Here is a 56,709-nt window from a genome sequence, read left to right on the forward strand (position 1 = left end):
AGAGGTGTTTGGCATGGCCGCGGCGCGCCTGCGCGCGCGGGGGCCGGAATGGGAAGCACAGGCCGCGGTGCTGGCCAGTGCCTCGGCCCATTGGCTGCGCCACACCGCTGGCTCGCATATGACCGACCAGCAGGTCGACCTGCGCTTTGTGCGGGACAACTTCGGGCACAGCTCGCTGTCGACGACGAGCGGCTACCTGCACAGCGAGGAGGATGCGCGGCATGAGGCCACGCAGGAGCGGCATCGGATTGGTTGGGGAAGCAAGAAATAGCAACCGGGCGCCGTATCATCACCATCGTGAAATTTCGGCGCCATCCCATTGATGCAAGCTTCCCGTTCAAGTCTTCGGGCGCATCAAGGTGATTAATTGCATTTTATAAGAGCCGCTTACGGGACATGAGGAGGCGGGTCGAACGCGCGCATTGGCGGCGGCGTCTCGTCGAAGCGCTCTACTTCTGTTGAGGATCGCCATTCGTGCGAGCCACGCTCAACATTCATGCGAACGTAGCAATTTTTCGCTCAGCATTCGTGCGACTGTATCTTTCCCATGCGAAACAAGGTCCCGGTGGCGTGAAGTGTAGTAATCGCGCTCCCTGTGCGAAGTAATGTTGATTCGCGCGCTTAATCACGCAGAACGTATCATCTTTACTTCCGCAGTTCGGAGAAATCGTGTCCCCTGCGCGACTACTCTCACTCTGCGGCAAGGCCACCTCACATTCGGAGTTCTCGGCTGCGATTGCAGCCTTATTTTGGAATGTTTCGCGCGAACGCTCCTTTTAATCACCCCGAGCGAATCCGCGTAGTCAGAGCGAAAAGTAGTAAAGATGACACGAGGTGACGGACCCGCGATCGTTTCAGAATTACTTCGCGCCTCACGAAAGTGCCAGGATTACTACTCGAAAAATCGTAGCAATGTTGATACGGACGCCCACACAAGAAACGCTAACTTATTGATTTAATTGGCCTTGTGCTCAGCCACTGACGAACTACTTTTATTACACTTCACGCCCGGTAACGTCGCCACACCGGAGTGTTACCGGGTAACGATCATGAGGAGTGCAGATGGCGCAGACGACAGCACAGCGGCAGGCCGCCTATCGGGCAAGGCGCGCGACGGCGGGCAAGGACGGCAACGGAGAGCGGCGGCTGGATATGTGGGTCAGTACGGAAGCCGACCTTGCTCTCGCCCGGCTGGCGCACCGTTACACGGTAACAAAGCGTCAGATGCTGGAGCGGCTGATCGCACGAGCGGACGACGCGATCGTGCGCAGGCTCAATCCGGATTCGGAGCAGTGGGATCTCTATTTCAACGTCCCCCGCTAGCGCCTCGCTGTTACCGGGTAACGAGGGGCTTCTCTCCGTGTGATGGAGTCCCCGACTTGGGGGCAACTGCGTATTCCGGTGAACGTGACCGCCGATTCCGGATGAACGTGACCGATTTTCCCGGCTGTCCGGAATGGCCGATCACGATGCCGGAATGGCCGGTCACGATACCGGAATCGGCGGTCACGTTGAACCGGAATACCCAGGCAACTATCGACCCGCCGCTCAGGCAGGGTGCGGCGGCGCGGTTTGCCGCCGGGGGAAGTTGAACGGCAACAGGTCGCTGATGTCAGCCTCCAGCGCGCGCTGTGGCAGCTCTGTGAGCACGTGGAGCAGATAAGCATACGGCTCGACCTCACAGGCGCGGCACGTAAGCATCAGGCTGTAGATCATGGCGCTCGCCTTCGCCCCCGCGACAGTGTCTGCAAAGAGCCATGCCTTTCGCCCTGTGCAGAATGGGCGGATGTCACGTTCGACCGGATTGTTATCGATGGGCGCACGCCCATCGATAACATATCGGCTCAGGTATTCCCACTGGTTGCGCGCGTAGGCGATGGCCTTGCCCAGCAGGCTTTCCGGCAGTACCTGCGGCGCCTGCTGGTCCAGCCATGCCTTGAGGGCTTCCAGCAGCGGCACGCTGTGCTGTTGACGCAGCCGGTACGTGTAGTTGACGCGCGTTTCGCCTTCGGGCAGGTCTGCCTTGGCGAGCGTCTCGACCTGATACAGGGCCTGGAAGTACTCGAGCGCCTTTAGTACTCGAGCGCTGGGCTTTTTCTGCCCCTTTTGCGCATCAACGAACATTCTCCTCGCGTGCGCAACACAGCCAAAGTGGGTAACGCCTTCGAGCGTGCGCCAGGCGCTGTAGCCATCGGTCATTAGCATGCCCTCGTAGCCGGCGAGAAACGCCTGCGGATACTCCTGTCCGCGCCCCGGCTGGTAGTCGAACAGCACCACCGGATGCTCGCAGTCCTCCGCGCTGCGATACACCCACATGTACGATTTGCTCTGCGCGGCCTTGCCTTCCTCCTTGAGCACCTGCACCGTCGTCTCGTCGCCATGGATCAGTGGCTGCGACAGCAGCGTGCGGCGCAGCGCCTCGTACAGCCGGCTGTAGTGCAGTTGCGCAGGCCGGATGATCCAGTTGGCCAGTGTGCCGCGGCCAACTTCGATGCCGGCGCGACCCAGCGCGTCTTCCATCCGATAGAGCGGCGTGCCATCAACGTACTTGCCGGTGGTCACCGTTGCCAGCATCGCTGGGCTGGCGTTGCTGCCCGGCAGTGGTTGCGCCGGCATCGGCGCAGTCAACACCGGCGTGCGTTCGGCATTGCGCTCGCAGTGCCGACACGCGTATTTGAAGCGGACGTGCTGCAGAACGGAGACCTTTGCTTCGATGTGCAACTGCTCGCTGACTTCCTCGCCCATGCGGTGCATCGAACCCTGGCAACATGGGCAGATCTTCTGGTCCTCGGTCAGGTCGTACTCGATTCGCTGGCGCGGCATGTCCGCCGGCAGCGGCTTGCGGCCACGTTTGCGGCCTGCGGGCTTATCAGGCTCTGGCAGCCCCGTGTCTGGCGGCGCGAGCGCGTCATCCTCATCGTCGTCGGCCGGCTCCGCAGTGGCCATTTGTTCGGCTTCGTCGAACACTCGGTCCTTGAGCTTCTCGCTGCTTGGTGCGAAGCGTTTGGACTGTGCGAGGCGGAACTGTTCCTCAAGGAGCTTGATGCGCTCGTTCAGCTCGGCGATGTGCTGGGCGTTGGTGGCAGCCTTCGCTTCGAGCTCGCGGATATAGGCCTGGGCGGCCGGCGGCAATTGGGAGAGGTCGTGTTCGTTCATGCTGAACACGATAGTGCAGCCATGGCGCAATCGGGTATACGTCACCCCGAACGACCATCAAGCCGTGTGCTGATATTTGCGTGACGGGTGGCGCTTCACCGCGTCCACGTCGATGCCGTCCAGCAGCCAGTGCAACTGCTCGGTTGTCAGCTCGATCACCGCCTGCTGGCGCCGTGGCCACACGAAGCGGTCTTCCTCCAGGCGCTTGAGCAGCAACCAGAAGCCGTTGCGGTCCCACAGCAACAGCTTGATGCGGTTGCGCCGACGGTTATGAAAGGCATAGACGGCGCGGGCAAACGGATCAAGCTGCATCGACTGTTCGACCAGGGCAACCAACCCGTTGATCCCGAGGCGGAAATCCACCGCATTGCGGTGCAGGTAGACCTGTACGTTAGCGTCGAATCGGAACATCAACGCGCTCCCAGCGCTTCGATCATCGCCTTCACCAGCGCAACGTCCTGTCCGCCGCATTCAAGTTCGACCGTCACGCCGTTGGGCAGCCGCGCCGTCAGTAGTGCAGGTTTCAGCGACGGTCGTACCGATGGTTGGGTGGAAGCAGGCGCCTGGGCTGGCAGGCATTCCCGCGCCAGCGGCGACTCCGGAACTCGCTTTACCCCGCTAATCTCGATGACCGGTACGAACGCTGGCACTGCAAGCTCCGCGCTGTCGGCCGCCGCGGCTTCCGTTGCCGCTTGGTGCAGCCGAATCCACTTGCGCAACTGGTTCGTATTGATGCCGACCTTGAGCGCCATCCCAGCTACCGATACCCCTGGCCGCAGACACGCCTCGACCAGTTGGCGCTTATCCCTGGGGTCAAAGTCTCGCTTCCCGTTGGAGCGAACACGGGTCACTCTCAGCGGCGGAACTTCACATTCGTTGTCCATCATGCTTGCGTCCGCAAATGGTGGTTGCGGACGCAAGCCTGCCCACTCTCAGCCACAAAAGCTAGGTGCGCTTAATTTCGCGCTTACGGTGGTTATGCCCACGCGGGCTTGCATGGCCTGTGTACCGCGGTGCTGCTCGCCGGCTTCGGTATGGCCTACTGGCTCTGGCTAGGGATCACCGACGCTGTCGTTCACTACATGATCGATCGCTGGAAGGTGCGTCTCGGCCGACGCGCCAAATTGACACCGAATCTGCCGCAGTTCTGGTGGGCATTTGGCCTGGACCAGTACGCGCACGTGCTGACCTATCTTGCCATCGTCTGGCTGGTTGGGAGGCTGGACTGAAAGCGCTGAGACCCCCTGCCAGCGACGCGCAGGGGGGACCAGGGCTGGTAGCTGGAAATCGTCGGTCGCAGGCGACAAGCCAAGACCCCGGTGCCTGTGACCGACTCGGTGATTGCCGAGCTCGCCCGCGACTGACGCGCGCATAAGGTGGCGCCGACGACCGGCCAGCGAAGTGACCACGCGGCTCACTGTCGACGAGCACGCCGATCACCAACACGATTATGTCGCGAACAGATAGGGCGCGGCGGAGAGAGCGTTCTTGAAAATCAAGGGTCCCGAGCGCGTCGTGCCAGGGACCGCGTACTTCCATTTTCCGCTTACGCCTTGGCGTAGGTGCCGGCGGACATGACCTCAACGGCAACGAAGGGCTGGACGCGTGCTGGCCTGTAGACGCTGCGAGCGTGTCGAGGTAGATAAGGCCGTCGGAACCGACCTCCAGGTACGTCACCTCGAAACCCCGCCGCTCCAGTTCTCGGCGAGTGTCAAGCACGGCCGTGTGCTCGGGGCGAACGGTCACTAGATGCCGCCGCTCGATCGAACTGCGCAGCGCCCTTGATCGCCAAGTTATTCCCCCCGGTCGCGCCCGAGGTCCAGATGATCTCGCGCGGGTCGGCGCCAAGCAACTGCACCAAGTAGCGGCGTCTGGCACGTCGGAAGGCAGTTGTGCCAGACGACTTGTTACTATCGTCCGGCAAGCCAGACTGTATGCCCGCTAGAGGCCGCCCCCGTAGGCGAGAGAAGCCCATGTGTGCCCTGGACGCAAGGCCCCTCTAGCCAGTAGCCAACCCGGCAACCGCCCGATTGAACGCGCCTGGGTTGGCAATATTCATGCCGTGAGATGCTCCGGCAATTGTCTGACGCTCAGCGCGCCCGATCCATTCTTGAAGCTTCTCGACCGTGCTACGGAACATGCGCGGACTCTTTTGCCCGTCGATCAGCAACGTTCGACACTGGATTTCACGGGCGGCTTCACGTGTGTAGGCGGGCAACGGGTCAAGCAGCTGCTTCGGCAGTGTGGGCGCATTATCGAGCGCCATCCTGCGGAAGCTCTGGGAACTCTTGCTCCAAAAGCCAGGCATGGTTACCGAGTCTACAAACAGATTCAGACCGGCATCGAATTCGCCCTGCTCAATCAGTTCTGCGGCCTTCGCTCTCAACGCGTGGGTGGCCGGCGGCAATTTTCCGGCCTCTGCTTGCGGCGTTGCCTGCACTGGGCCGCCCGGATCAGCGAGGGTGAGCGTCTTCACCAAGTGAGGGTATTCGCGCGCCAGGTGAAACGCGATGCAACCGCCGCGCGAGTGCCCGACCAGATGGACCGGCTCCAGACCCAGCGCCGCGATGAACTCCGCAATTTCAGCGACGTGCGCCTCCCAACTGAAGGCGCCGCGTCCGAATGCACCGGTTTCCGGCCAATAGTGGCCCAAGCTCGGAGCGAAGCAGTGGAAGTTCTTCGATAACGAAGCGAGCTGCGGGTCCCAATAGCGGAAATCGCACAGCGACCCGTGCACGAATACCATTGGCTCGCCGCTTCCAGCTTCCACGTATGGAACGGCGATGCCAGAGGCGGTGGAAACAAAAGAGGGTTGTGGCCAGGCACCGGCAAGAGCCAGCGTAGTAAGGGGCGCTCGGGCATTCATGTCTAACTCCTTTTCGCAGACTTTGCTGCACCGCACCCAAAAAGAAAATCGCATAATATTGATGGAATCTTTCAGATTTTCTGATACCTGTACAAGAGAAAGCGCATGAGCACTGAGCGGAAAGCCCTCGACGTCGACGTTCTCACCATGATCATCGCCGTCGCAGATACGGGCACGATCAGCCGAGCGGGCGACCTCGTGCATCGCTCGCAATCGGCGGTGAGCATGCAGATCAAAACGCTGGAATCGGCCCTCGGCAAGGCGCTCTTCGTGCGCAAGCCGCGCAGCGTGATTCCGACGCAGGACGGAGAGGTCCTTCTGACGTATGCGCGCCGGATCATTGCACTACGCGATGAGGCATGGGCAGCGGTCGTGCGACCGGACGTCACTGGCCGCGTGGTGATCGGCGTACCTGACGATTACGCGACCTCACTGTTTCCGCCGATTCTCAAGAAGTTCTCGGCCAGCTATCCCAAGGTCGAAATCCAGGTGATCGGGCTACCCAGCGTCGCGCTAGCCCCGATGCTGCGAGACGGCACGGTAGATCTCGTCTGCGCGACACGTGTCAAAGGGCTGACCGGTGAGTTCTTGCGGCATGAGCCCATGGTGTGGGCAGCCGCCCCAGGCTCCACTGATATCTGGCGAGAGCGGCCGCTACCCATTGCCGTGTTTCTGCCTGGAAGCGTCGCACGCGAGAAGGCGATTCGAAGCCTTGAGCGCGTAAAGATTGCGTATCGAACCTCATATGAGAGTCCGAGTCTGCTGGGCCTGCTAACGATGGCCCGAGCCGGCCTCGCCATTACCCCACTGGCACGGTGTGCGGTGCCGCCTGACTTTACGTTGCTCGGGTCTGCGCAGGGACTGCCTGAGATTGGCACGCTCGAGATCATACTTGCGCGGAGTGTCAAGTCGAACCGGCCCCCCTGCGATTTTCTCGCGGAACGTATTGTCGCTGAGCTACACGCATAAACGCGCTGCGATGGCGTTCGCCCCAGATATACGAGTGCGTGGGAAAGTTGGGGAGAACGATGTCGAAAGAGGGCCGTGCTGCAACTGGATAAGCCACTCTCGTCACTGACTCATGAGGACATGCTCGCCTACGAGCGCTTCTTGGCCGACCCGCAACCGGCGGCATGCTGGGTGCTGGCCGGTACTAGGAAGAACGCTCGCGGGTGGTCACCCTAATCGGCGCCCGTTTGCCGGGCCGTTGACCGCCAAGGCGCGTCAGTATGGCTTTGATGAAGCTCAAGAATCGCAGGACATGTTCCTGCGGCAGTTCGACAAACTACGCGCGAATCGGATCATTCCATAGTCGCCGGCTCAATTGCGGTTCCCTATGCGCGCAACTGAGCGCAGGACGTCAGCTTCCGCCGGCAAAAACTATCGTTCCTCACCAAGCCCCCTTCGCCTTCTTCCCACGCGTTTCCGAGATTCTGGGCTGCACGCGGGTTTCCCTTCCGGCATCGCCTCACCCGTCAATGCGGGGGCACACGGACTCTTGCTCATACATCGATCTGAAGTGACTGGCTAACGGTCAAGTCTTGCAGCCAACTTGTAGCGAGCCTGGAGCAGGCAATCGAACGCGCGGTGTAAGACTGCCCGGTGTGGCCGGTGACCGAGGCATGGATGGCCTTGCAGGATGTCAGCCTGATTGCTCCAGTAACCGTAGTCGCCGAGCTTGGCGATTAGCGACGCTTCTCCGATGCGCCGCAACGGATGGCGTATTCGGGCCTGGTGCCAAGCGAGCATTCCAGCGGCAAACGAGACCGACGAGGCGGCATAACCAAGGCCGGCAATAGCCACGTGCGGCGGGTGTTCGTCGAGGCCGCCTGGACGTCATCCGGCGCGCAAGACGGCCGTTCTCCAACGGCGCGCAGACCAGTAGATTGCATAGTGCATGCCTCAGTGGCCGCTTTGTCTCGTTTCCATCACATACATAGTTTTCAGGTTGCGGCACACGCAACGCAATCTTGCGCAGCGGGCCAATTCTCTCTGACAGCATTGGCGCCTAACCTTTAAGACATCACCGTGATTTGAGCGCGACCCGAACCCGAGCTGGCGCACGCTGATCGGTTCGAGGCACGGCATGGACGCCAAGCAAGGACCAAGTCACGACAGCCTGAACCCGCAACGGTCGGCTGCTAGTCCTTGCATTGATCGCTGTGCTGTGCAAACTCACGTTTTTTAGGGAAACTACGATGGCAAAGTTGGTGGTGCTATACAAGAAGCCTGCAGACACGGCGGCGTTCGATTCATATTACTTCTCGACCCATGTTCCAATCGCCAAGAAAATCCCCGGCCTGCGACGCTACGAGGTCAGCAGCGGCCCAGTTTCAAGCCCTGCCGGCGATTCGCCGTTTCACCTGATTGCAGTGCTGAGCTTCGATTCGCTGGCTGCGCTCCAGCAGGCGATGGCTTCCCGTGAGGGCGCCGCCGCGGCAGCTGACGTCGGCAACTTTGCCCCGTCCGGCGTTGACATGCTCATATTCGACACCAAGGAAGTTTAGCCTGGGTTTTACGGCCCACTTTCTTTGAGAGGAGGTGGGTTGTACCCGCTATCAAGATAAACATCGCGATGCAGGAGGTCCCGGGGGCAAGCCGCATGTCAAATGGCACCACAGCTGGCGCGGGACCCGTCATTCGCGCCACATGGAGCGTGACCTACAGACTGGTTGTTTGCCGCGCGCTCAGGGCTCCATACAGTGGGCACATGGCTCCTCGTCAGCATCCGCAGCGTCTTCGAAGGTATGCTGATTCTGCAGCTAGCTGTGCATCACCTCGCATCGGATCAACATCGTTGCCGCCGGCTCCTCGTCACCGCCGGCATGGCCGGCTTTGGCTGACACATCGCAGATATACTTGCCGGGAGACAAGGCATCCGCATTCATCTTCAGACGTTCAGTACCTCGTTATACGGATAGAAAAGAACCGCTGGCATCGAAGCTCAGTGTTGGCTCAGTCCTCGCCTGGAGCACATCCCTGGAAACGCCCGGGGCCATCTCTCGGACGATGAGGCCGGCGCCAGTCACATCGATGACCGCCAGGTCGGTGATGATGCGGTTGACCACTCCCGCTCCGGTGAGCGGCAATGAACAGCGCTCCAGGATCTTCATCTCGCCATCGCGCGTGTTGTGTTCCATAACCACCACGACGCGGCGCACTCCACCGACGAGGTCCATCGCGCCACCCATGCCCTTGACCATCTTTCCCGGAATCATCCAGTTTGCCAGGTCCCCAGCCGCGCTGACCTGCATGCCTCCCAGGATCGTAAGATCCATATGACCGCCGCGGATCATCGCGAAAGACATCGATGAGGAACAGATGGATGCGCCTGGCGCCATCGTGATGGTTTGCTTGGCGGCATCGATCAGGTCAGGATCGATCTCGTCTTCATACGGAGGTGGTCCAATGCCGATCAAGCCATTCTCTGATTGAAGCCATACCTGCATGCCGTCCGGCACGTGCTGAACTATCTTCGTTGGCAACCCAATGCCCAGATTGACATAGTCCCCGTCGCGAAGTTCGGCGGCCGCCTTCGCGGCCATCTGGTCATGCGTCCACGCCATGTCTTGCCTCCTTGTTGTCGCGCGAGCGGAAGCTCTTGCGTTCGATACGTTTCTCCGGATTAGGAACAACAACCAGACGGTCGACAAAGATGCCGGGCAGATGGATCTCGTCGGGATCGAGCTGACCGACTTCCACAAGCTCTTCCACTTCCACCACCGTGATGCGCCCGGCCATCGCAACTTCCGGATTGAAGTTGCGGGCGGTACGGCCGAACATGAGATTGCCGGCACGGTCGGCGACTCGCGCCTTCACCAGCGCAATATCGGCCTTGAGGCCGCGCTCCATGACGTAGCGCTCGCCATCGAACTCGCGTACTTCCTTGTTGTCGGCCACGACGGTACCAACGCCCGTCCGTGTGTAGAACGCCGGAATGCCAGCGCCGCCAGCGCGCAGCCTCTCCGCCAATGTGCCCTGAGGATTGAATTCGAGCGCCAGTTCGCCGCTGAGGTACTGGCGCGCGAACTCCTTGTTCTCGCCTACATAGGACGCGATCATTTTGCTGATCTGACGAGTCTGGAGCAGCAGGCCCAGTCCAAAATCGTCAACGCCGGCGTTATTGCTGATACAGGTGAGACCGGTCACGCCGGTATCGCGCAATGCGCAGATCAGGGCCGCCGGAATGCCACAAAGCCCGAATCCTCCGACTGCTATGGTCTGTCTGTCCTCGACAATGCCATCGAGCGCGTCCATGGCGCTTCTGAATAGTTTGTTCATCTCCGTCACCATCCACTTCTGACAAGGGGTTCTGACAGATCAGTCGAGGAAGTCCGCCGACGTCGCTGTCGTGCTGCCCATTATTGTTCGTGCTTTTTTCAACAACAACGGCAACGAACGCAAGGTCGTTGTGCGCAGATGCACAAAGGATGACGGGAGGGTTGGGCGAAAGCGGTGTTGCGGCTAACTATCGCCGAAACTCGTCCGGGTGACGGGAAACGACTTCGCGAATGAAGTCCCACACACAGCGGATACGCCTGATCCGGAACAGGTCTTCGGGCGCGGCGATCCACAAAGTGCGCGTAATCAGCGGCTGGTCAGGGAAGATGCTGACGAGATCTGAGCCGGTGCCAGCGACATAAGGCGTCAGCAGGACCAGGCCCATCCCCGCTGCGGCGGCGGCCCGCTGGGCCAGGACGCTCGTCGTGGTGAAGTGCCGTCTGGGACTCGGCGTCAGCTCTTCGAGGATGCGATACCGCTCGCTGACCGAGCCGTCGTGGACGTAGTCCACGAACGCGTGCTCGGCAACATCGGCAAGCGCCCCGATCGCAGGGCGGGCCTTCAGATACGCCGGCGAGCCATAGAGGAAGTAGTCCACTTCAGCCAGGCGCGCCGTCGTATAGCGGCCGACCTGCGGCGGCTCCAGCGTCACCAGGATCTCGACCTCGCGCGTCACGAGGCTGGGAAACTGGGGCTGCGCCATCAACTCGACATGCAGATCGGGATGCCGGGCATGGAGATCCACCAGGCTGGGCGCCAGCACGTTGATGCCAAACGCCTCTGGCGTGCCAACCCGAACCGTGCCGACGACGTCGCCCGACTGGCCCTCGCTCTCTTCGATGGCGCCGAGCAACGCATTCTCCATCCGCTCCGCATGCGGAACCAGCGCCTTGCCGGCGTCGGTGAGGGAATAGCCATTGCGACGCCGGTCGAACAGCACCGTGCCCAGGCTTTCTTCCAGACGGTCAATCCGACGTGACACGGTCGAGTGCTCAACACCGAGCTTTTCCCCGGTCAGGGAAATCTTCCCGTTCCGCGCAAGTTCGAGAAAGAACCTGAAGTCGTTCCATTCCGGATGTTTCCGCATGGCATTTCCATATGTGCATGGACGCACAGTAATCTTGCATATTTGCCGTTGTCGTGCAAAAAAGCAATACACATAATCTCCAACACCTCGAGCCGACCCCGCCGGAACCAGACAGGGCGCGCCAGCGTAGCGACCGCCGCACTCGTTGCTCGAGGATCCCAAAATAAGTGTTGGAGACACCCATGTCCGTCGTTGTCGCGCTCGCCGCCCTGGCGTGCCTGATGGTGGCCGCCTATCGCGGCTACAGCGTCATCCTGTTCGCCCCGCTGGCCGCGCTGGGCGCTGTGCTGCTGACCGATCCGTCAGCGATCGCGCCGGTCTTCTCCGGCGTCTTCATGGAGAAGATGGTCGGCTTTGTGAAGTTGTACTTTCCCGTGTTCATGCTCGGCGCCGTGTTCGGCAAGGTGATCGAACTGGCAGGCTTTTCCGAATCGATCGTCGCCACCGCGATCCGGTATATCGGCTCTGCGCGCGCCAACCTGGTCATTGTGGCCGTCTGCGCACTGCTGACCTACGGTGGCGTGTCGGTGTTCGTGGTGGTGTTCGCGGTCTATCCGTTTGCCGCCGAGCTCTACCGTCAGGGCAATATCCCGAAGCGATTGATGCCGGGCGCCATCGCGCTGGGCGCATTCTCGTTCACGATGGATTCGCTGCCGGGCACGCCGCAGATCCAGAACATTATCCCGACCACCTTCTTCAAGACCACTTCGTGGGCCGCGCCGATGCTCGGCATTCTGGGGTCCCTGTTCCTTGTCCTGGTCGGCCTGTTCTATCTGGAATCCCGCCGGCGCGCCGCAGCCAAGCGCGGCGAGGGCTACGGCACTAACCTCCTCAATGAGCCGCAACGAGTGGAAAGAAGCAAGCTGCCTTCGCCGCTGCTGGCCATCCTGCCGCTGATTGTGGTCGGCGTGTCGAACTTCTGGCTCACGCGCCTGATTCCGCTCTGGTACGGCCACGCCCACAGCGTGTCGTTGCCGGGCTTGTCGAAGCCGGTCGAAACCAAGGTCGCAAGCGTGACCGCGATCTGGGCCGTGGAAGGTGCGCTGGTCCTGGGCATCGTCGTGGTGCTCGTGACGGCCTTCGGCGCGGTGCGCCGGCACTTTGCGGAAGGCACCAGGGCAGCCGTCTCGGGCGCGCTATTGGCGTCGATGAATACCGCGTCAGAGTACGGATTCGGTGGCGTGATTGCCGCGCTGCCAGGCTTCCTCGTGGTCAGCGACGCGCTGCGCGGCATTCCGGACCCGCTTGTGAACGCGGCCATTTCCGTCAGCACGCTGGCCGGCATCACCGGCTCGGCATCGGGCGGCATGAGCATCGCGCTGGCCGCAATGTCCGAAGCGTTCATTCAGGGTGCGCACGCCGCGCAGATTCCGCTGGAGGTACTGCATCGCGTGGTCTCGATGGCCAGCGGTGGCATGGACACGCTGCCCCACAACGGCGCGGTCATCACGCTGCTGGCCGTCACCGGCCTCACGCACCGCGAATCGTATCGCGACATCTTCGCCATTACCTTGATCAAGACGCTTGCCGTGTTCTTCGTGATCGGGGTGTTCTACACAACCGGACTGCTCTGACGCGCCGGGCCCGCTTCCGGCTTCTCGCTGTTTATTCAAAGGATGAAAGCTGCCATGAATCATCGCACCTTGTATCAGGACTACCAGAACATTGCATTCGACCGTCCCGCCACGGGCGTACTTCGCCTGACCCTCAACAAGCCCGAGCGCATGAATGCACTGGATTCGCGTGGACATGCCGAGCTGGCCGAAGTCTGGAAGGGGATCGACAGCGACCCGGAGGTCAGCGCGGTCGTCCTGTGCGGCGCAGGCCGGGCCTTCTCCGCCGGTGGCGACTTCGAGATGATTCGCGAGATGACGGAGGACTTCGACGTCCGGACCCGTGTCTGGCGTGAAGCCCGGGACCTGGTCTACAACATCATCAACTGCTCGAAGCCGATCGTCTCGGCCATTCACGGTCCTGCGGTCGGCGCGGGACTGGTGGCCGCCCTGCTCGCGGACATCTCGATCGCGGCCAGATCCGCACGCATCGTCGACGGCCATACCCGGCTGGGTGTCGCGGCGGGAGACCACGCAGCCATCGTGTGGCCCCTGCTCTGCGGCATGGCAAAAGCGAAATACCACCTGTTGCTCTGCGAGCCGCTCAATGGCGAAGAGGCGGAATCGATCGGGCTGGTTTCGCTGTGCGTCGACGAGGCCGCGCTTCAGGACAAGGCGGTGGAAGTGGCCACACGGCTCGCATCGGGGGCTCCGTCGGCGATTCGCTGGAGCAAGTATGCGTTGAACAACTGGCTGCGTCAGGCCGGCCCGATTTTCGACACCTCGCTGGCACTGGAATTTATCGGCTTTGGCGGTCCCGAGGCACGCGAAGGGCTGGCCTCCCTGCAGGAAAAGCGCGCGCCGGCATTCTCGCAGCGCTCTTCGGTCTGAAGGAGATGAAATGATGGAAATGAAGAGGGTGGCCTTTGTCGGCGCTGGAAGCATGGGCGCGCCCATGGCTCGCTGTGCGCGGCGCGCAGGATTCGATCTCATCGTCTGCGATCGGAATCAGGCCGTGCTCGACGCCTTTTCGGGCGAGGGAGCGCGCGTGACAACCTCGGTGGCGGAATGTGCCTCTGCAGATGCGATCATCGTCCTGCTAGCCAACGACGCTCAGATCCTGGAAGCGATGCTCGGGCCGGGCGGACTTGCAGACGCCTTTCCGGCGGGACACCAGCCAGTCGTTTGCATGATGAGCACGACCTTGCCCGATACGCTCCAGACCATCAGCGCCGGCTTGCGTGCTTCCGGGGCACGCCTCATCGATGCGCCCGTCAGCGGTGGGATCGTGGGCGCAGAACAAGCCACGCTCACGGTCATGATGGGGGGCGATCCAGAAGATGTGGCTGCTGTGATGCCGTTGATGAGATCGATGGGAAAAAACATCTTCCACTGCGGGGCCCTTGGCTCTGGCGAGGTTGTGAAAATCATCAACAACATGCTTTGTATCGCAAACATGTTCCTGACGGCTGAAGCCATCGACCTGGCGGAACGCTATGGCGTCAGCTTTGAGAGCCTCGCCCCCATTCTGAATGTCAGTACCGGACGCAATTTTCTTACCGAAGATGCCGGGATTGGCCGAAGCCAGTACGCCGCATGGGCCCGATCCGAAGCCGCATTCACTTCACTTCACAATGTCGTCAGCAAGGACCTGCACCTGGCAAAGAAGCTGGCGGATACGACCGGTATCGATTTGCGGTTACTGGATCGGGTCTCCCAGTATCTCGACAGCACCGATAGCCAGGCAATGCAACGATGGATGCGCCATGGTCACGTAGTTGCTTGAACCACGCTCATCTGAGGTGATGAAGACGCGGCTTGCGCCGTTCGAGGCATTGCCACTTCGCGGATTCGATCACGCGCTTTGCGCGTGGTCTAGGGTTGGCGCGCAGCGCCGACCGGAGCAGCGCAGAGCAGGAGATCGACGCAATGAACGGTCTGCACCAGCAACTTGAGACAGCAAATGAGCCGTACTGGCCCGCCATGTATTTTCATGATCGTGAAACTATGTCAGTTTGGGTGATGGTCACCTAAGGCAGGAGGGCCGTACCGACTGGCACGCACCTCTGCTAGCCGCATACAGGATGTAGGCTTGTACCGGGCGACATGGAGCGTTAGGTCTTCCGGCTGAACAGGCCAAGAATGAAATCGCGCGCATGAACGATGCGTGGATTGCGCATCGAGGCCTTGTTCCATACCAGATAGAGGTTGTTGGTCGGCGCGTCCTTGGCTCGGGTGACGGAAACCAGTCGTCCCGACGCCAGCGCCTCGGTGCACTGATAGTCGGGCAACACGCTCCACCCCTGTCCCTTGACGACCAGGTCCTGGATGATGCGCAAATCGGGGATGGTCAGCGCGGCCTGCAATGTCGGCGCAAATTGGAACATGGCCGCCCAGATCGGCCGGATCAATGGCAAATCCTCGTCATAGGCAATGAGCGGGAGCGCCGGAACGTCCGAAGATGGTCGAGGTGGCTCATGGCGTCGACTTATCGCCGCTGGCAACACGCTCGCGACGAAGATCAGGTAGTGTGACCGCGGCCTGTATGAAGCAGCGTCCACTTGCCTACCGTCGCACGCCAGCCGGGCTCCCGACAGTATCTCACCCATAAGAATATTTATCCAAGTCCTTAAAATTGATTCCTCCGTACTCGGAGCAGAGGTCAAGAAACGCTGCTCGGATGACAGCATCAGCTCGCCCAGCAGCAATAAGAATAATTATCCATAGACAAAAAAATAATAATTTTATCTATTTATGCAAGCGCTCTACGATTCGTATCAGTTGCGGCGTCAAGCCGCCCTCAAGGACAGTCGAGAGAGATCCATGCCATTTGTTGTTTACATCTTCACGCTCAGTGCGTTTGCACTGGGCCTCGCGGAGTTCGTTCCCATCGGCCTGACCGACGTCATGGCACACAGCCTGAACGTCGATATTGAGCAAGCCGGAAGCGCTGTGACGACGTACGCGCTGGGCGCGACCTTTGCCGCGCCAGTCCTGACGGCTTTGACGGCCGGATGGACGCGCAAGTGCACCATGCTGATGACCGTCTTAGTCTTCACCGTCGGCAGCCTGGCCGCGGCCGTCGCTACCAATCTGTCCACCTTGCTGATCGCGCGTTTCGTCGCTGGAATGGGGCACGGCCTGTTCCTAGCGGTTGCCTCCAGCACGGCAGCTCGTCTTGTGGGAGCGAAGAAGGCCAGCAGCGCTGTGGCCGTCGTATTCGGTGGCTTCACGATCGCCATGGCAATCGGCGTCCCGGTCAGCACTTACCTGGGCGGCACGATCTCCTGGCGCCCGGTGCTCGGCGCGATCGGGGCATTCGGTGCATTGGGCTTCCTGGGCTTACTGCTGGGCATGAAGGAGCCTCCGCAAACGCAGGGGCATGAAGGTTCGGACTCCGTCGGCCAGGCGTTGAAGGCGATCGTCGACCCCGTTCTGCTCTTCGCCGCCCTCGTGACGGTCCTGGGCTATGCCGGCTCGTTTACCGCCTACACCTACATCGCACCGCTGCTTACGAAGGTCACGCACGTCAGCAGCCAAACGGTCGGCATCTTTATGCTGGTCTATGGCGTGCTTGCCGCGATTGGCAACGTGATCGGGGGCAAGCTTACCGACCGACTCGGGGTAAACCGGGCAAGCGTAGCCTTGATCGCCGGCATTACCACCATCGCACTGGGCATGTGGGCGCTTGCCTCGTCATCCCCCGCAATGGGCATTCTTGTCGCGCTGCTGGGCATGTTCACCTTCGCTGCAGTGCCGGCCCTGCAAGCCCGTCTGGTCGGCGTCGCCGAGCAGCATGCTCCCCACGCCCATGGCGTGGCCGCCGGCCTGAACATCGCCGGCTTCAACTCTGGTATCGCGCTCGGTTCCCTGGTCGGCGGCATGACCCTCGGCACCCTGGGCGTTTCCTACACCGGCATCGCGGGCGCCGTGATCTCCACCCTCGGTTTGATGGTACTGCTTGTGCAACTGGCTCGCAGCGGGGGCGTTGACTACCGCGCGGTGGCCGGGACGGGTCACTAAGGCGCCGACACCAATCGAGCAGCATGGATGCTCAATAACGGCTATGACTTAGCCCTGGCCGAACAGGCCATCGCAGGCGGCAAGGCCGACCTGGACGCCTTCGGCCGGTCCGTATCAACAACCCCGATCTTGTCGAACGCCTGCACCATGGAACGCTGCTGGCCCGGGTGAACACCGACTGGTTGGATGGCGGCGCACAGGGCTACACTGACTACCCGACGCTGGAGAATCAAAGCTCCTGAGTACGGCTACCGAGTCGAGCTTAGGAGACTGGTCTGTCGTGCGAGGGTTTAAGGTGCGCCGGGCCAGGAACTCTACGCCGTCGATGTGCTCGGCCAGGCTCGCGCAGTCGCGGAAGGCCTGGTGCATCTGCGCGCCCCAAGCGCCGTGGTGGCAAGATCCTCATTGAGGCCGAGCTGAATCACCACGTCGTGGGCGGCGAGCTGCTTGGACGCCTTCCAGAGCTCCTGGTCGTATGCACCTAATGGGACCCGCGATAACCGGACACCAGCCAGGCGGTACAGAGGCCACGCACACTGTCGAGCTCACGCTGTATTATCGGCAGGCGAACCAGTGCCTGAATGCCTGTCAGGAATGTTCGCTGCTCGGCTGCTGCCAAACCCCATGCACCAGTAGCCTCGCTTGAGTAACCACGCGGGCCGCCGTGGTGGTGCCCGATATGGGCGCGTACCAGCACTTCCTGAGCAGGACACTGACCCGCATCCGGGGCGTTGAGCACATACGGTCCAGCTTTGCACTCAAGACCGTGCAGAACCGTACGTCCCCGATACTCTAGCGCGGGCCGGCGGCCAGCGGATGCTGGCACATCGCGGATCAGCCGAAGCCGCCCTATGGACACTACGGCTATTTTCAGCAGCGCCGCGCATCAGACTCTGCGCAATCTGCTCTACCACGGGCTGTCTCTGCGAACGACACACTGTAGTTTCTGCCGACACATGTGTCTTTCAGACGATTACCGGCTCTTCCTTCATCCGTAGCGGAACGCAAGCGTTGGTATCTGGCATGACGCTTGCTCAAGTAGCTCGCGCGGCCAAACTGGCTGACCCCATCTGACCTTTCAAAACCCGAACTTTTTCAAACCCACCTCTACGATGAAACCTCGCTTGATTCGAGGTCATATCTTGGTGTGGGCGTGTCTATCCTGAATGGAGAATCCTCCTTTGTCACCAGCCCTTTTCACCCCCCTTCGCGTGCGGAATCTTGATCTCCCGAATCGCATCGTCATTTCCCCGATGTGCCAGTACTCGGCTACCGATGGTTGCATGAGTGACTGGCACCTGATCCATCTCGGACAGCTATCCCTCTCCGGGGCCGCGCTCTTGACAATCGAAGCAACTGCTGTGGTGCCGGAGGGCCGCATTAGTTACGGCGACGTCGGTCTCTACAATGACGCAACAGAATCCTCCATGGCCAGGACCCTCGAAGGCGTGCGACGCTGGTCAGATATGCCCATTGCCATCCAACTGGCCCACGCTGGCCGCAAGGCTTCGACAGACATCCCGTGGCTTGGACGCAGTCAGATTCAGCCGGATCATGAAAACGGCTGGCAAACTGAGGCCCCATCTGCCATTCCGTTGGATTCCTCCTATCTGCCACCAACCGCTCTCGACAAGGACGGCCTAAAGCGGGTGCGAGATGCATTCGCCGCCGCGGCCAGACGCGCCGCCCGGCTCGGCATCGATGCCGTCCAGATTCACGCTGCGCATGGCTATCTCCTACACACGTTCCTGTCGCCACTTTCGAATCAGCGCACAGACGAATATGGGGGATCTCTGGAGAACCGCGCCCGCTTTCCGCTGGAAGTCCTCGACGCGGTTCGGGATGCCTTTCCTTCCGACCGCGCCGTTTCGGTCCGCATCTCGGCGACCGACTGGGTTGAAGGGGGCTTCACGCTCGATGAGGCTGTCGCCTTTTCGCAGATGCTCGAAGCCCGCGGGGCGGATGCCATTAACGTGTCGACTGGCGGCCTGCATCCCGCTCAGAAAATTGTGCTCGCGCCGGGCTACCAGGTGCCGCATGCACGCGCCGTCAAGGCCGCGGTGAAGATTCCGGTGGTCGCCGTCGGCCTAATCTCCGAACCCACCCATGCAGATGCGATTGTCGCCGCCGGCGACGCCGACCTGATCGGCCTGGCCCGGACGGTGATCTACGATCCGCGATGGCCGTGGCATGCCGCCGCCGCGCTTGGTGGAACGGCTACCGCTGTCCCCCAGTATCTGCGCTGTGTCCCGCAACTGCATCGCAACGCATTTCGGGCGCAGCACCAACATTCCTTTCTGAATGAGCAGGTGAGCTGAGGCATCGCAACCGGCGGAGCATCCTGTCCGTTCGGGATGCCCCGCCGGCCGCTCCTCAAGATCAGCAGGAACATCAGCAACCCCGCCAGCAGGAGCGACGAGTGACCACAGTACTTCTCACACGCTTCCTGGCATGAACCCGGACGATCTCAGCGCACCGCCCCCAGCTTGTCCTGTGTTCGGGTCTCAAAATCGCTGGCGTCATGGCGCTCATGCAACTGGCCGGCAGCCTCTCCGCTCAAGCGGTTGACCATGCGGCCCCGCTTTACCGCCGGCCGTTCCAGAATGGAATCAGCCCAGCGCCGCACGTGCCGGTAGTCTTGCACCGACAAGAACTCGGCGCCGTCGTAGAGCCAGCCATTCACCAGTCCCCCATACCACGGAAATGTCGCGATGTCGGCAATCGTGTATTGGCCGCCTGCCAGGTATTCGGTTTGCGCCAGCCGCTGGTCGAGCACATCGAGCAAGCGCTTGGCCTCCATGGCAAAGCGGTCGATTGCATACTCGATCTTGGTCGGGGCATAGGCATAGAAGTGTCCGAATCCGCCACCGACATAAGGGGCGCTTCCCATTTGCCAAAACAGCCACGACAGACATTCGGCGCGCGCGGCGGCGTCGGTCGGGAGGAACTCGCCGAACTTTTCGGCCAGATAAAGCAGGATTGCCCCGGACTCAAAGATTCGCAAGGGCTCAGCGCCGGAACGATCGACCAGTGCCGGGATCTTCGAGTTTGGATTGACCGCGACAAAACCGGTGCCGAACTGCTCGCCCTGGCCGATCCGGATCGGCCAGGCATCATACTCCGCGGCGGCGTGACCCAGCACCAGCAACTCCTCCAGCAGGATCGTTACCTTCTGGCCGTTCGGGGTAGCAAGCGAGTACAACTGCAGCGGATGACGGCCGACCGGCAACGCCTGTTCGCGGGTAGCGCCGGCAATCGGCCGATTCAAACTGACACCGCTCCTGTTCCAGGTCCAGACTTTGGGCGGCATGTAATCGGGAGGATTGTTCATTTCGTCACTCCGGGTGGCAACGGGTCTGTCGATGTCACACCGGCAGATTCACTCATGCCTGTACACAGGCAGCGGGTCGGGAGCCGGCCGTTTCAAATTGATCCAGCGTTGCACGGACGGTCGTTGCCACTGGTGCCCAGCGTAGTCGACCAGTCGTTGCGGAACAGGATCGCCACTCAGGATCAGGCGATTGAGCATGATGGCCAGCTCCAGGTCGGCCACACTCCATTCACCGAACAGTTGTGGCGCGCCGGCAGGGACCAGCCTGTCAGCGATGGCGAACAGCTTGTTCGCAGCCTCTTCTGCTTCGCTATCCAAGGGCTCTGCCCAAGTCTTGCAGAAGAGCCTGTCCGACGTACGGGCACGCCTGAGCGGCATCAGGTCCGTACGCAGCCACGACTGGACCTGCCGCGCCCGCGCCCGCTGCTGCGGATCTCGGGGATATAGCGCTGTCCCCGCGAACACCTCGTCGATGTACTCCGTAATGGCGGAAGACTCGGACAACGCGAATTCACCATGGACCAGAGTAGGCACCTTGCTTGTCAGTGACGCGGCTGCATAGGCGGGCGTATGCTGCGCTTTCCTGCCGAGGTCGATGGTGCATAGGTCAAATGGCAACCCCTTCTCGTGCAGGGCAACAAACACCGGCATTGCAAATGGGCTGACGAAGTTAGCATCTACGTAGAGCTGCAATCTGGCAGACATATGCAGATCCCTCCTCTCGGCTTGGCGAGCTTGGCTGAATTCAGGACAGCATGATGGAGACGCCGCCAGCGTTGGCGGATTCCAGCAGCGCATCCAGGACGCGCTGCGTTTTCTGCGCCACCTCTGGCCAGAACGGATCGCGTTTACCCGACAGGACGAGTTCGGCGAACGTCCGGTACAGGTTCGACTCCTGCGCGGTCGTGTGGTTGTTGCTGTACTCCGGCAGCGAGATCGTACGCTCGTGTTTCTCCAGGTTGAAGAAGCATCCGTTCCCGCCGAAGCTGTCGTTGCCTACCGTAAACGAGATCTCATTTCCGTAGTGCGGCAATACAAAGTCCTTCAGGTGCAAGTAGCCATTCAATCCGCTGATGTAGGCCCACTGCTGGCGGCTGGTGTTGAAAGCGTTGTAGAGCGTCGCCGAAACCCCATTGCCAAAGAACAGTTCACCCGAGAATTCGACAGGCGTCACACCTGAGCCGTCGGGTCGTTGCACGCCTTGCAGGATGCGGCCACGCACTTCAACAGGCAGGTCGTAGTTCAGGGCGAAGAGGATAAGCCGAATGTTGTACCAACCCACATCACCAAGGCAGCCGGCTGGTTCCGTCAGGCAGTTGCGCTGAATCCATCCGTCATCTCCAATGAAGCTGAAATGCGTGGCAATACGGCGAATCTCGCCAACACTGATGCCGTCATCAAGCACTGAGCGCATCGCCTGCAAGCGCGTCGAGTGCTGGAACATGACGCCGTCCATTACCTGCACGCCGGAGGCGTTGGCCGCATCGATGATCCGCTGCAGGTCGGCCGCCGTGATACCGCAAGGCTTCTCGATCACGATATGCTTGCCTGCCTGCGCCGCTTTGACCGCCCATTCGGTCCGGACGGCGGTCGGAAGCGGAATATAGAGGGCGTCGATGTCCTGACGCGCGATCAGCGCCTCGTACCCTTCGACTGCTTCCACGGCGTAAGGCGTGGGCACCGACGCCTGACATTCATCGATGAACCGTTGTGCGCTCTCAGCCGAGCGGCTACCGACCGCGACAATACGGCTGTTACCGGCATTAATGATTGCATGCCAGTTCTTCTTTGCGATGCTCGCAGAGCCTAGGATGCCCCAGTGGCAAGTTCCTTCAGCGGTGGTCATTACCCGCGTTCTCCTGATGACTAGGGATGTACAGATGATAGCCATGCCGTCTGCGCCGGCAAAATGAACTTTCTTTGTCGTCTTGTGAGTAAAACTTGACCATCGATGATTGCGTGGAAGACTGGGCCATGTGCGTTCGGTACAATGGAAACGCGTACTGCCTGACAGGCCTGCACGAACGATAATGCTCGCGAAGTCGTCAAACTGCGCGAGCGTGGGCAATCAGTGAGTTCGTCGTTCTAGCGGCTGTGACACTGAACATTGGAAACCAGACGCTGCGCGGCGAAAGTGAGCGTACCAGCGATGGCAGCCATGAGGATCGATAGTCCAATCAGAGACGCGTCAAGCCCCAGCCGGTCTGCTGCAACCCCAAGACCAAGCACGGGAACAATGCCGCCGAGATAGGCAATAGTGAAGAAGGATGAAATCATTCCTGCCCGGCGCACAGACGTCGTCATGGCATTGACGACCAGCAGAGCGGACATGAAGGTAAGGCCCTGACCGAATCCACCGAGTACATCGCTTGCGATGAACAACAACCCGGAGGAAAACTTCACTGATGCTGCCAGCATCGCCAGGGCGGCGGTCACGAGAAGGGAACCCACCACAAGCCCTCTTTTAGGATCGATCCCAGTGAACGTAACTTGAGCAGCCGCTGATGCCGCAAAGAGCATGGCGACCCCAATGCCGCCAACGGCCGGCCCGTCCCATGGAAGAAAGGTATCAAAGAATGAAGGCGCCAGTGATGCAAAGAGACTGAAAAGGGTGTAGCCAATAAACGCGATGACCGCCACCGTGGCAAATTGCTTGACCTGATGCATGTCGGGCAAATGAAAGCGTAGACGCGGAAAGAAGCCGGCGATTGTTGAAGGTTGCCCGTGTCTCTGGCTGCCCAATGCCACAAGAGCCAGCAACAGCGCACCGCCCAGCACGCCGTAAGGCAGGTGCAGCGGGAATGGCAAGTCTTGCGCGATAAAACCACCAACCAGTGGTCCTAGGCCTAGGCCGACAATGGTCATCAATGACCCGATCGATGAAGCTTGCCTCAGTCGGTTTGGCGGCGAAGCCGCTACCAGTCCGGCCGTCGCTGACGTGGAAGCAATGCCTGCGGCGACTCCGATTGTGAAACGCCCGATCGAAAGAATCAGAAGATCCGGAGCGACTCCGGAAAGGACGAGTCCGGCAAGTGCGAGTGTCGCTGCCACCCGCAACGTCCGGATATGGCCAAGATGGTCGCTGAGATGACCGAGAAACAGCAATGCCAACAGCGTGCCGACCATGTAAGCGGTATAGGCAATCGTCACGCCGCCCGGCCCGATATGAAACACTTCTTCATATATGGGATATAACGGGCTGGCGACGGTTGCACCGGCCATGATGGCGCTCAGCGTGTAGGCCATGACAAGGAACTGCGTGTTGGCCCAGCGACCGCTGGTTCCTGAGTGTGTTTGCGTGTCCATTCCGAATTTCCCTGGTATCTGATCTGGTGACCAAGGATAGTCCGGCGACTCTGCGCGGTGAATGACGGTGGCGTGCAACGCTGCGTTGCATCAAAGGCAAGGCGTGATGCTCTGGCCGCCCGGCGCCGCGTAGTGCTTTGGCAGCATTCGGGACCAGCTCCGGCCCCTGGCGTCGGCCTGCGCTCCAGTAATGCTGCCAGTTTGCGCAATGCCTGCGATAACTGTGCGCGGTCCTGGGCGCCGCCCAGCGAAATGCGGATTGCATTCGGCGGATTGGAGCCTTCCCAGAATCCATCGGAAGGCGTTACCCTCAGGTCCTCCGCCAGCGCCGCCTGTGTCAGCTGATGCGTTGATCAGTATCCTGGCTCGGGGCTTCGCGGCTATGCTCCTTCTTTGCTTGTCGCATCACCTCACCGGCTTTCCCCGCTTTCCCCACAGCGTGCGGGCTTCGCGCGTACATCGCCTGAAATTGCCGAGTTTCCTCATGTAGCCACTTACGCAGCGCCTGGACCCTGAATGTCTCCAGCAAGGGTTGGGGGCAGATGAACCAATAGGCCCACGGGCTAGCCGCATCGATGTCGAACAAGCGGACGAGGCGTCCATTGACGACGTCCTGCATGGCCAACGAGCGCCGCACCAGCGCAACGCCCTGACCATCCATCGACGCCTGTATCAGGTGCGACGCATCCTGATACAGCACGCCGCGTCGCGGTTCTGTCCATCCTTCCAGGCCCGCGGCCAGGAACCAGGCCCTCCACATCTCGTAGTCGTGGCGTAGTAAGGTCACGCCAGCCAGGTCTTCAGGCGTCTTTGGCAAGTTCCCGCCATTGAACGTTGGGGCACAGGCCGGGAAAAAGACCTCGTCGAGCAGCGGCTCGACGAATAGCTCCGGATAATTGCCGTCCCCGAAACGCAGCACGACATCGACGTCATCACGGTTGAAATCGGTGAGCGTATGCGTGGACTGCAGTTCGACGTCGAGTTCGGGGTACTGCTCGATGAAGCGTCCAATGCGGGGCGTCAACCAGCGCGCGGCAAACGATGGGAGCAAGCTGATCACAAGACGCTTTTCGCGATCACCCGAGCGCATCGACTCGGTTGCCGACGCGATATCGAACAGAGAAGACCGGATTTGTTCCGCATAGCGCCGCCCGCGATCGGTCAACGTTATTCGCCTGCCATCCCGCTTGAACAGCGCGATGCCAAGGTCGGCTTCCAGTGAACGGATCTGATGACTGACGGCACTGTGGGTGACGAACAGTTCTTCCGCAGCCCGCGAGAAGCTCTCCAGGCGGGCTGCGGCCTCGAATACCTTCAGAGAGCTCAGATTTGGTAGTTGTCGCAAGTCCATGACGGGTCCTGGATGCACATGGTCAGTCTGCACGCCCAACATCAATGATCAGATTCTACCCAGCATCTACGGCCACACATTGGTGATCGATCGATTACATATGGTCAGAATGCGGAGTGAGGCTCCCATCGCAGGGTAGTAATTACCCTAACACTCTGGCACCGATGTTAATTTTCGCACGATAATTAATAGGCCGCACCGCTCAAAGCAGCGGGCGGCCGGCAACGCCCGGCAATGGCAATTGACGCAGTGGAGTCCATGACGGCGACTCGTGACCATGGTGAGAGACAATGAAGCGTGAAGCAGAAGGCATCCTCGTTCTCGATGCGGACGGGACCATGAAGTTCGCCAGCGGACTCGGGCACGACGCCTTGATCGCGGGTCACCTCGTCCGCCTTTGGCAGGACCGCATGCGGACTCCTCTCAAGCGCGTGTCTGCCATGACCGATTTGGAACACCCCATGACAATCGCCGCCATTCCATCACGGGACGCGGTGTGCTTCCTGATCTTTGCCTTACAGGAAGCCAACGAGCTGAGCGAATTCCTGGCGACTGTCGACTCGGCGGAAGACATTCTTCGCCACTTCATCACCGATCCCTACAAGGCCATGGTGGTGGTGGACACCGCGGGCAAGATCACGTACATGAGCCCGGTCCATGAACGGTTCTTTGGCCTCAAGCGCGGCGAGGCTCTGGGTCGGCATGTCACCACCGTGATCGAGAATACGAAGCTGCAAGAGGTCGCGGTGACTGGCAAAGGTCAGGTTGGCCAGCTACAGGAAATGAACGGCATCAAGCGCGTGGTGTCGCGCCTGCCGGTCCTGGATCGCAATCAGCGTGTCGTTGCCGCGATAGGACAGGTGATGTTCAAAGGGCCGGAAGCGATGCAGGCAGTGACGACCGAGTTGGCGCAAGTTCGTCAGGAACTGGATTTCTACCGCCGAGAGCTTTCCGGCATCGGAAATCGTACCTACGGGCTGGATCAGATTGTCGGGAGCAGCGACGCGGTGCGCCGGCTCAAGGAAGACATTCTGCGCGTGGCACCGCTGGACGTACCCGTCCTGCTAGCGGGGGAAAGTGGCTCGGGCAAGGAGTTGGTTGCCCATGCCATCCATATGCTGAGCCCGCGCAGCGACAAGCCACTGGTGCTAGTAAACTCCGCGGCGATGCCGCCGAACCTGGTGGAAAGTGAGCTGTTCGGGTACGAGCCCGGCGCCTTTACGGGCGCAGATCGCAAAGGGCGCAAAGGCAAGTTCGAAGCCGCCGATACCGGTACGCTGTTCCTGGATGAGATCGGCGACATGCCGGTCGACATGCAGGTCAAGCTGCTTCGGGTGCTGCAGGATGGGCAGTTCGAGCGTATCGGCGGGGAGCGGGCGCGGCATTCCGACTTCCGGCTGATTTCCGCGAGTAACCGCGATTTCAGTGCCATGATCGCCAAGTCAAGCTTCCGCCTGGATCTGTTCTATCGCATCAGCGCAGTGACATTGCGCCTGCCCGCTCTGCGTGATCGGCTGGAGGATATCCCCGAGTTGGCCGACAAGTTCCTGGAGGCGTTTGGCACCCGCCATGGTGCGCCAAAGAAGGCGATTTCCGACTCCGCAATCCGCTTCCTGCAATCTTGCGCATGGCCGGGCAACGTCCGGCAATTGCAGCATGCTATCGAACGGGCTGCGATCTTCTGCGACGGCCCGATTCTTTCCATCGCAGATTTCGGCAATCTGGAAAGCGCCGATTCGGTGCTGGCAATGGGCTCCGTGAGTAGCCTGCCACGGAACGGCGAGAACGCCAACCCGGACATGCGCAAAGCAATGGAGCGCGTCGAGTCCGAGATGATCCTGGAGGCGATGCGCCGTACTGGTGGCAACAAAAAGCGCGTTGCGGAAGAGCTTGGCATCTCGCGTTCGTATCTCTACAAGCGACTCAGGCTTATGGAGGATGCATTGACCAGCGAGCTCGCGACAAGATAGGGACAATCCGCTCTTTGTCGCTCGACAAGCCGTTTGTACAACGCCTTGGCCGATAAATGCCCCCAACCACTGTCTGTCGGGCTGACTACTAGTTGGCCCGAGGGGCAGCGACCTGCATGCGGCAAAGGAATTGCCTTGCAAAGTCGCCGCCCAAGGAGAGGCTGCTCAGACTTGCGGAGCGCGCCTTCCTTGGCGCTAGGTTTTCGAAGGCGTCAGCATGTCTGCAAGCGCTTTGCGGAACTGCTCTGGCTTCCCGAAATACCGGCCCAGGTGAAGCCTCGATACTTTCCCGTCCTGCTCAATTGCCAGGGTCGGGTAGCCGCGCCCATCCAACGCATCAAGAAAGCCTTGCGTATTCTTGAAGTGTTCATCAAGGCCGAGCGTAGCCGCTTCGTAGGCGCTGGTAAATGCCTTCGCATCCAGCCCGAGTTCGACGGCAATGCGCACCAGTTCCTCTGGGTCGGAAATATGCTTGCCTTCCACGTAATAGGCTGTCTGGAGCCGCTTTAGCATCTTCAGTCCCGCGCCGGCCAGCGACTCCGCAGCGAGCATCGCTGCTGTCGGCGGCCCGGAATCGAGCTTGACGTCATAGTCAAACTGGGTGCCTTGCTGATATGCTTCGCCAAACTTCAGCCCGCTCAGCGCAGTGATGCGCTCCTCGTGGGGACGGACGAAGTCGCGCCACTCAGGCGACATCATCTGCGCCTGGGGTCCAGCCAGCATGCCCCCGCTATGCGGGACCACCTTCAGGCCGGGCATCTCGTCCGCAACGCTCACGAGAGGTGCGAGCCCGTAGCACCATCCGCAATAGGGATCATAGACATAGTGAAGGGTTGCTTGCTTGTCCATTTCAGTTCTCCAGGTTCAAAGCGTCTCGAGTGCAGCAGATGTTTTGGCAGAAGCGGCTTGCAGGGCCTGCTCCATCACTGCCGGCGGTTGCGCACCACCGATCATTGCATCGCCGATCCGAATCGTCGGCACTGAGCGGACCCCACTCAGGCTCGCGCGCATCTCCTCGGCAATGACTTCAGCCTCCCCTTCCCCGCTCACCAGGTAATCGCGCACGGCCTTTTCGTCAAAGCCGACGGATGCTGCCAGCGGCGCCAGCACATCGATTAACCCGATGTTTTCGCCACGAGAGAAATACGCGGCGAAGATCGCCTCGAACAAGCCCTCGACCATAGTCGCACTGCCGGTGCGCTGAGCAAACGCCATCAGGCGGTGCGCGAGCCGGGTGTTGGGAGTGATCGCCACTGCGTCGTAGTTGAATGCCAACCCCACCCTCTTGCCTACAAGGGCGACCTCCGCATCCATGCTTTGGGAGCGCGACCAGCTGCCAAACTTCGCGGTCCGGTACGCCTTGCGGTCGACGCCGGCCTTGGGCATATCCGGATTGAGCTCGTAGGGTGAATAGGAAATCCTGGGCGCGACCTCGCTGTTCACGCGTTGCGTCGCGAGCTTGAGGTTCTGATGGCCGATCCAGCACCACGGGCAAATGAAGTCATAGGTGACCTGGATTTCAACGGGTTTCATGACCACTCCATGCGATTGATGATGGAGCTAGGTTAGGCTGTGCCGGCAATGAACAGAATGGCATGGCCGTGCAAACCTGCATTGCTCGTGCCACAACGCTGCGTGCAAGGCGGTTCTCCAACTGTCGTGGAGAATGTGTCCTTGCCTTCCCCGCAACACAGCCTTGCATTGCCACCCCATTCTGGATTCGGGCAGGCGCTTCTACGATTCACGCCATCCAATCGCAAATCGGAGCAACACATGGACGCGAATCGATCCTCGAATGCCCAGCCGCTGGCGCCCGCCGAGGGCAGGCCAACCATATCTGCGGGGAATCCGCGCAAGGCCCTGATCGCCGGCGGTTCGCTGGGCGGGCTGTTCATGGCGACCGCGCTGCGCGCCGTCGGGTGGGACGTGGAAGTCTTCGAGCGCTCTCCCTCAAACCTCATCAGCCGTGGGGGCGGCATCGTTCTACAGCCGGAAGTGCTGCGCGCCTTTTCATTTGCAGGCATTGTTCCCGACGGGGCCTTAGGCGTGCGATCCCACGACAGGCTCTACCTCGACGAAAGCGGAGACGTGATTCAGCGGCAACATTCCCCGCAGACTCAGACTTCCTGGAATACGCTCTATTCCACACTGCTCAAGAACTTCCCCAAGGAGCACTATCATCGGGGCGCCCAGCTCACCGGCGTCGAGCAGGACGAACATGGCGTATACGCCACCTTCTCCGATGGGCGCCGGGAAACCGGCGACTTGCTGATTGGCGCGGATGGGGCGAACTCTGTTGTGCGCAAGCTCATGCTCCCCGATGTGTCGCCGACCTATGCGGGCTATGTTGTATGGCGCGGATTGATCGAAGAAAATCGACTGCCTGAAGCCGCAAAGCCACTGCTTTACGAGAACTTCGTGTTCCAGCACGACCCAGGCTCCATGATGCTGCAGTACATGGTGCCCGGCGTCGACGGTTCGACCGCCCCGGGTCACCGTCGTTACAACTGGCTTTGGTACCTGAAGGCCGAGCCAGGCGCAGAGCTCGGCGGCGTGCTGACCGATCGCGAGGGGAACCGGCGCAGTCATTCTGTTCCGCCCGGGTCGCTTGCGGCCGACCAGGAGGAGTGGATTCGACAGATGGGCGCCAGTCACGCCAATCCGGCATTCCAGGCCCTGATCGAAAGCACCCAGGATATCTTCGTCCAGGAGATTCAGGACCTGCAGGTGCCGCGCATGCGGTTCGGTCGAGTCTTGCTGACGGGCGATGCGGCGTTCATCCCGCGTCCCCACACCGCAGGCAGCACGGCAAAGGCCGCCGCCGACGCCGTCTCCCTGGCGAAGGCGTTGGACGGTGTCACCAACCTCGGGCGCGCACTGCGGACCTGGGAGCAGGACCGTCTAGAGCAAGGCATGCAGATGACTGAATGGGGAATCGGCATGGGCAACCGCATCATGAGCATCGCGCGACACTGAATCCACATGCTTCGACAGACGGAGATGCCCCACAGGGCGTGGCCGTCTGTCGTGGCTGTCCTCCTTGGCCACACACAGCTTCCGGATTGCTGCCCACGCAACGCAATCTTGCGTCGCACTCCGATTCTCTTCAAACAGGTTGGCGCCTAACCTTTAGGAAATCTCGAACGAGATTCAAGCGCAAGCAGAGCACGAACAGTCTCCCGCTGATCGATCCATTCCGACTACAGGAAAACCACCATGACCAAGCATCTCTTCAATCCGATTCGTCTCGGCAACCACACCCTGGCCCACCGTGTCGCCATGGCACCGCTGACCCGTTCGCGTGCCGGCCAGCCGGGCAACCTCCCGACCGCGATGAACGTCGAGTATTACCGCCAGCGCGCCGGCGCGGCGCTTATCGTCACCGAGGCAACCCAGATTTCCCAGCAAGGCCAGGGCTACGCCTGGACACCGGGAATTCACACCGAGGAGCAGGTCGAGGCCTGGCAGGCCGTCAGCAAAGCGGTTCACAACGAGGGCGGCACGATCTTCCTGCAACTCTGGCATGTTGGACGCGTGTCGCACCCGGTCTTCCAGCCGAATGGGGCGCTGCCTGTCGCGCCCAGTGCCCTGCCGGTTCCTGGCAAGACATTCATCATCGACGAGCATGGCAACGGCGTCTGGGGCGATGTTCCTGTTCCTCAGGAACTGACTGACAGCGGAATTCGCGACATCGTCGAGGACTACCGGAAGGCAGCCCTCAACGCCATCGCTGCGGGGATGGACGGGGTCGAGATTCATGCCGGCAACGGGTATCTGCTCGACCAGTTCATCAACTCCAACAGCAACAAGCGCACCGACGCCTACGGCGGCACGATCGAGAATCGAGCCCGTTTGCTTCTGGAGGTGGTTGACGCCATCAGCGCGGAAATTGGCTCGTCACGCGTTTCGGTACGGCTAACGCCCATGGGCCGCTTCATGGGCATGGGCGACGATACGCCCGAGGCTACCTTCGGCTTTATCGTCCGGCAGCTCAACAGCCGCAAGCTGGCCTACCTGCACCTGGTCGAGCCTGCGATGGTCGGGACCGTCAAGGACGAGAACTTCGATCCCCGCTGGGACGCGATCATCCGGCTCCTGCGTGCGGAATACAGCGGCGTGCTGATGCTCGCCGGCGGCTACGACAGTGAGAGCGCGGAACGCGCACTGGCCAGCGGCCGCGCCGACATCATTGCCTTTGGCCGCCCGTTTATTGCCAATCCGGATCTGCCGGTACGCCTGAAGGAGAACCTCGCCTTGAACACGCCCGATGCCAGTTCCTTCTTTGGCGGCGGTGCCAACGGCTACATCGACTATCCGACAGCGGCATGAGCTGGACAAGCAGATACGGGGATTGATTGAGTGGACGTCGGCCTGTACGCGGAAGGGCGCCACGTTTTGGCACTGCCACAGGCCCATTCTCTCCTCGTTCCCCAATCGCACGAGCACTTTTTTATGTGAGGAAAATTATCAACAACTGGAAACATATTTCGTTTTGCCAGCGGCCGAGCGATCTCTAGAATTCGCTTGACCGGCGCACCAACTTTTCTGCTTTTCCGCCCCTTGATTGTCTAGTCAGAATGGACGCAGCACAGCTCCGGCAACAACGCCACAGGGGGCGGACAGGAGATCCATCATGCAAGCTTTTCTCACAAAGACAGAGTTCGCCCTGAGGCCTGGCGAAGTTACCACGCTGTCGATACATGCGGCACAGCGCCTCCACGTGGACGAGGCCGCAGGTACCGACCTGTGGATGACACGCGAAGGTGATCCAGAGGACTACTGGCTCGATAGTGGCGAAGACCTGCTGCTGCGGCGCGGGGACCAGATAACCCTTAGCGTAGACCCGCGCGCCGGCGACGCCGTCCGGCTGGAACTAATCAGTGAAGCGGACCGTCAGGCAGCGACCCTGGCCGATTTTCCGCACCTGCTGCACCGCTTTGGACGCAAACTGGTGCGAGGGACGGCATGGACTCCGGGCAAGGACCAAGTCGGGGCAGCCTGAGATCGAATGCGGGCAGTGTCCTTATGAAAGACACTGCCCCCGGGTGTCCGCATCTCCAAGCAAGGGCACGGCGAAAGTCCCAAGTTCCAACTGGCCATACTGGCTGCTCTCCGCGGCAGAAGTTGCCAGCCGGCTGCCATGACTCTCCGTGAAATGCACCCCATGGGCAATCTGACCCGAAAAGATCTTGTCGACGGCAGTATCCGCAGCAGACTTGCCATGCCTGCTGACCTGTCGTGGACCGACGCTGCTCTCGAGCAATCGCTTAATGCAACGCTCAATGCGCGCCTCGCTGGTTCGATTTGGGTCTTCGCCTATGGTTCGTTAATCTGGAACCCATTGATCGCCTTCGACGAGCACCGGACTGCCACACTCGAAGGATGGCGCCGCAGCTTCTGCATTCGCTCCATATCTGCGCGTGGTACGCCGGAGCAGCCGGGGCGCGTGCTTGGCTTGGAACCTGGCGGGAATACGCAAGGGGTTGCGTACCGGCTGCCCGACGATCAGGCGCTGAACGAATTGCGCCTCCTGTGGGCAAGGGAGATGTGCAGCGGAGTGTATCGGCCGATCTGGAACCCGCTGGTGCTCGAAAATGGCGAGAAGGTGCAGGCCATTGTCTTTGCCGCGAACACCGAACAGGCGCTTTATGAAGCCGATGCATCGGTACCTACCGTTGCACGGCTTGCGGCGAAGGCAGCCGGTGTATTCGGATCTAATGCGGACTACATACTGGGACTCGACACAGCCCTGGCGGACCGCGGCATTTCGGACCAGTACGTCTCACAGATAGCGCAGAGCATGAGGAGATTTCAGCGGACATTGACGGCCTAGAGCGGGCATCGCGGCTGAGATCACTCCTCCGAGACAAGTCGCTACCCGTCAAGGGTAAGCTCGCCTAAACTGAAAAACCCTCGCCACGCAAAAAACAAGGGAAGAGCACATGGCCGCGATCGAAGTGAAAGTGCCCCAACTCTCTGAATCGGTTTCGGAGGCAACACTGATTCAGTGGAAAAAGAAGGCCGGCGAGGCCGTCCAGCGTGACGAGATTCTGGTGGAACTGGAAACGGACAAGGTGACACTCGAAGTGCCCTGTCCGGCCAACGGTGTGCTGGCCAAAATATTCCAGCCCGATGGCGCCACGGTACATGCCGACGAAGTGATCGCGCTGGTTGATACGGAAGGCAAGGCAACCGTGGCTGCCCCTGCTGCCTCCGCACCTGTAGCGACGCCCACGTCAACGCCGGCTCCCACATCAGTCGCTGCGCAGGTCAACACGACTGCTGGAGGCGGCGCACCCGCTTCAGCCAACGCTGATTTTGACGTGATCGTGATCGGTTCCGGCCCAGGCGGCTATATCGCGGCGATCCGCGCAGCACAGCTGGGAAAGACCGTGGCCTGCATCGAGGAATGGAGAGACGGCGCGGGCAAGCCCCGGCTCGGGGGCACCTGCCTGAACGTCGGCTGCATCCCGAGCAAGGCGCTGCTCGCGTCCTCGGAACACTTTGAACATGCGCTGCACGGGCTCGCCGAGCACGGCGTAAAGGTCAAGGAAGTGGCGCTGGACCTTGCGCAAATGATCAAGCGAAAGGCTGCCATTGTTGACAAGTTCACGGGCGGTGTCGAATTCCTGTTCCGCAAGAACAAGGTGACCTGGATCAAGGGCCATGGCAAGTTCAAGAGTCGCGGCACCGACGGCGTGATCGCCGTGGAAGCGATCGAAGGCAACGACACCAAGACAGTCACGGCACGTAACGTCATCATTGCGACAGGCTCCAAGGCGCGTCATCTGCCTGACGTTCCCGTCGATAACAAGATCGTGTCGGATAACGAGGGCGCGCTGTCGTTCGACACAGTCCCCAGGAAGCTCGCGGTGATCGGTGCGGGCGTTATCGGGCTTGAGCTTGGTTCGGTGTGGCGGCGACTCGGCGCCGAGGTGACCCTGCTCGAAGCGCTGCCAACTTTCCTTGGGGCGCTCGACGAGTCCGTGGCGAAGGAGGCGGCCAAGCTATTCAAGAAGCAGGGACTGACGATCCATCTTGGGGTCAGTATTGGCAAGATCGACGCGAGCGCCAAAGGGGTCAGCATTGCCTACACGGACAAGGACGGCGCCGACCAGAAACTTGATGCGGATCGCCTGATCGTGTCGATCGGCCGGGTCCCCAATACCGACAATCTCGGACTGGACACCGTGGGCCTGTCCTCCGACCCGCGCGGCTTCGTTCCAGTTGACGATCAGTGCCGCACGTCCGTGCCGGGGATCTACGCAATTGGCGATGTAGTACGCGGCCCGATGCTGGCCCACAAGGCCGAAGACGAAGGCGTCATGGTTGCGGAAATCATTGATGGGCAGAAGCCGCACATCGACTACAACTGCATTCCGTGGGTAATCTATACGGAGCCGGAAATCGCCTGGGTGGGCAAGTCCGAGGCCCAGTTGAGTGCCGAAGGACGGGAGGTCCGAACGGGCCAGTTCCCGATGATGGCTAATGGCCGCGCACTCGGCATCGGCCGCCCGGACGGTTTCATCAAGATGATTGCGGACGCAAAGACCGACGAGCTGCTGGGCGTCCATATCATTTCGGCCAATGCCTCGGACCTGATCGCCGAAGCCGTGGCTGCGCTCGAGTTCAAGGCAGCGTCGGAAGACATCGGCATGATCAGTCACCCGCATCCCTCGCTATCCGAAGTCATGCGCGAAGCAGCGCTTGCGGTGCAGAAACGGGCGCTGAATATGTAGCGCTGCGCTCAACAGGGCGCTCGGGGCGGAGACCCCCCCTCGAGCGAAGCCGTAGTGGTCTCCTCGGCGCTTACCTGCCCCAGCTGTCCTTCAGCCCGACGATGCGGTTGAAGACCGGCTTGCCCGGCTGCGAATCGACGCGATCGGCGACGAAGTAGCCGTGGCGCTCGAACTGGAAGCGGTCTTCCGGCTTTGCCTCGCGCAGGCTCGGTTCCAGGTAGGCCGTGATGACCTTCTTGGAGTCCGGGTTCAGGGCCTCGAGGAAGTTCTTGCCGCCGGCATCCGGGTTCGGGTCATTGAACAGGCGGTCGTACAGGCGCACTTCGCACTCGTAGGCCGCGGCGGCGCTGACCCAGTGGATCACGCCCTTGACCTTGACGCTGTCGGCGCCCGGCGTGCCGCTCTTGGTGTCGGGCAGGTAGTTGGCATGCACGGCCACGACGTTGCCGTCGGCGTCCTTGTCTACGCCGGTGCACTCGATCACGTAGCCGTACTTCAGGCGCACCTTGTTGCCCGGGAACAGCCGGAAATAGCCCTTCGGCGGGGCCTGGTTGAAGTCCTCGCGCTCGATCCACAGCTCGCGCGAGAGCGGGAACACGCGCTTGCCCAGTTCCGGCTTCTTCGGATGGACCGGTGCCGAGCACTCCTCGGCCTGGCCTTCGGGGTAGTTGTCCAGGATCAGCTTGAGCGGCTCAAGCACAGCCACGCCGCGGGCGGCGCGGGCATCCAGGTCATCCCGCACGGCGCCTTCGAGCGTGCTCATGTCGATCCAGCTGTCAGCCTTGGCCACCCCCAAGCGATCGCAGAAAAGCTGGATGGCGTCCGGTGTGTAGCCGCGCCGGCGCATGCCCACGATGGTCGGCATGCGCGGATCATCCCAGCCGCCCACGCGTTGCTCGTCCACCAGCTGCTTGAGCTTGCGCTTGCTGGTGATGGCATAGGTCAGGTTCAGGCGGGCGAATTCATACTGGTGCGGCAGCGGATCGTGGAATATGCCGGCGTTCCGCAGGTGTTCCAACACCCAGTCATAGAGCGGGCGGTTGTTCTCGAACTCGAGCGTGCACAGCGAATGGGTGATGTTCTCCAGCGCATCGGAAATGCATTGCGTCATGTCGTACATCGGGTAGATGCACCACCTGTCGCCAGTCCGGTAGTGGCGCGCGTGGCGGATGCGGTACAGCACCGGATCGCGCATCACGACGTTCGGCGCCGCCATATCGATCTTCGCGCGCAGCACATGCTCGCCATCCTGGTACTTGCCGGCGCGCATATCACGGAAGAGTTGCAGATTCTCTTCGACGCTGCGGTCGCGATACGGCGACGGCTTGCCCGGCTCGGAGAAGTTGCCACGGTTGGCGGCAATCTGCTCGGCGCTCTGGCTGTCCACGTAGGCGACACCGCGCTCGATCAGCGTCTCAGCAAAAGCATAGAGCTGATCGAAGTAGTCACTGGCGTAATACAAGTACGGCGAGCCGCCGGGCTGTCCGTTGTCCCAGGAAAAGCCGAGCCAGCGTACGGCATCGATAATCGCGTCGACGTATTCGAGGTCTTCCTTGACCGGGTTGGTATCGTCAAAGCGCAGATGGCAGCGGCCGCCGTAGTCGCGCGCCAGGCCGAAATTCAGGACGATGCTCTTGGCGTGACCGATGTGGAGATATCCATTGGGCTCGGGCGGGAAGCGGGTGATGACCGTCGGCAGCAGATCGCCTTGCACGTCCCCGCGACCGGCGTACGTGCCAGCGGCGAGATCCTGATCGATGATGCTGCGCAGAAAGTTGGAGGCGACTGGCGTGTCGCTGGATTTGGCTTGGCTCATGGTGGTGCCGCAACGGGTGCGGCTTCGAATGCTCGGGGCGGACTATCTGAGTCTAGCTTGAGAGACCGCCTGGCGCAGGAGGCCTCTCTTCCCTTGTTGGCCAAGACCACCGACTGGTCCGCATGCCTTGGTCCAATAGACGCTTGGAACCAACGGGCCTAGTCTGACGTGAATTCAACCACTTACCGCGGCGCGTCGATGAAAAAGCAGATAGTTTCCAGCCTCTACGCCTTGTCGGCGAAGCACCTTGCCAATCGCGATCTGCTCGGGTTCCCAACGCGCCAACGCTGCCGGCACATCATCCGGCGAGCCTTGCAACGCATCGGCCAGGGCCAGCGCATTCGCTGCGGCCTTGGAGGTGCTGGCCGCCGTGTGGGGGCGGGGGATCGACGCGGCGTCGCCCAATATGACAACCCTGCCCGACACCATGTGCTCGGACACCAGATCGCGGATAGCCTGGGCAAAGGGCTGGGCTGTCGCTTCAACGATGTCGCGGAAAGGCGGTGGCAGTAGCGCTCTGGCATCGCGCTGGATATGAGCCAGCCAACGTTCATCTAGCATTCCCTCGGGAATGGAGTAGCCCCGACGGTGACCTTCTCGGTCAGTCATGATCTCGCCTAGCAGGCGATTGTCAGCAACGCGGTACCAGACCCAGTTGTAGAGCCTGTGTCCCGGACGCACATCATTGTTCTCGCCCGGCACTAGATAGCCCAGGATATGCGAACCCGTATTGTTGGCAAAGCCGAAATCGCCAAGCAGCATTTCCCGCGCAGTCGACGGCATCTCGTCCTCAGGAACAAGTCCGCGCCAGGCGAGATACCCGGCGTAGGTTGGCACGCGGTCCGGCCAGAACTGTTGGCGTACCGCCGAATTGCCGCCGTCGGCGCCAATTAGCAGGTCACCGGTTTCGCTAGAGCCATCAGCGAAATATGCCGTGACAGTGCCGGCTTGCTGATCCTGCTCGATCCGCGACAGGGTCTTCGCCCGATGGTAATTTGCATCGCCGAAGGCCGCTTTCAGAGTTGTATAGATCAGCGACCAGGACGTCTGAGTCTGGGGAGCGTATTGCTTGGACTGGATCGAGCCGTCCGGGTGAAAGACCGTGCGATGTGCGGAACGCACGCCAAGGTCGACGGTACTCAGGTCAACGCCGGTACGGCGGAAGACCTCGACCACATCCGGTTGCAGGACAATGCCGCCGCCGCGGCTGTCGAGATCATGGGCGGAACGCTCATATATGTCGACGTTCCAGCCTATGCGGCGAAGCAGATTGCCCACGAAAAGGCCGCCGAGCGAACCACCGATAATCAGAGCCCGGCGCGCCGGGTGGGCAGGGCGGGGAGTGGGTGTGAGCTGGGTGTCCATGAGCATCTCCATGTGATGGCTATACTTTGGAGCCGCCACACAGACATGACAATCCAGCTGATCTGGGTAATTGCTTTGCGTCCCACGCAACGATAAGCCGATAAGCGGGAAGTCAGCTTGCCAGCACGGACCATCTTGTACAAAAAGCTGCCTTTGCGCGTGACGCAACGTTCAGTTGCGCATCAAACCTATTCCCGCTATGGCCCATCGATCTGCGCCAATTCGTCAAGCAGCGCTTTCGCTTGGCTCAAGTCGGCAGTCTCGAACCCCTCGGTGAAGAAGCCATGAATCTCAGTCAAGATGTGCAAGGCTGGCTCCCGCTGGCCCTGTTGTTGCCAAAGACGAGCCAGGCTCAGTATGGCGCGAAGCTCAGGAGATTTTGCACCGCGGTGGCGCGCCACTGCAATTGCCTGATGAAAGCACGCTTCTGCTTCCTGTAGCCCCGGCGACTCCTTAGACTGACCACCCTGATGACGAAGGGTCAATTCTCCCTTGAGGCGATGCAGTTCCGCCTCGTAATAACCCTCTCCCGTCCCCTCCACTACCGAGAGCGCCCGGTCCAGCGCTTTCAGCCCAGCCTGCACCTGTCCGGCGTGCCCGTAGGCTGCGGCAAGCAGCCCCAGAAAGTACGACCGACCCAGAGCCGCCCCTGTGGCCTGGTAGGCTTCCAGACCCTGAAGTATCTCAGCGATCCCCTCCTCGCCGTGCCCCTGCTCTGCCAGTGCCCAGCCCCGGAGGATGGTTCCCCAAGCCCGGTACAGCGGAAACCCCTGCTCGGTCGAAAGCGTGATTGCCGACTCCGCGTACTCCCGGGTCAAACCCGCTTCAAGTCGAAACTGGCGAAACATGGCCGTGGTGACCAGCGTGAAGGCCAAGCCAAGCGGGTGGGAAATCTTTTGGGCCAGGGCAAGTGCCTCTTGGTTTTTTTTGCAGGCCTGATCCGGATAGCCCAGCTGCCACAGACTCAAAGCCGCGAAGTCCAGGGCGCGGACGCCCGGATCCAGACCGTAGATGAAAGCATGCGCACGATGCAGTTCGGGGTCGTAGAGGGCAAGCGCCTGCTCCTGATGAGCACGGGCGGGAACGAACTCCCCTTGCCAGAATGCGCTCCCCCCAAGTCCGCAATGGGCCTCCACAAGCAGTTCCGGATCCTGGGCATTCCGGGCAACATGGAGGAACTGCTCACCTATTTCCCTTGCGGTCTCGTACTCCGCTCGCAACTGATAGATCAGCCGCAGTCCCTGTTGCACCGGGAAAAGTTGGGGAGTTTCCCCAATCTGCCGACACAATGCGAGCGCGCGCGTATAAGTCGCTTCCACCTCCGCGGCGGCGTAACCCCTCGTCGCCATCAAGGCCGGCCCGAGCGTAACCTGCACTGAGAGTTCCTGGCGGCCCCGTTCCGGCGAATCGGGCAGGCGCCTGAGCAGGTCAAGGGCCGCGTTCAGGTGATGAACCGCTTCAGAATTGGATGAGCGCTGGAGGGCCTGTTGCCCCGCGCAGTGCAGGTATTGCACCGCTTTCGGAATATTGCCGCTCAGGCTGTAGTGGTGAGCCAGTACGCTGCAATAGTCCATCAACCGGGAGGGGTAGAACGCCTCGATAGCTTGGGCCGTGCGTTCATGTAGCGCAATGCGCTGCTCCGTAAGCAGGGAGCGGCCGGCGACCTCCTGCGTAAGGCCGTGCTTGAACGAATACTCCACCTCAGGGAAGGCTGGCAGCTCGTAGATGAACTCGCCAGTCTCGAGGCGGGATAGTAAACGACGAAGCTCATCTTCCGGCTGCCCGACAACCTGCCGAATCAGGCTCAGAGGGAACCCTTTGCCAATCACCGCAAGCGTTTGCAGCAGCGCCTTCTCCGCCAGGGGAAGCCGGTCGATGCGGGCGGCGAGCACCCCTTGCACCGTTGTCGGAATGTGCAAGCTGGCGGGCGTCTTCTCGATTCGGTAGTTTCCGGGCACGCCCAGCAGCGCCTTCTCCTCGGCCAGTGTCTGGACTACCTCCTCGATGAAAAACGGATTGCCCTCGGTCTTTTCCAGGATTCTCTGCTTGAGAGAGGCGAGTCCGGGATCATCGCCCAACAGGGTACTGAGCAAACCCTGCGCTTCGGCCGGCCCCAAGGGCGCCAGCACGAGTTGGGTGTGGCGGCACTTTGGGCCCCAAGTCGGTTGGTACTCGGGCCGGTAGTTCACCAGGAGAAGGATGCGGGCATCCGCCAGGCGCTCCGCCAAGAATGTGAGGAACGCCTCCGTCTCGGCGTCCAGCCATTGCAGGTCCTCGAACAGGAGCTCGATCGGCTGATTCAGGCTTTCGCGCACCAGCAGGCGCGTGATCGCATCAAAGGTACGCTCGCGCCGGATACTGGCGTCCATGTCGCCCAGCGCCGAGCCTTGCTCGTTGATACCTAGCAGATAGAGCAGGTAGGGCACCAGATCCTCCAGACCGCGCTCAAGCGTGAGGACCCTACCGGTAACCTTCTCCCGACACTCCCGCTCCTCATCCTGCGCATTAATCTGGAAGTAATTCCTCAAGAGTTCTATCAGCGGCAAATAGGCAAAGGCCCTGCCGTGAGAAACCGAGAAGGTTTCCAGCACAAGGCAGCCGCGCTGCGAACGCGCCTTGAACTCGTGGAACAGTCGTGACTTCCCTATCCCGGCCTCGCCCACCACGCCGACGATCTGGCCCTGCCCCGCCGCCGCTTCCCTGAACGCGTGGTGCATATGGTCCAGTTCAGCCTGGCGGCCCACGAACCGGGCCAGGCCCCGATGTGCCGCCACCTGCAGCCGGGTCCGCAGCGGGCCGAGGCCCAGGACCTCGTAGACATCGAGCGGCTTGGGGATTCCCTTGACCTGAATCGCCCCCAATGCCTTGAAATCAAAGTATCCATCGGTCAATCGATATGTCGATTCGCTCACCAGGATGGACGAGAGCGCGGCCATCGACTCCATCCGGGATGCAATGTGAATCGTATGCCCCACCGGGTCGTAGTCGGTACGCAGGTCGTCCTTGCGGATCGAGCGGACCACCACTTCGCCCGTGTGAATGCCAACCCGAATTTGCAGTGCAATACCCCGTTCCAGGCGAACACGGTCGGCATGGCGGCGCATCGCGTCCTGCATGCGTAGTGCCGCATACAACGCTCGCTGAGGATGGTCCTCATGGGCAATCGGCGCACCGAACAGCGCCAGGATCCCGTCGCCCAGGGACTTGGCGACGTAGCCCTCGTAGTGATGCACGGCCTCCATCATAAGTGCCACCACAGGGTCAATGAGATGGCGTGCTTCTTCGGGATCCAGGTCGTGGATCAACGCAGTCGATCCGGCCATGTCGGCAAACAGCGCCGTGATCGTTTTGCGCTCGCCCGCGCTCTCCCCCCTGGCCTCCAGCGTTGCCTGTTCGGCCAGGATGCGCTCGGCCAAGTGGGGTGGCGTGTAATGAACCGGGGCAGCAGACTCCGCAAGCGGGGTTGCACTTAGAGACGCGCCACACTCACTGCAATACTTGGCTGTTGGGCTCGACTCGTGGCCGCAGCGTGGACAGACGCATGTCAGCTTGGCGCCGCATTCTTCGCAGAATTTTGCCGCTATGGGATTCTCGAACCCACATTTTGTGCAGCGCATATAACCTCTCGACCACTCCGGCCCGCCTTATGGGCCATTAGACGCCCAATTGATGCCGGTATCAATCAGTGCTCGGGTGCCCGAAGGATCGGCTGCGGCCCGCAGACCCAGTCGAAGACCACCCTGCTCTGCGAGAGACAAGCCGAAAAAGCCCGTCACTTGAATACGGCAATGCTATGACCGAGTTTCACAAGACAATGACTCCTCAACAAAGGCGCGAACTGCAGGGGAAAGCTCTCGCTTCCGGCTAGCGATTGCCAAATCAACAGCATATTCAAAGTCCTGGATGGCTCTGTAACAAACCTCCGGCTGTAGAAAATTCCGCATGGACTCGGGTATGACAGCCACGCCGTACCCAGCCGAAGCCAGACTGATCGCAGAGATGAAATCCGGAACACGATAGTCGAGGATTGCCGAGAATCCCCCTGCGAACCCCAACGTCGTGCGCGGCCTCCGCGGCGCGGGGACCGTGTTGCCCGAAGCCGGTAATCGAGCAGTAGACCAGCCACGGATTGATCTCCGCCAGGGCCGCATAGCCCAGTCCGAGGTGCTCCATCAGACTGGCACAATACTGTTCGATCAGTACGTCGGCATCCCGGATCAGCGGCGTCAGTTGGTCGAGCGCGTCGGGCGACTTCAGGTCAATGGCAATCGAACGCTTGCCGCGATTGAGCAGCACGAAGTTTGCACTGTCCGCGTCGACCTTTGGCTCATAGGCGCATCTCGTCACCACGCACCGTGCGCTCGAGCTTGATGACGTCGGCGCCCGCTTCGGCCAGCAGCAGGGAGCACAGTGGCCCGGGCAGGAGGGTGCTGAAGTCCAGCACCTCGACACCGCTCTGTGGCTGCATCATGGCATTCCCCGCTTGACCCGGTCATCACGCTCGGCGGCCACCCGCGCACGACGCGCAGGGGCGTAGGGCTCCTGCCCCAGCGCTTCATGCAGCGCCTGGGTGACGTGGAAATGGTGGACCAGGCCGGTGCGCTCCAGCAGCGAGATCGGTCCTTCCGGATAGCCCAGGCCCAGGCACAGGGTCTTGTCGAGGTCGTCCGCGCTGGCCAGCTTCTCGTCCAGCCGGCGCAGCGCCGCATTGAAATACGGGCGGATCAGCCTGTCGACGATACGTCCCGGGAAATCATTGCACACCGCCACGACCAGGCCGGCCGCCTGGAAGGCCGCCTTGGCCGCCTGCAGCGCAGCGGGATGCGTGCCGGGCTGCCTGACCAGTTCCACGAGGGGGCTGGGTTCGCCATCGCCCAGACGGAAGCGGGCGAAGCCCACCACGTTGGACCCTTCGAGACCCCGGCTTTCGCCGGTGTGGAAGCCCAGGCATTCGGCTCCCAGCTCAATGGCGACGAACGTGCGAGACGCGTGCCCGGCGCCCCGGCTGTATGCCCGACCTGCCTTGGCGCCCAGGTAACACAGGCCTTCGCCTTGTGGCGCGGCTTGCTCCAAGAACGCGTGGGCGGAAGGAAAGGAGCGGCTCTGGCCGGCTTGTACGATCTCGTAGCGCATATCAGGCTCCAAACATCTTGGTGTCGTCATAAGTGCGAAAACCCTGTCCGGTCTTCTTGCCCAGGCGGTTGGCCGCGATCATGCGTCGCACCAGCGGGGGGCAGGCCGCGCGCGGCTCGTGGGTGAGGCCGTGCATGGCTTCACACAGCAGCTTTTGCGTATCCATGCCGACCAGGTCCAGCAGTTCGAGGGGTCCCATCGGATAGCCCATGGCTGTCTTGATGGCGACATCGATATCGGCGGGCTCGGCCACCCCTTGTTCGACCAGACGAATCGCGTCGTTGTTGAAGGGAATCAGGAAATAGTTAAGGATGAACCCCGGCGTATCCTGCGTGGCCACGGGCTTTTGTCCCATGGCCTGGGCGAAGGCCCACGCCTTCTGGAAGGTGTCGTCCGAGGTGGCCAGGCCAGGCGACATTTCGATCAGCTTCATCAACTGTGCCGGCAGGCAGAAATGCATGCCCACAAAGCAGTCCGGGCGGCCGGATCCGCCGGCGATCTGGGTGATTGATATCGTCGACGTATTGGACGCGAAGATGGTGCTTGGCTGGCAAACCTCGTTGAGCTTACCGAACAATTGATGCTTGACCGACAAATCCTCGAAGATGGCCTCGATGATAAGGTCGCACTCGGCCAGCCCAGACAGCTCCGTCGTTCCTTTCCAGCGTTGCATCGCGGCAGCGGCGGCGCCTGCCGGCAGCTTGCCGCGCTGCTCAGATCTCGTCAGGAACGCTTCCGTCTGGCCCCGGGCACGATCCAGCGCTTCCTGTCGCATGTCGAACACAATGGTCCGGAATCCCGCGCGGGCCGCAACGATCGCAATGCCCGCCCCCATGGTGCCGGCGCCCGCGACGCCGACGGTTTGAATGGTTGTCATATCCGTCTCCTATTTCCTCAGGAAGCTGCGGCCAATCAACTGGCGGTGCACCTGATTGATCTGTAACCGTCAGCGGAACCCGTCTGGCGAGTAGAGGGCGGCGATGAGAAGGTAGGAGCTTCACGATCACTGGGAGTGAAGCGATGGCCAATCAGCGGGAAGGCAAGAGCGGACGAGCCGGGGCAAGGTATGACCGCCACGATGAAGCTTTCTGGCGCGATCTACTGGCGCAATGGGGGAACAGTGGCGGGAGCATCCGCGCCTTCTGCCGGAAGCACGGCTTGGCGGTCAGCACTTTCGGTTTGTGGCGCAAGCGCTTGAGCCACGAGCAGCAACTGCCCGTGGTGCCGCCAATGGCATTGACCGCGGACACGGCATTCATCGCCGCGGCAACGGTCGCAGTACCGACTGTCGTGTCGGCGAGCGACCCACTACCGTCGAAGTCTCGCGACCAAGTGGTCGTCACGCTCGGCGGCGCGCGTATCGAGCTGAGTGGGATGCATGCCGAACGCATCGTGCGCTTCGTGCTGGGGCAGTTGGGAGGCGGCCGGTGCTGATCGGCGGCGATGTGCAGGCTTTCATCTGCCGTGACGCGGTCGACATGCGCAAGTCCATCGACGGCCTATCGTATCTGGTGGAGCCGTTGCTGGCCAAGAGTCCGCTGTCGGGGCACTTGTTTGTCTTCGTCGGCCGAGATCGATCGAAGGTCAAGATTCTGTATTGGGGGACCGCACCGGCTTCGCGTTGTGGTACAAGCGGCTTTCGCACGGCCGGTTTCCCTCGCCCGCGACACTAGCCCAGCGTGGCTTCACACTGGCCGAATTGAACGCTTGGCTCGAAGGCATCGAGATCCCGGCGGTTCGACCCCACCGCACTGTCACGGCCACGCGCATCTCGTGACTTGTAAACCTGCCGGCGCTGGCGCATCATGGCGCCATGCTTCCGGTACTGACACCCTCCGACCTGCCAGCCGATCTCGAGGCGGTACGTACTCTCGCGCTGGAGCAGAACCGGGTCGCCCGCGCGCTGTGGGAGCAACTGGAGATATTGAAGCATCAGGTCGCGCAGCTTAACCGTGCGCGGTTCGGCGCCAGTTCCGAGCGCCTGCCGGGGCAGGCCGAACTCTTTACGCAGCCGCTGGACTTGCCATCACCGCCGGCGGCGCCGCAGGTCAAGGTGACTGGCCACATCCGCAAGGGCCGTCCTGCCTTGCCCAAGGACCTGCCACGCACGCGCATCGAATACGACCTGTCCGAGGCGCAGAAGGCAAGCTTCGACTCCCTGGAGCGCATCGGCGAGGAGCGCAGCGAGACGCTGCACTACGAGCCGGCCAGGCTCAGCGTGATCGAGCACATCCGCTTCAAATACGTGGCCACGAAGGGCGGCGAGTCCACCATCGTGACGGCTGCCGCGCAGCCCTCGCCGCTGCCCAAGAGCAACGCCAGCGCAGGGCTGCTGGCCAGCATTCAGGTCGACACCTTCGTGGACCACCTGCCGATCAATCGGCAGGAAACGCGCTATGCGCGCCTGGGGGTGCACCTGCCAAGGGCCACCCTGTGCGAATGGAAGCTGGCTTCTGCCGAGCTGCTGGCAACGCTGCTGCCGCCCTTGCGCAACCACGTCCTGCGAGCGCCGCGCGTGCATCTGGACGACACCACGCTGCCATTGCTCGAACGCGGTCGCACAAGCACACGGCAGGCCCATCTGTGGGGCTACCTCGGGGCCGGGCAGCGGCAGGAGAACGGGTTGTGGGTTGACCACCCGCCGGCGGTCCTGTTCGAGTTCGCCGAGTCCCGCACCGGGACCTACCTCCTGAACTTCCTGCGCGACTACCACGGCTACCTGCAGGCTGATGCCTACAGTGGCCACGATGCGCTTTACCGTACCGGTCGGATCATCGAGGTCGGATGCTGGGCGCATTGCCGTCGACGCTTCTTCGAGATCGCCAAAGCCCAGAAGACACCAGGGCTGGCGGCGCAGGCGCTGACGTGGATCGCCCGGCTGTATGCCATCGAGGCCGACATCAAGGACAAGTCACCGGAGCACAAGCTGGCGGCGCGCCAGGCCGAGGCTGTGCCGCTGCTGGCGCAGTTCCACCAGTGGCTGCAGGGCAATGCCCACGGCCTGCTTGCCAGGCAGCCGCTGGCACAAGCCTTCGGCTATGCGCTGCGGCACTGGCAGGCGCTGGTGCGCTACACCGAGAGCGGCATCCTCGAGCCCGATAACAACCGCCTCGAGCGCGCGATCCGCCCGATTGCCCTCGGCAGGGCGAGCTGGATGTTCGCGGGCGCGGCGGGCGCACTGCTGCCACGATGTATTCCTTGCTCGGGACCTGCCGCCTGAACGGCATCGAGCCCTACGGCTGGCTCAAGGACACGCTGGAGCGCCTGCCGGCCCACCCCACAGCCAGGTCCACGAACTGCTGCCGCTGGCGCGCTAACCGCTACACTGCGCGTCATGGACATCCTTGACGCCCTGCGCCTGGCCCCAAGTGCCGACCTGTACCGCCTGTATCTGACCATCGGGCGAATGATCAACGATCCCAAGCGTATCCTCGAGGCCCGCAGGCACCTGCATATCGGCATGACCGTGGGCTACGTCGCCGACGACCTGACCCAGCCGCTGCGCCAGGGGCGCGTCCTCGAGCTGCGTCAGACCCAGGCCCTGGTCCAGGACACCAGCAGCGGCCGCCACTGGATCCTGCCCTACGCCGCCGTGCTCGCCGAGCCCACTACCGCCGCGCAGCAACCACCGCACGCTTCACCGCCACCACCGCCCCGGGCGCAGCGCGCGGACTTCCGGGTCGGCGATACCGTCACCTTCACCGACCAGCACCTCAGCGAACGCATCGGCACCATCGTGCGCATCAACCAGAAAACCGCCTCCATCGAGTGCGACCCGAACGAAGGCCACTGGCGGGTCTCCTTCGCGCTACTGCGCAAGGTCGTCGACCTGTAGCCCCCACCGCTTACCGTCGCTCGCCAGACGGGTTCCGCTGACGGTTACATTGATCTCTTCCCAGATCTGGGTAATTTTGGCGTCGCGCAGGCGCTCAACGCGATAGTCGTGGTTGTCAATAGCCGTAGCCGCCGAACAACTGCGGCGCGTCGGTCGTGATGCGCATGGCAGGCGGATCTGAATCTCTTCGCCATAACGGAGATCCGCAGTATGGCAATGGCGCCCCCGAACCGCGATCACGGAGACAAGCTTGTATCACCCCGCTGCAGTGCCCGGGTATCCGAGGACATGCGACCACTTACCCGCGGGATGACGGGCTTCCGTCACGCGTCTGTGCGACGCGCCGCTTGCCTTACGCGTCGGCCGCGGTGGGATCCTGTCCCGCCAGTGTGCGCGGCAGGGCAAAGAGAATCAGCAACGCTGCCAGAAGGGTGAATGCGGCAACCGCATAGAGCCCGAGGGTCGTGTCGCCGGTCAGGTCTTTGACCTTACCCACCAGATAAGGGCTGATCATGCCGCCAAGATTGCCCACGGAATTGATCAACGCAATACCACCGGCTGCAGCCGTACCACGGAAGTACTTGGGAGGAAGCGTCCAGAACACCGGAAGACATCCCATGATTCCCACGGCGGACAATGTCAGGGCCGCCAGTGCGATTCCGGTGTGCGCACCAAATGCCGCAGAAATGATGTAGCCAATTCCCCCGGCTAGCACGGCAAGGCCCAGATGCAAGCGGCGCTCCCCTGTACGGTCCGACCGATGCCCAATCCACACCATCCCGATACCGGCTGCTGCATATGGGATGGCGCTCAACAATCCGACGACCTCGGTGCTGGCAATCCCCGTGTTCTTGATCAATTGCGGCATCCAGAACGTCAGCCCATACATGCCCATCAGGATGAACATATAAACGACTGCCAGAAAAATGGTGGCCGGTTGACGCAGGGCGAGACCGAACTTGTGTACCGATGTTCCGGTTGCATCGCCGGCCAAGTTGGCTTGCAGAACCCTCTTCTCCTCCTCGGACAGCCATGTCGCCAGAGCTGGCTTATCGGTTAGGCAGAACAGCACCACGAAGCCCAACAATGCGGTTGGTATTCCCTCAAGCAGGAACAGCCACTGCCACCCTGCCCAATCATTGATTCCTGCAAAATTGGTCATGATGATACCGGCAAGCGGCCCGCCCAATACGCCGGAAATCGGGATCGATGTCATGAAGTAGCCGGTGATACGCGCGCGCCGCGGGGCGGGAAACCAGTACGTGAAGTACAGGATTGCGCCCGGCAGAAAGCCGGCTTCAGTTGCACCGATCAGGAAGCGCAGGATGTAGAACCATGTTTCATTGGTGACGAACATCATGGCGGCAGAGGCGATGCCCCACGAGATCATGATGCGCGCAATCCATCTCCGCGCTCCAGTCCGGGCGAGTATCAGATTGCTAGGTACCTCAAATATGAAGTAGCCCACAAAGAAGATGCTGGCGCCCAGCCCATAGGCCGCGTCCGAGAACCCGAGATCGGCCTGCATCTGAAGCTTCGCGAAGCTGATATTGACTCGATCTAGATATGCAAAGACAAAGCAGACCGCCATCAGCGGAATGATTCGCCACATGACCTTGCGATAGGCGACGGTCTCCAGACTGACCAGCCCACTTGGGGATAGCGCTTCTATTCGTTGCATATGAGTCTCCTTGCGGACCGGCGGTCCGCGCATGATGGATGAGTAGCCGGCGGCGTGGTGACCTCACCAGACCCGGCAACAACAATCACTCCACCGCACGTGGCGGGGTGACCGGCGCTTCTGTCGGCGCCTTTTCGACGACAAGGTGAGAAACGCAGACAACGAGATCGCTCGGCCTCGGCACCAGGCGCCTACAGGTGACCGCTTCTCCAGCGTGAGAATCGCTGCAGATCAACGGATACCCATCGTTTGCGACGCCCGATCCCGGCAATGTCACGGCCTGCCTTGACCACCCGAAGTGCCAGCGAACGAAAGCAGGATAGGCGGCCAGATCGCCTGGCCGCCGACGGACCTACTGTCGTCGGCGGCGTTCGGCTTCATCCCATGCCATCAAAGCCTGATAGTCAGGAACCAGACTCAAGCCCTTCTGCATGTCTGAGGAAACCACCGATTGTGAGGTCACGACGTCGATCAAGGCCGGAGCATTGGCGAGTGCGCGCTCCAATGCGCCCACCATATCTTCTGGCTTCTCCACGCGTTCACCATGGGCGCCGAGTGATCGCGCCAATCCGGCGTAGTCGGAATGACGTAGGGTCGTCCCCACGACACGTCCGCCATAGTTCATTTCCTGATCGATTCGCTCAAGGTTCCAAGCCGCATTGTTGGAGACAATGAAGACCACCTTGGCGCCATGCCTGACCGCTGTGTCGATCTCCATCGCGTTGATGCCGAACGCGCCGTCTCCATTCACCGAGATCACTTGACGGCCGGGTTGCGCAAGCGCTGCGGCAATGGCAAACGGAACGCCCGCGCCGAGGCACCCAAATGCCCCCGAATCCATGTAAGTATTGGATTGCAGCCCGGTTCGCGCGAAGCTCAACAAGTCTCCGCCATCGGCAACGCCAATGTAGTCCTGAAATGCCACTTCGGCGATGGCATCGAAGATCACCCGCGGGTGGATCTTCCCGTCACTGCCGAGCGTTTCGCGTTGCTCCAGCGCAGCCGCTCTGGCCACCCGCGACAGATGCCGGTCGCGCACATTCGCGGCCCACGACACATCCACGGCTGCGGATCGACCGTCCGCCAGAGACAGCATCGATTCGATGGTCTCTCGTGCGGAAGCCAGAATTTCAGGACGCCCGCGCCGGTTGTCGAACAATTCACCAGGCGCGTCGGCAATGCGAATGAAGCGCGCATGCGGGAACACCGCGGGAGAACCATAGCCGAGTTGGTAGTCCAGCTTTCGACCGACCAGCAGCACCACGTCGGCGTCAGTCATCACCTGAGACCGCGCCGCGCCCACCGACGCCGGGTGGTCATAGGGCACGACGCCACGGCTCTCTTGCGTGTCGAGATACAGAGCGCCGGTGGCTTCCAGCAAACGGACGATCGCGTCCCCAGCGCCTTTCGCACCACGGCCGGTAATAACTACCGGTCGCTTTGCCGCCCAGAACACCTCCATGGCTTCGCGCGTCGCGACGGGATCCGGGTACATGGGCCGTCGCGGCGTGGGTTGCATCCAGTCATCAAGAATCAGTTGTGGCAGTATCGGGGTGCGCAGCACATCAGTAGGTACCTCAATGTATGCCGGTCCCGGTTCACGCACATAGCCAGCGGCACAGGCGAAGGCCTCATTGAATTCGCGCACGACATGGTCGGCGATGCGAGCCGTCCGCGAATAACGCGTGACGGGCTTCAGGATGTCGACGTGAGGGATGTCCTGCAACGGCCCCATATTTGACTGCTGCTGCGACGGGCAACCGCCGATTAACAGTACAGGTACACGCGATACAAAGGCGTTCGCCATAGCCGTAACGGTATTGGTGACGCCGGGACCGGCGGTGGCCAGTGCTACTCCAATCTGTCCTGTCAACTCCGCATGAGCATGCGCCATATAAACCGCGGCATCCTCGTCGCGCACATCGACAATCTGTATCCCGGTTCGACCGATATGGTCCCACAGCGGTTGCAGATAGCTGCCCTGCAGGCCGAATACACGATCGATACCCTGTGCCTTCAGAAATTTGGCGATCCAGGCAGCACAACTATTAACGTCCTGATTGACGTCCTGATGCTTATTGAGACTCATGACTACTCTCCTCGTGCGTCAATGATTGCCGTCGCGCTCGGCAAACCTTGTTCTTAATAGACGATGTTGAATTTTTCCGGTCGCGGTTCTGGGCATTTCGCCGTCACAGATGAACGAGACGGAGCGCGGCCTCTTGTAGCCCGCGATTCGGTCCTTGCACCAGGCAATCACCTCGTCAGGCGTCAGTGTTTCCCCCACGCGAGGGACCACCACCGCGTGTACCCGCTCCCCCCACTTCTCATCGCTCAAACCGATGACAGCAACGTCTCCGACTTTCGGATGGGCGGCAAGCATGGTCTCGACCTCTGAGGGATAGATGTTTTCCCCGCCAGAGATGATCATGTTGCTCTTACGGTCAACAAGATGAATGTAGCCGTCCTCATCTCTGAATCCGAAATCCCCTACGGTGCAGTATTCCCCACGGAAAGCATCTTGCGTCTTCTCTGGCAGCCCCCAATAGCCGTCGAATAAGTAGGGGTTGCTTGCATAGAGCTCGCCGGGCTGACCATCGGGAACCTCGTTGCCGTCTTGGTCAAGGAAGCGGATTCTCCGGCCTCCCACGCATTCCCTCCCAACAGAGCCGAGCTTCGAAAGCTGCTCATTCGGGTGAAGCATCGTCACCCAACCGGTTTCGGTGGATCCGTACATTTCGTACAAGCCGGAATTCTTGAAGTATTCGAGAATCTCCAGCTTGGTTTCGCGACGAGCTGGAGCTGATGAAATCATCAGCTTTCGGACTCGACTCACATCGTAGTGATTGCGAATCTGCGGCTCCAAACCGAGCATCATGGTGTAGTGCGTCGGCACCAGAGAGGTGAATGTACTCTCGCCTGTCGAGAAGGTTTGTAGCAGGTGCTCGGGATCAAAGCTCTTGCGACTGTAGACCGTACAGGTGGCGCCTGCATAGAGAAAGGCGCCGAAGAAGTACAAGGAGTTAGCGTGGCAGAGTGGCATGACGAGCAAGGCGCCGTCGTCATGGCTGAGCCCCATCTCAGCCAGCGTGGCAAGCGAAAGCGATGCGCTGCCCGCATGGCTTCGGAGCGCACCCTTAGGCTTGCCTGTAGTCCCCGACGTGTACATCAACGTCCAGGGATCATCCGCAGCGAGCAGTGATGCCGGCTCGGTGTCCGCTGCTGCAGCGATCAATGCTTCGTATTGACTAAAGCCGGCTGCTGGTTGACTGCTCCCAAAGACGATGCAGTTCCTTTCAGGCAAGGACAATTCCCTGCGCGCGTCTTCGAACGGCCCGAGCAATTCGGCTTGCACGAGAAATGCTCGCGCATCGCAGTTTTGCGCGATATAGGCAATTTCGGTACCAACTAGACGGAAATTGACCGGCACTGCGATGAGTCCCGCAATCGCCGTTGCGGCATAGATTTCTAACCACTCGATGCTGTTGTATGCGAGGACACAAACGCGATCCCCCTTCTTAAGCCCAAGCCCCAACAGCGCGTTGGCCAGCTTGCGGGACCGCTGATGCCACTGGCGAAACGTCAGACTTCGCTCGAGATCCTGCGCGCCGATCTTATTCGGCGTGCGCTGAGCGTGAAGGGACAGCATTTGGGGAAGACTTGCGATCGTTGCCATTTCATTGCTCCGCTGACGCACCCATCGTGACAAGGACTATTTGGCGTCGCGATCGCTCGGGCAGGTGATCACTTCCGTTATGTGTTTGTCGGACATGGGTCGTTAGACGCCATGCCATAGGACCTGATTGCATTGACTGGTCTCCTTTCAGGTTTCCGCATTAGTCGTTCGACGCACCTGTTAAAACTTGGCCCTACACGGTGCTGATTCCGCGCGTGCGGTCGCGGCTGTTCGCACTGGCGGGGTTCGGCTCTGGGCTGCGGCTTATTGCTGGCTCCAGAATCCGGGGTTCTGGATTCTGGGTTCTGGATCCAAAGAATAGGACAATGCATCGCCCTTGTATTTATGGGTTTACCCTTCTGCCGGAATCGAAATGGCGCTGCACTCACATTCAACGTTTGACGGTTGCTAGTGCGCGATGTACTCTGGATCCAGAGTACAAGGTACAAACTTGGAGGCCAGTGTGATCAAGCTGCAGAAGATTTCTGCCAGACCGGACTATGTGGAGGAGGTGTACAAGACGCTGTTGGATGCCATCAGCGATGGATCCCTCGAGGCCGGAACCCGCCTGAAGCAAGAGGAAATCGCGGAACAGATGCAGGTTTCCCGCTCGCCAGTGCTGAAGGCCCTCCTTCTGCTGAAGAAGGACGGCTTTGTGCAGGACGTCCCCGGTCGAGGTGTAGAGGTTGCGCCCATGGACGCCACCGCTATTTCCAACCTTTACATGATCCGCGGCGCCCTCGACGCGCTTGCCGCCCGCCTTGCCGCCGAGCGCCGCTATGAGATCGATCCCAAGCTCCTCGCGGCTGGACGACGGGTTATCAAGGGCAAGGACGTCAAGGCCATGGTCGATGCGGATATGGCCTTCCATCGGGCGATTTACGACGCATCCGGCAATCCCCTCATTGCAGAGAGCGCCGAGGTCTACTGGGCCCATCTGCGACGCGCAATGGGTGCCGGCTTGCAGTTCGCCACGCAGCGCGAACCGATTTGGGATGAACACGAGGCAATTGCCAAGGCAATTGCAGCAGGTGACAGCGCGCGCGCGGCCGAACTGAGCGAACTCCACACCACCCGCGCGCGGGAATTGGCCGTTCGGCTCAGCCAGTCTCAGGCGGAGCAGCGGTTGGCGATTGCGTAGCCGGACGCCATCGCGCATGGCCCACAGCTTGCCATTTGCTCAGCGGAAAGCGATTTGCGGCGAGCAGTGAAAGACGTTCGCGAAGCGACTCTCATCAAGGTCCCGTCTGCGAACCAGGAAGTTAGCAAGTACATGGGGGGAGCCTGAAGGCGTGATGACAAGCTTCACAGTTGCTGGCGGGCGCACACGTTTCCGCAGCGCCACACCGGGACGAGTAGGGCTTTCCAGTTGCTTAGCATATCCTTGTCATCGTGCTGTCGCGCCCCCCGCCGAAGTGAGATAGCCCTGTTGGTCAGCTTTCGGCTACCCATATTGCCTTCGCCTGTCTACTGAAGGCTCGGCCCTCGGATCTTCCACCCCAATGACACTCGGTTCCATAGTTTGTACAAATTTTCCGAGAGATTCTGCTCGAACATGGCGATGGTTTCGTCATCGCTGGACCATCTCGACGCCAACCAAGTGGTGTTGACGGGGTAATTACGATTCTTCAAGGCACTCCGTCTTGATGTCCGGACACAGTTGGACTCACAGGACCGCACAGGCGTGCGTGTCCGTTCCCGCCTTGCGGGCCATAATGTTCCAGCCGTCAGGCAGTACGATGCCATTCTTTACTGCGGTTAGTTCCGCGACGATCGAGACAGCGATTTCGTGAGGGGTCTTGCTTCCAATGTGAATCCCGATCGGTCCATGCATGCAGCGAGCCTGGTCTTCTGTGACGCCGAACTCAAGCAGGCGCTCACGTCTCATCCGGTTATTTGCGCGCGAGCCGATCGCACCGACATAAAAGGCGTCCGATTGCAACGCCTCCATCAACGCAAGGTCGTCGAGCTTAGGATCATGCGTCAGGGCAATCACCGCTGTCCTACGGTCAGGCCCCATGGCGATGACCGTGTCGTCCGGCATGGTTCTCACCAGCGTCGTTCCCGCCACGTCCCAATCGCCGACGTACTCGTCGCGAGGGTCGCAAACTGTCACCTGGTACTCCAATGCAACCGCCATGCTCGCCAGGAAGCTAGACAATTGCCCTGCGCCGATCAACAAAAGCCGGTACCGTGGGCCGTACACCGTCACGAGGTGCTGCGCATCGAGACTCAGGACATCATCGGGTTGCGCCGGTCGGAAGCAAATCGCACCAGACCTTAAATCGAGCACACGAGCAAACAGTTCGCGACGCTCTACCCGTTCTAGCATTTCTCCGATGCGGGCCAAGTCGCGATGCGATTCAAGTACGAGTTGAATCGTACCGCCGCAGGGCAAACCCATTCGCCGCGCCTCTTCCGCATTAACACCGTAGGTCACGATCTCCGGCGTGTCGAAGGAGAGGAATCTCTTGGAATTCTGATAGATCAGGTCATCCTCAATGCAGCCACCTGACACCGAGCCAGACACACGACCGTCGTCGCGCAGGGCCAGCATTGCCCCGATCGGACGCGGGCTGGAACCCCAGGTCCTGGTGACGGTCGCCAACGTTACTCCATGACCAGCCTCCAACCAGGCCTTAGCGTCTTTCAGTACTTGCAGGTCAATACTGTCCATGTAGGCTCCTTGGCGCCTCGTTCCGGCCGCAGGCCCCTAACGGAGCAACGTGAATGCCGTGGCAGCAGCCGCGCTCAAGCCAATGATCCAAGGAAGCAGGCGGGCGTAGGGGATGCCGCTGCTCGTTCGTGCAATGGGCGCCGCCATGACCTCTTCTGCCGGAGTAGTGACGGCCGGCGCTGCGGCTGCCAACGTCTGCTCGAAGGCAGTAAAGAAATCGTCAGCCATCTTCCTGGCCGCGCTGTCAACCAGCCTGGAGCCAATCTGCGCGAGCTTGCCTCCGATTTGAGCCTTGGCGGTGTATTGAACCCGCGTACCCTGTTCCTCGGCGCACAGCACGACATCAGCGCCACCCTTGGCGAACCCAGCTGCGCCACCCTGCCCTTCAAAAACGAGTGAATACGAGGTCGGCGCGTGTGCGTCGACAATGGTCAACTTGCCCTTGAAGCGAGCGCTGACAGGACCGACCCTCGCTGCCACCACAACTTCAAATGCGTTATCGGAAGTTGCGGAGATACTCTCGCAGCCTGCGATGCAGGACTTGAGGATCTCCGGGTTATTCAATGCATCCCAGACGGCTTGCTGCGGGGCATTTACATGCTGATGGTTCGAAAGTTCCATGGTCAGACAACTCAAACGTTAATGCGATAGGGAGCGGGCCGTGGCTGCGCCCAATCTCCCCGGATCAAACCTCAATCCTGAGGCGCGCGTGGCTGAGCGGCGCAATCAGCCATTTTTGCACTGCGCTTCCCGTACAATCCGGCGAATACGGCTAGGGGTAAGCGGGACCTCGGTCAGTTCCACACCGTACGGTCGCAGCGCATCCTCAACGGCTTGCACCATCACCGGCGGTGCAGCCATGCGTCCGCCCTCGCCGCCACCCTTAATACCGAATTCCGTGTAGGGCGACGGCGTCTCCACGTGACCGACACGCAGATTCAAAGGCACCTCATGCGCAGTTGGCATGTGGTAGTCCGCAAAAGACGCCGTGAGCAACTGGCCATTGCTGTCGTAGTGGAATTGCTCATACAGGGCCGTGCCGATTCCTTGAGCCGCGCCGCCTCGCACATGGCCATCGAGCGTCATGGGGTTAACCACAGTGCCGCAATCGTGTACAGCGACATAGTCAAGGATGGTCACTTTCCCAGTCTGCGGATCAACCTCGACCGCAGCCGCGTGTGCCATATGCCCCATGATCGGGTAGAAGATGCCAAGATGGCTACGATCGGACGCCGGCATGGTTGTCAGCGGATGGTCGTAAACCGAGGTTGTTTCCAGGCCGCTGGAGAATTCTGGCGTATCCGGGAAGTCCAGACGGAAATAGTGGATAGCCGATGCAAGTTCCGCAATCGTCTTGCCCGATCCCGGGATGCCCTTGATGATAACGCGACCGCCGGACAGTTCCAGGTCGTCGCTACTGCATTCCAGCATATGTGCGGCAAACCGGAACATTTTGTTGCGCAGCGTCCTTGATCCCGCCACGACGGCCCCTGCAACCATCACCGTATATCGACTGCCGCCCGGCCCTGTACCGTTGAACCCCGCGTCCGTATCAGCGTAGCTGACCGAGATGTCAGACGGCTCAACGCTGAGCGCCTCCGAAACAATCTGCGTCACCACGGTCTCGGGACTGTTGCCCCAGAATGGCGCGTTCAGCTTGACAAATACCTTACCGGTGGGATCGATCCGCATCGACACCGCCTCGGGCGAACTGGTCAGCGCGAATCCAGGCTGCTCCGGAGGATTCAGCGACCAGAACTCGGTCGAACTGAACACGCTGCGCTCCTGGCAGGTCACCACGCCGATGCCGATGTACTTGCCTTCCTTGCGCGCGGCTTCCTGCCGGGCACGCCATCCCTCATA

At 61.0% G+C, this 56,709-nt stretch carries 53 protein-coding genes and 6 pseudogenes (2 of these 59 only partly in view); 28 read left to right on the forward strand and 31 right to left on the reverse strand.

Features of this window, described 5'->3' with window-relative positions:
* Positions 1–271, forward strand: the end of a protein-coding gene (locus tag CTP10_RS38345) for a tyrosine-type recombinase/integrase (protein ID WP_058697624.1). Its footprint begins 965 nt before the window's first position; the window shows 271 of its 1,236 coding nt (coding positions 966–1,236); its start codon lies beyond the left edge, outside the window; it ends in the stop codon at positions 269–271.
* 791 nt (positions 272–1,062) lie between these two features.
* Positions 1,063–1,323 (forward strand): hypothetical protein, encoded by a 261-nt coding sequence (locus tag CTP10_RS38350; protein ID WP_058697623.1) that lies wholly within the window; start codon positions 1,063–1,065, stop codon positions 1,321–1,323.
* Between the two features lie 225 nt (positions 1,324–1,548).
* On the opposite strand, the gene tnpC (CTP10_RS38355) is transcribed toward CTP10_RS38350, so the two are convergent.
* From tnpC (CTP10_RS38355) to tnpA (CTP10_RS38365), 3 genes are read right to left on the reverse strand one after another with little or no spacing between them, the layout of a single operon-like run.
* Positions 1,549–3,156, reverse strand: a complete 1,608-nt coding sequence (gene tnpC / locus CTP10_RS38355) for an IS66 family transposase (RefSeq protein WP_058697683.1) — start codon at positions 3,154–3,156, stop codon at positions 1,549–1,551.
* Positions 3,157–3,213: 57 nt separating this feature from the next.
* A complete protein-coding gene (tnpB, locus tag CTP10_RS38360; RefSeq protein ID WP_058697622.1) occupies positions 3,214–3,567 on the reverse strand; it encodes an IS66 family insertion sequence element accessory protein TnpB in 354 nt (117 codons plus the stop codon).
* The gene (tnpA, locus tag CTP10_RS38365) at positions 3,567–4,043 is read right to left on the reverse strand and encodes an IS66-like element accessory protein TnpA (protein WP_058697621.1); all 477 of its coding nucleotides are present in this window, start codon (positions 4,041–4,043) and stop codon (positions 3,567–3,569) included. Before tnpA (CTP10_RS38365) ends, tnpB (CTP10_RS38360) begins: the two co-directional genes overlap by 1 nt.
* Before the next feature lie 102 nt (positions 4,044–4,145).
* Here tnpA (CTP10_RS38365) and CTP10_RS38370 point away from each other — a divergent pair.
* Positions 4,146–4,385 (forward strand): annotated as a pseudogene (locus CTP10_RS38370) (DUF3307 domain-containing protein); the annotation flags it as partial.
* A gap of 388 nt (positions 4,386–4,773) precedes the next feature.
* Here the strand turns inward: CTP10_RS38370 and CTP10_RS38375 are convergent.
* Together CTP10_RS38375 and CTP10_RS38380 are read right to left on the reverse strand one after the other, a co-directional pair.
* A pseudogene (locus CTP10_RS38375) lies at positions 4,774–5,026 on the reverse strand (aminotransferase class V-fold PLP-dependent enzyme); the annotation flags it as partial.
* Positions 5,027–5,155: 129 nt separating this feature from the next.
* On the reverse strand, positions 5,156–6,022 hold the full coding sequence (locus CTP10_RS38380) for an alpha/beta fold hydrolase (protein WP_058697620.1): 867 nt from the start codon (positions 6,020–6,022) through the stop codon (positions 5,156–5,158).
* Positions 6,023–6,127: 105 nt separating this feature from the next.
* On the opposite strand from CTP10_RS38380, the gene CTP10_RS38385 reads away from it, so the two are divergent.
* The 4 genes and pseudogenes from CTP10_RS38385 (at position 6,128) to CTP10_RS38400 (ending at position 8,529) form a co-directional block, all read left to right on the forward strand.
* Positions 6,128–6,991: a LysR substrate-binding domain-containing protein gene (locus CTP10_RS38385; RefSeq protein ID WP_058697619.1), complete on the forward strand. Its 864-nt coding sequence runs from the start codon at positions 6,128–6,130 to the stop codon at positions 6,989–6,991.
* A 72-nt stretch (positions 6,992–7,063) separates the two neighbouring features.
* A pseudogene (locus CTP10_RS38390) lies at positions 7,064–7,238 on the forward strand (tyrosine-type recombinase/integrase); the annotation flags it as partial.
* A gap of 314 nt (positions 7,239–7,552) precedes the next feature.
* Positions 7,553–7,904 (forward strand): annotated as a pseudogene (locus CTP10_RS41505) (transposase); the annotation flags it as partial.
* 316 nt (positions 7,905–8,220) lie between these two features.
* A complete protein-coding gene (locus CTP10_RS38400) occupies positions 8,221–8,529 on the forward strand; it encodes an EthD family reductase (RefSeq protein WP_058697618.1) in 309 nt (102 codons plus the stop codon).
* Positions 8,530–8,931: 402 nt separating this feature from the next.
* Here the strand turns inward: CTP10_RS38400 and CTP10_RS38405 are convergent, their stop codons facing one another.
* From CTP10_RS38405 to CTP10_RS38415, 3 genes are all read right to left on the reverse strand, one after another.
* The gene (locus tag CTP10_RS38405; RefSeq protein WP_058697617.1) at positions 8,932–9,588 is read right to left on the reverse strand and encodes a 3-oxoacid CoA-transferase subunit B; all 657 of its coding nucleotides are present in this window, start codon (positions 9,586–9,588) and stop codon (positions 8,932–8,934) included.
* On the reverse strand, positions 9,572–10,303 hold the full coding sequence (locus CTP10_RS38410; protein ID WP_058697682.1) for a CoA transferase subunit A: 732 nt from the start codon (positions 10,301–10,303) through the stop codon (positions 9,572–9,574). The genes CTP10_RS38405 and CTP10_RS38410 overlap by 17 nt, the downstream gene beginning before the upstream one ends.
* Positions 10,304–10,490: 187 nt before the next feature.
* A complete protein-coding gene (locus tag CTP10_RS38415) occupies positions 10,491–11,390 on the reverse strand; it encodes a LysR family transcriptional regulator (protein WP_058697616.1) in 900 nt (299 codons plus the stop codon).
* Positions 11,391–11,572: 182 nt separating this feature from the next.
* Here CTP10_RS38415 and CTP10_RS38420 point away from each other — a divergent pair, with 182 nt between their 5' ends.
* The 3 genes from CTP10_RS38420 to CTP10_RS38430 are packed head-to-tail and all read left to right on the forward strand — an operon-like array spanning position 11,573 to position 14,729.
* Entirely contained in the window at positions 11,573–12,964 is a 1,392-nt protein-coding gene (locus tag CTP10_RS38420) for a GntP family permease (RefSeq protein WP_058697615.1), read from the forward strand.
* A 54-nt stretch (positions 12,965–13,018) separates the two neighbouring features.
* Positions 13,019–13,834: an enoyl-CoA hydratase/isomerase family protein gene (locus CTP10_RS38425; RefSeq protein WP_058697614.1), complete on the forward strand. Its 816-nt coding sequence runs from the start codon at positions 13,019–13,021 to the stop codon at positions 13,832–13,834.
* Positions 13,835–13,844: 10 nt separating this feature from the next.
* Positions 13,845–14,729, forward strand: coding sequence for an NAD(P)-dependent oxidoreductase (locus CTP10_RS38430; RefSeq protein WP_058697613.1), 885 nt, complete (start codon positions 13,845–13,847; stop codon positions 14,727–14,729).
* Positions 14,730–15,057: 328 nt separating this feature from the next.
* On the opposite strand, the gene CTP10_RS38435 is transcribed toward CTP10_RS38430, so the two are convergent.
* A complete protein-coding gene (locus tag CTP10_RS38435; RefSeq protein WP_081050245.1) occupies positions 15,058–15,633 on the reverse strand; it encodes a LysR substrate-binding domain-containing protein in 576 nt (191 codons plus the stop codon).
* Between the two features lie 133 nt (positions 15,634–15,766).
* Between CTP10_RS38435 and CTP10_RS38440 the strand changes: the two genes are divergently transcribed.
* The 4 genes from CTP10_RS38440 to CTP10_RS38460 all read left to right on the forward strand — a co-directional run bounded on the left by CTP10_RS38440 (position 15,767) and on the right by CTP10_RS38460 (position 19,284).
* Positions 15,767–16,966 (forward strand): MFS transporter, encoded by a 1,200-nt coding sequence (locus CTP10_RS38440; protein WP_058697681.1) that lies wholly within the window; start codon positions 15,767–15,769, stop codon positions 16,964–16,966.
* A 27-nt stretch (positions 16,967–16,993) separates the two neighbouring features.
* Entirely contained in the window at positions 16,994–17,137 is a 144-nt protein-coding gene (locus tag CTP10_RS38445) for a hypothetical protein (protein ID WP_176844242.1), read from the forward strand.
* Between the two features lie 499 nt (positions 17,138–17,636).
* Entirely contained in the window at positions 17,637–17,762 is a 126-nt protein-coding gene (locus CTP10_RS38455; RefSeq protein WP_256333796.1) for an Lrp/AsnC ligand binding domain-containing protein, read from the forward strand.
* 370 nt (positions 17,763–18,132) lie between these two features.
* Positions 18,133–19,284 carry an NADH:flavin oxidoreductase/NADH oxidase gene (locus CTP10_RS38460; protein WP_058697611.1) on the forward strand — a complete coding sequence of 384 codons (1,152 nt, stop codon included), beginning with the start codon at positions 18,133–18,135 and terminating at the stop codon, positions 19,282–19,284.
* Positions 19,285–19,433: 149 nt separating this feature from the next.
* Here CTP10_RS38460 and yghU read toward each other — a convergent pair whose 3' ends face one another.
* From yghU to CTP10_RS38485, 6 genes and pseudogenes are all read right to left on the reverse strand, one after another.
* Positions 19,434–20,297: a glutathione-dependent disulfide-bond oxidoreductase gene (yghU, locus tag CTP10_RS38465; RefSeq protein WP_058697610.1), complete on the reverse strand. Its 864-nt coding sequence runs from the start codon at positions 20,295–20,297 to the stop codon at positions 19,434–19,436.
* A gap of 48 nt (positions 20,298–20,345) precedes the next feature.
* Positions 20,346–21,002, reverse strand: coding sequence for a glutathione transferase (gene yfcF, locus CTP10_RS38470; RefSeq protein WP_058697609.1), 657 nt, complete (start codon positions 21,000–21,002; stop codon positions 20,346–20,348).
* Positions 21,003–21,042: 40 nt separating this feature from the next.
* The gene (locus tag CTP10_RS38475; protein WP_058697608.1) at positions 21,043–22,143 is read right to left on the reverse strand and encodes a Gfo/Idh/MocA family protein; all 1,101 of its coding nucleotides are present in this window, start codon (positions 22,141–22,143) and stop codon (positions 21,043–21,045) included.
* 239 nt (positions 22,144–22,382) lie between these two features.
* On the reverse strand, positions 22,383–23,603 hold the full coding sequence (locus CTP10_RS38480) for an MFS transporter (protein WP_058697607.1): 1,221 nt from the start codon (positions 23,601–23,603) through the stop codon (positions 22,383–22,385).
* Between the two features lie 164 nt (positions 23,604–23,767).
* A pseudogene (locus CTP10_RS41510) lies at positions 23,768–23,956 on the reverse strand (PLP-dependent aminotransferase family protein); the annotation flags it as partial.
* Positions 23,941–24,954, reverse strand: a complete 1,014-nt coding sequence (locus CTP10_RS38485) for a transcriptional regulator GcvA (RefSeq protein WP_233528046.1) — start codon at positions 24,952–24,954, stop codon at positions 23,941–23,943. The gene CTP10_RS38485 and the pseudogene CTP10_RS41510, both read right to left, overlap by 16 nt.
* A 290-nt stretch (positions 24,955–25,244) precedes the next feature.
* On the opposite strand from CTP10_RS38485, the gene CTP10_RS38490 reads away from it, so the two are divergent.
* Entirely contained in the window at positions 25,245–26,924 is a 1,680-nt protein-coding gene (locus CTP10_RS38490) for a sigma-54 interaction domain-containing protein (RefSeq protein WP_058697606.1), read from the forward strand.
* 195 nt (positions 26,925–27,119) lie between these two features.
* Here the strand turns inward: CTP10_RS38490 and CTP10_RS38495 are convergent, their stop codons facing one another.
* Both CTP10_RS38495 and CTP10_RS38500 read right to left on the reverse strand, forming a co-directional pair.
* Positions 27,120–27,773, reverse strand: coding sequence for a DsbA family protein (locus tag CTP10_RS38495; protein ID WP_058697605.1), 654 nt, complete (start codon positions 27,771–27,773; stop codon positions 27,120–27,122).
* A gap of 15 nt (positions 27,774–27,788) precedes the next feature.
* Positions 27,789–28,457, reverse strand: coding sequence for a DsbA family oxidoreductase (locus tag CTP10_RS38500; RefSeq protein ID WP_058697604.1), 669 nt, complete (start codon positions 28,455–28,457; stop codon positions 27,789–27,791).
* 240 nt (positions 28,458–28,697) lie between these two features.
* Here CTP10_RS38500 and CTP10_RS38505 point away from each other — a divergent pair, with 240 nt between their 5' ends.
* The 6 genes and pseudogenes from CTP10_RS38505 to lpdA all read left to right on the forward strand — a co-directional run bounded on the left by CTP10_RS38505 (position 28,698) and on the right by lpdA (position 34,663).
* On the forward strand, positions 28,698–29,900 hold the full coding sequence (locus tag CTP10_RS38505; RefSeq protein WP_081050232.1) for an FAD binding domain-containing protein: 1,203 nt from the start codon (positions 28,698–28,700) through the stop codon (positions 29,898–29,900).
* 240 nt (positions 29,901–30,140) lie between these two features.
* Positions 30,141–31,253 (forward strand): alkene reductase, encoded by a 1,113-nt coding sequence (locus CTP10_RS38510; protein ID WP_058697603.1) that lies wholly within the window; start codon positions 30,141–30,143, stop codon positions 31,251–31,253.
* Positions 31,254–31,557: 304 nt separating this feature from the next.
* Positions 31,558–31,926 (forward strand): DUF2917 domain-containing protein, encoded by a 369-nt coding sequence (locus CTP10_RS38515; protein ID WP_058697602.1) that lies wholly within the window; start codon positions 31,558–31,560, stop codon positions 31,924–31,926.
* Between the two features lie 162 nt (positions 31,927–32,088).
* Positions 32,089–32,757: a gamma-glutamylcyclotransferase gene (locus tag CTP10_RS38520; RefSeq protein ID WP_058697679.1), complete on the forward strand. Its 669-nt coding sequence runs from the start codon at positions 32,089–32,091 to the stop codon at positions 32,755–32,757.
* Between the two features lie 109 nt (positions 32,758–32,866).
* Positions 32,867–33,079: pseudogene (locus CTP10_RS38525) on the forward strand (biotin/lipoyl-containing protein); the annotation flags it as partial.
* Positions 33,080–33,247: 168 nt separating this feature from the next.
* The gene (gene lpdA / locus CTP10_RS38530; protein ID WP_058697678.1) at positions 33,248–34,663 is read left to right on the forward strand and encodes a dihydrolipoyl dehydrogenase; all 1,416 of its coding nucleotides are present in this window, start codon (positions 33,248–33,250) and stop codon (positions 34,661–34,663) included.
* A 70-nt stretch (positions 34,664–34,733) separates the two neighbouring features.
* On the opposite strand, the gene CTP10_RS38535 is transcribed toward lpdA, so the two are convergent.
* From CTP10_RS38535 to CTP10_RS38565, 8 genes are all read right to left on the reverse strand, one after another.
* Positions 34,734–36,479, reverse strand: coding sequence for a glutamine--tRNA ligase/YqeY domain fusion protein (locus CTP10_RS38535; protein WP_058697601.1), 1,746 nt, complete (start codon positions 36,477–36,479; stop codon positions 34,734–34,736).
* Positions 36,480–36,653: 174 nt separating this feature from the next.
* Positions 36,654–37,844, reverse strand: a complete 1,191-nt coding sequence (locus CTP10_RS38540; protein WP_058697677.1) for an FAD binding domain-containing protein — start codon at positions 37,842–37,844, stop codon at positions 36,654–36,656.
* Positions 37,845–38,041: 197 nt separating this feature from the next.
* Positions 38,042–41,461, reverse strand: coding sequence for an adenylate/guanylate cyclase domain-containing protein (locus tag CTP10_RS38545; protein WP_081050230.1), 3,420 nt, complete (start codon positions 41,459–41,461; stop codon positions 38,042–38,044).
* A 174-nt stretch (positions 41,462–41,635) separates the two neighbouring features.
* Positions 41,636–41,830, reverse strand: a complete 195-nt coding sequence (locus CTP10_RS41225) for a LysR substrate-binding domain-containing protein (protein WP_233528068.1) — start codon at positions 41,828–41,830, stop codon at positions 41,636–41,638.
* Positions 41,736–42,140, reverse strand: coding sequence for a CoA transferase (locus CTP10_RS38555; RefSeq protein ID WP_412459402.1), 405 nt, complete (start codon positions 42,138–42,140; stop codon positions 41,736–41,738). Before CTP10_RS38555 ends, CTP10_RS41225 begins: the two co-directional genes overlap by 95 nt.
* Positions 42,141–42,171: 31 nt before the next feature.
* Positions 42,172–42,315, reverse strand: a complete 144-nt coding sequence (locus tag CTP10_RS41515) for a CoA transferase (protein WP_412459401.1) — start codon at positions 42,313–42,315, stop codon at positions 42,172–42,174.
* Positions 42,312–42,977, reverse strand: coding sequence for a 3-hydroxyacyl-CoA dehydrogenase family protein (locus CTP10_RS38560; protein ID WP_058697600.1), 666 nt, complete (start codon positions 42,975–42,977; stop codon positions 42,312–42,314). Before CTP10_RS38560 ends, CTP10_RS41515 begins: the two co-directional genes overlap by 4 nt.
* A gap of 1 nt (position 42,978) precedes the next feature.
* On the reverse strand, positions 42,979–43,854 hold the full coding sequence (locus CTP10_RS38565; RefSeq protein ID WP_058697599.1) for a 3-hydroxyacyl-CoA dehydrogenase family protein: 876 nt from the start codon (positions 43,852–43,854) through the stop codon (positions 42,979–42,981).
* A gap of 143 nt (positions 43,855–43,997) precedes the next feature.
* Between CTP10_RS38565 and tnpA (CTP10_RS38570) the strand changes: the two genes are divergently transcribed.
* From tnpA (CTP10_RS38570) to CTP10_RS38590, 6 genes are read left to right on the forward strand one after another with little or no spacing between them, the layout of a single operon-like run.
* On the forward strand, positions 43,998–44,411 hold the full coding sequence (gene tnpA / locus CTP10_RS38570; protein WP_058697598.1) for an IS66 family insertion sequence element accessory protein TnpA: 414 nt from the start codon (positions 43,998–44,000) through the stop codon (positions 44,409–44,411).
* Between the two features lie 11 nt (positions 44,412–44,422).
* Entirely contained in the window at positions 44,423–44,650 is a 228-nt protein-coding gene (tnpB, locus tag CTP10_RS38575) for an IS66 family insertion sequence element accessory protein TnpB (protein ID WP_442875271.1), read from the forward strand.
* A complete protein-coding gene (tnpB, locus tag CTP10_RS38580; protein ID WP_338404736.1) occupies positions 44,575–44,754 on the forward strand; it encodes an IS66 family insertion sequence element accessory protein TnpB in 180 nt (59 codons plus the stop codon). Before tnpB (CTP10_RS38575) ends, tnpB (CTP10_RS38580) begins: the two co-directional genes overlap by 76 nt.
* Positions 44,755–44,790: 36 nt before the next feature.
* On the forward strand, positions 44,791–46,197 hold the full coding sequence (gene tnpC / locus CTP10_RS38585; protein ID WP_081050229.1) for an IS66 family transposase: 1,407 nt from the start codon (positions 44,791–44,793) through the stop codon (positions 46,195–46,197).
* On the forward strand, positions 46,167–46,325 hold the full coding sequence (locus CTP10_RS41520; RefSeq protein WP_081050228.1) for a transposase domain-containing protein: 159 nt from the start codon (positions 46,167–46,169) through the stop codon (positions 46,323–46,325). The genes tnpC (CTP10_RS38585) and CTP10_RS41520 overlap by 31 nt, the downstream gene beginning before the upstream one ends.
* A complete protein-coding gene (locus CTP10_RS38590) occupies positions 46,312–46,812 on the forward strand; it encodes a hypothetical protein (RefSeq protein ID WP_058697594.1) in 501 nt (166 codons plus the stop codon). Before CTP10_RS41520 ends, CTP10_RS38590 begins: the two co-directional genes overlap by 14 nt.
* Before the next feature lie 352 nt (positions 46,813–47,164).
* Here the strand turns inward: CTP10_RS38590 and CTP10_RS38595 are convergent, their stop codons facing one another.
* The 3 genes from CTP10_RS38595 to CTP10_RS38605 form a co-directional block, all read right to left on the reverse strand.
* The gene (locus tag CTP10_RS38595; protein WP_058697593.1) at positions 47,165–48,493 is read right to left on the reverse strand and encodes an MFS transporter; all 1,329 of its coding nucleotides are present in this window, start codon (positions 48,491–48,493) and stop codon (positions 47,165–47,167) included.
* A gap of 352 nt (positions 48,494–48,845) precedes the next feature.
* The gene (locus tag CTP10_RS38600; protein WP_058697592.1) at positions 48,846–50,582 is read right to left on the reverse strand and encodes a thiamine pyrophosphate-binding protein; all 1,737 of its coding nucleotides are present in this window, start codon (positions 50,580–50,582) and stop codon (positions 48,846–48,848) included.
* A gap of 18 nt (positions 50,583–50,600) precedes the next feature.
* Positions 50,601–52,169 (reverse strand): class I adenylate-forming enzyme family protein, encoded by a 1,569-nt coding sequence (locus CTP10_RS38605; RefSeq protein WP_058697591.1) that lies wholly within the window; start codon positions 52,167–52,169, stop codon positions 50,601–50,603.
* A 463-nt stretch (positions 52,170–52,632) separates the two neighbouring features.
* On the opposite strand from CTP10_RS38605, the gene CTP10_RS38610 reads away from it, so the two are divergent.
* Positions 52,633–53,310 carry a GntR family transcriptional regulator gene (locus CTP10_RS38610; RefSeq protein WP_233528044.1) on the forward strand — a complete coding sequence of 226 codons (678 nt, stop codon included), beginning with the start codon at positions 52,633–52,635 and terminating at the stop codon, positions 53,308–53,310.
* Between the two features lie 525 nt (positions 53,311–53,835).
* Here the strand turns inward: CTP10_RS38610 and CTP10_RS38615 are convergent.
* The 3 genes from CTP10_RS38615 to CTP10_RS38625 all read right to left on the reverse strand — a co-directional run.
* Entirely contained in the window at positions 53,836–54,846 is a 1,011-nt protein-coding gene (locus CTP10_RS38615) for an XdhC family protein (RefSeq protein WP_058697589.1), read from the reverse strand.
* 36 nt (positions 54,847–54,882) lie between these two features.
* Positions 54,883–55,467 (reverse strand): CoxG family protein, encoded by a 585-nt coding sequence (locus CTP10_RS38620; RefSeq protein ID WP_070940825.1) that lies wholly within the window; start codon positions 55,465–55,467, stop codon positions 54,883–54,885.
* Positions 55,468–55,572: 105 nt separating this feature from the next.
* On the reverse strand, positions 55,573–56,709 hold the 3' portion of the coding sequence (locus CTP10_RS38625; RefSeq protein WP_058697588.1) for a xanthine dehydrogenase family protein molybdopterin-binding subunit. The gene runs 1,344 nt beyond the window's last position; only the last 1,137 of its 2,481 coding nucleotides appear in the window; the start codon falls outside the window, past its right edge; it ends in the stop codon at positions 55,573–55,575.

It is taken from the genome of Cupriavidus sp. P-10, assembly GCF_003402535.2.
Lineage (GTDB): Bacteria > Pseudomonadota > Gammaproteobacteria > Burkholderiales > Burkholderiaceae > Cupriavidus.

Coding starts and splice junctions, on each gene's coding strand:
- CTP10_RS38350 (WP_058697623.1), top strand. CDS start 1,063: ATGGCGCAGACGACAGCACAGCGGCAGGCCGCCTATCGGGCAAGGCGC.
- tnpC (WP_058697683.1), bottom strand. CDS start 3,156: ATGAACGAACACGACCTCTCCCAATTGCCGCCGGCCGCCCAGGCCTAT.
- tnpB (WP_058697622.1), bottom strand. CDS start 3,567: ATGTTCCGATTCGACGCTAACGTACAGGTCTACCTGCACCGCAATGCG.
- tnpA (WP_058697621.1), bottom strand. CDS start 4,043: ATGATGGACAACGAATGTGAAGTTCCGCCGCTGAGAGTGACCCGTGTT.
- CTP10_RS38380 (WP_058697620.1), bottom strand. CDS start 6,022: ATGAATGCCCGAGCGCCCCTTACTACGCTGGCTCTTGCCGGTGCCTGG.
- CTP10_RS38385 (WP_058697619.1), top strand. CDS start 6,128: ATGAGCACTGAGCGGAAAGCCCTCGACGTCGACGTTCTCACCATGATC.
- CTP10_RS38400 (WP_058697618.1), top strand. CDS start 8,221: ATGGCAAAGTTGGTGGTGCTATACAAGAAGCCTGCAGACACGGCGGCG.
- CTP10_RS38405 (WP_058697617.1), bottom strand. CDS start 9,588: ATGGCGTGGACGCATGACCAGATGGCCGCGAAGGCGGCCGCCGAACTT.
- CTP10_RS38410 (WP_058697682.1), bottom strand. CDS start 10,303: ATGAACAAACTATTCAGAAGCGCCATGGACGCGCTCGATGGCATTGTC.
- CTP10_RS38415 (WP_058697616.1), bottom strand. CDS start 11,390: ATGCGGAAACATCCGGAATGGAACGACTTCAGGTTCTTTCTCGAACTT.
- CTP10_RS38420 (WP_058697615.1), top strand. CDS start 11,573: ATGTCCGTCGTTGTCGCGCTCGCCGCCCTGGCGTGCCTGATGGTGGCC.
- CTP10_RS38425 (WP_058697614.1), top strand. CDS start 13,019: ATGAATCATCGCACCTTGTATCAGGACTACCAGAACATTGCATTCGAC.
- CTP10_RS38430 (WP_058697613.1), top strand. CDS start 13,845: ATGATGGAAATGAAGAGGGTGGCCTTTGTCGGCGCTGGAAGCATGGGC.
- CTP10_RS38435 (WP_081050245.1), bottom strand. CDS start 15,633: ATGCTGTCATCCGAGCAGCGTTTCTTGACCTCTGCTCCGAGTACGGAG.
- CTP10_RS38440 (WP_058697681.1), top strand. CDS start 15,767: ATGCCATTTGTTGTTTACATCTTCACGCTCAGTGCGTTTGCACTGGGC.
- CTP10_RS38445 (WP_176844242.1), top strand. CDS start 16,994: ATGCTCAATAACGGCTATGACTTAGCCCTGGCCGAACAGGCCATCGCA.
- CTP10_RS38460 (WP_058697611.1), top strand. CDS start 18,133: ATGGAGAATCCTCCTTTGTCACCAGCCCTTTTCACCCCCCTTCGCGTG.
- yghU (WP_058697610.1), bottom strand. CDS start 20,297: ATGAACAATCCTCCCGATTACATGCCGCCCAAAGTCTGGACCTGGAAC.
- yfcF (WP_058697609.1), bottom strand. CDS start 21,002: ATGTCTGCCAGATTGCAGCTCTACGTAGATGCTAACTTCGTCAGCCCA.
- CTP10_RS38475 (WP_058697608.1), bottom strand. CDS start 22,143: ATGACCACCGCTGAAGGAACTTGCCACTGGGGCATCCTAGGCTCTGCG.
- CTP10_RS38480 (WP_058697607.1), bottom strand. CDS start 23,603: ATGGACACGCAAACACACTCAGGAACCAGCGGTCGCTGGGCCAACACG.
- CTP10_RS38485 (WP_233528046.1), bottom strand. CDS start 24,954: ATGGACTTGCGACAACTACCAAATCTGAGCTCTCTGAAGGTATTCGAG.
- CTP10_RS38490 (WP_058697606.1), top strand. CDS start 25,245: ATGAAGCGTGAAGCAGAAGGCATCCTCGTTCTCGATGCGGACGGGACC.
- CTP10_RS38495 (WP_058697605.1), bottom strand. CDS start 27,773: ATGGACAAGCAAGCAACCCTTCACTATGTCTATGATCCCTATTGCGGA.
- CTP10_RS38500 (WP_058697604.1), bottom strand. CDS start 28,457: ATGAAACCCGTTGAAATCCAGGTCACCTATGACTTCATTTGCCCGTGG.
- CTP10_RS38505 (WP_081050232.1), top strand. CDS start 28,698: ATGGACGCGAATCGATCCTCGAATGCCCAGCCGCTGGCGCCCGCCGAG.
- CTP10_RS38510 (WP_058697603.1), top strand. CDS start 30,141: ATGACCAAGCATCTCTTCAATCCGATTCGTCTCGGCAACCACACCCTG.
- CTP10_RS38515 (WP_058697602.1), top strand. CDS start 31,558: ATGCAAGCTTTTCTCACAAAGACAGAGTTCGCCCTGAGGCCTGGCGAA.
- CTP10_RS38520 (WP_058697679.1), top strand. CDS start 32,089: ATGGGCAATCTGACCCGAAAAGATCTTGTCGACGGCAGTATCCGCAGC.
- CTP10_RS38535 (WP_058697601.1), bottom strand. CDS start 36,479: ATGAGCCAAGCCAAATCCAGCGACACGCCAGTCGCCTCCAACTTTCTG.
- CTP10_RS38540 (WP_058697677.1), bottom strand. CDS start 37,844: ATGGACACCCAGCTCACACCCACTCCCCGCCCTGCCCACCCGGCGCGC.
- CTP10_RS38545 (WP_081050230.1), bottom strand. CDS start 41,461: ATGCGCTGCACAAAATGTGGGTTCGAGAATCCCATAGCGGCAAAATTC.
- CTP10_RS41515 (WP_412459401.1), bottom strand. CDS start 42,315: ATGATGCAGCCACAGAGCGGTGTCGAGGTGCTGGACTTCAGCACCCTC.
- CTP10_RS38560 (WP_058697600.1), bottom strand. CDS start 42,977: ATGCGCTACGAGATCGTACAAGCCGGCCAGAGCCGCTCCTTTCCTTCC.
- CTP10_RS38565 (WP_058697599.1), bottom strand. CDS start 43,854: ATGACAACCATTCAAACCGTCGGCGTCGCGGGCGCCGGCACCATGGGG.
- tnpA (WP_058697598.1), top strand. CDS start 43,998: ATGGCCAATCAGCGGGAAGGCAAGAGCGGACGAGCCGGGGCAAGGTAT.
- tnpC (WP_081050229.1), top strand. CDS start 44,791: ATGCTTCCGGTACTGACACCCTCCGACCTGCCAGCCGATCTCGAGGCG.
- CTP10_RS41520 (WP_081050228.1), top strand. CDS start 46,167: ATGTATTCCTTGCTCGGGACCTGCCGCCTGAACGGCATCGAGCCCTAC.
- CTP10_RS38590 (WP_058697594.1), top strand. CDS start 46,312: ATGGACATCCTTGACGCCCTGCGCCTGGCCCCAAGTGCCGACCTGTAC.
- CTP10_RS38595 (WP_058697593.1), bottom strand. CDS start 48,493: ATGCAACGAATAGAAGCGCTATCCCCAAGTGGGCTGGTCAGTCTGGAG.
- CTP10_RS38600 (WP_058697592.1), bottom strand. CDS start 50,582: ATGAGTCTCAATAAGCATCAGGACGTCAATCAGGACGTTAATAGTTGT.
- CTP10_RS38605 (WP_058697591.1), bottom strand. CDS start 52,169: ATGGCAACGATCGCAAGTCTTCCCCAAATGCTGTCCCTTCACGCTCAG.
- CTP10_RS38615 (WP_058697589.1), bottom strand. CDS start 54,846: ATGGACAGTATTGACCTGCAAGTACTGAAAGACGCTAAGGCCTGGTTG.
- CTP10_RS38620 (WP_070940825.1), bottom strand. CDS start 55,467: ATGGAACTTTCGAACCATCAGCATGTAAATGCCCCGCAGCAAGCCGTC.